Annotated in this window: 64 protein-coding genes and 5 tRNA genes (2 of these 69 running past the window's edge); 52 read left to right on the top strand and 17 right to left on the bottom strand. The window is 55.6% G+C overall.

What is annotated here, in order from left to right:
* Positions 1–429, bottom strand: the beginning of a protein-coding gene (locus tag G6L28_RS08850) for a cysteine synthase A (protein WP_174063395.1). Its footprint begins 609 nt before the window's first position; 429 of the gene's 1,038 nt are visible here — the first part of the coding sequence; the start codon lies at positions 427–429; its stop codon lies beyond the left edge, outside the window.
* Between the two features lie 131 nt (positions 430–560).
* Positions 561–2,009, bottom strand: a complete 1,449-nt coding sequence (locus G6L28_RS08845; RefSeq protein ID WP_174063394.1) for a cryptochrome/photolyase family protein — start codon at positions 2,007–2,009, stop codon at positions 561–563.
* 189 nt (positions 2,010–2,198) lie between these two features.
* Here G6L28_RS08845 and G6L28_RS08840 point away from each other — a divergent pair, with 189 nt between their 5' ends.
* The 3 genes from G6L28_RS08840 to G6L28_RS08830 all read left to right on the top strand — a co-directional run bounded on the left by G6L28_RS08840 (position 2,199) and on the right by G6L28_RS08830 (position 3,911).
* Positions 2,199–2,465 carry a DUF982 domain-containing protein gene (locus tag G6L28_RS08840; protein WP_174063393.1) on the top strand — a complete coding sequence of 89 codons (267 nt, stop codon included), beginning with the start codon at positions 2,199–2,201 and terminating at the stop codon, positions 2,463–2,465.
* A gap of 240 nt (positions 2,466–2,705) precedes the next feature.
* Entirely contained in the window at positions 2,706–3,263 is a 558-nt protein-coding gene (locus G6L28_RS08835; RefSeq protein ID WP_174063392.1) for a methylated-DNA--[protein]-cysteine S-methyltransferase, read from the top strand.
* Positions 3,264–3,467: 204 nt separating this feature from the next.
* Positions 3,468–3,911: a TIGR02594 family protein gene (locus G6L28_RS08830; RefSeq protein WP_234902510.1), complete on the top strand. Its 444-nt coding sequence runs from the start codon at positions 3,468–3,470 to the stop codon at positions 3,909–3,911.
* Positions 3,912–3,989: 78 nt separating this feature from the next.
* On the opposite strand, the gene G6L28_RS08825 is transcribed toward G6L28_RS08830, so the two are convergent.
* Positions 3,990–4,613 (bottom strand): tyrosine-protein kinase family protein, encoded by a 624-nt coding sequence (locus tag G6L28_RS08825; RefSeq protein ID WP_174063391.1) that lies wholly within the window; start codon positions 4,611–4,613, stop codon positions 3,990–3,992.
* A gap of 222 nt (positions 4,614–4,835) precedes the next feature.
* Here G6L28_RS08825 and G6L28_RS08820 point away from each other — a divergent pair, with 222 nt between their 5' ends.
* From G6L28_RS08820 to G6L28_RS08810, 3 genes are all read left to right on the top strand, one after another.
* Positions 4,836–5,408 carry a polysaccharide biosynthesis/export family protein gene (locus tag G6L28_RS08820; RefSeq protein WP_174063390.1) on the top strand — a complete coding sequence of 191 codons (573 nt, stop codon included), beginning with the start codon at positions 4,836–4,838 and terminating at the stop codon, positions 5,406–5,408.
* 307 nt (positions 5,409–5,715) lie between these two features.
* Positions 5,716–7,272 (top strand): undecaprenyl-phosphate glucose phosphotransferase, encoded by a 1,557-nt coding sequence (locus tag G6L28_RS08815; RefSeq protein WP_174063389.1) that lies wholly within the window; start codon positions 5,716–5,718, stop codon positions 7,270–7,272.
* Between the two features lie 96 nt (positions 7,273–7,368).
* Positions 7,369–7,518 (top strand): hypothetical protein, encoded by a 150-nt coding sequence (locus tag G6L28_RS08810; protein ID WP_174063388.1) that lies wholly within the window; start codon positions 7,369–7,371, stop codon positions 7,516–7,518.
* Positions 7,519–7,549: 31 nt separating this feature from the next.
* Here the strand turns inward: G6L28_RS08810 and G6L28_RS08805 are convergent, their stop codons facing one another.
* Positions 7,550–7,744: a hypothetical protein gene (locus tag G6L28_RS08805; protein WP_174063306.1), complete on the bottom strand. Its 195-nt coding sequence runs from the start codon at positions 7,742–7,744 to the stop codon at positions 7,550–7,552.
* 105 nt (positions 7,745–7,849) lie between these two features.
* On the opposite strand from G6L28_RS08805, the gene G6L28_RS08800 reads away from it, so the two are divergent.
* Positions 7,850–7,926: transfer RNA gene (locus G6L28_RS08800), tRNA-Pro, on the top strand.
* Positions 7,927–8,342: 416 nt separating this feature from the next.
* On the opposite strand, the gene G6L28_RS08795 is transcribed toward G6L28_RS08800, so the two are convergent.
* Together G6L28_RS08795 and G6L28_RS08790 are read right to left on the bottom strand one after the other, a co-directional pair.
* Positions 8,343–8,966 carry a dual specificity protein phosphatase family protein gene (locus G6L28_RS08795; protein WP_174063387.1) on the bottom strand — a complete coding sequence of 208 codons (624 nt, stop codon included), beginning with the start codon at positions 8,964–8,966 and terminating at the stop codon, positions 8,343–8,345.
* 123 nt (positions 8,967–9,089) lie between these two features.
* Positions 9,090–9,677 (bottom strand): YqaA family protein, encoded by a 588-nt coding sequence (locus tag G6L28_RS08790; RefSeq protein ID WP_174063386.1) that lies wholly within the window; start codon positions 9,675–9,677, stop codon positions 9,090–9,092.
* Between the two features lie 514 nt (positions 9,678–10,191).
* Here G6L28_RS08790 and G6L28_RS08785 point away from each other — a divergent pair.
* Positions 10,192–10,839 carry an exopolysaccharide biosynthesis protein gene (locus G6L28_RS08785; RefSeq protein ID WP_174063385.1) on the top strand — a complete coding sequence of 216 codons (648 nt, stop codon included), beginning with the start codon at positions 10,192–10,194 and terminating at the stop codon, positions 10,837–10,839.
* An 86-nt stretch (positions 10,840–10,925) separates the two neighbouring features.
* Here G6L28_RS08785 and G6L28_RS08780 read toward each other — a convergent pair whose 3' ends face one another.
* On the bottom strand, positions 10,926–11,201 hold the full coding sequence (locus G6L28_RS08780; protein ID WP_174063384.1) for a hypothetical protein: 276 nt from the start codon (positions 11,199–11,201) through the stop codon (positions 10,926–10,928).
* A 175-nt stretch (positions 11,202–11,376) separates the two neighbouring features.
* On the opposite strand from G6L28_RS08780, the gene G6L28_RS08775 reads away from it, so the two are divergent.
* Both G6L28_RS08775 and G6L28_RS08770 read left to right on the top strand, forming a co-directional pair.
* Positions 11,377–11,451, top strand: a tRNA-Asn gene (locus G6L28_RS08775).
* Between the two features lie 93 nt (positions 11,452–11,544).
* Positions 11,545–11,871: a hypothetical protein gene (locus tag G6L28_RS08770; RefSeq protein WP_174063383.1), complete on the top strand. Its 327-nt coding sequence runs from the start codon at positions 11,545–11,547 to the stop codon at positions 11,869–11,871.
* Positions 11,872–11,874: 3 nt separating this feature from the next.
* Here the strand turns inward: G6L28_RS08770 and G6L28_RS08765 are convergent, their stop codons facing one another.
* Entirely contained in the window at positions 11,875–12,198 is a 324-nt protein-coding gene (locus G6L28_RS08765; RefSeq protein WP_174063382.1) for a DUF2934 domain-containing protein, read from the bottom strand.
* 127 nt (positions 12,199–12,325) lie between these two features.
* Here G6L28_RS08765 and G6L28_RS08760 point away from each other — a divergent pair, with 127 nt between their 5' ends.
* Positions 12,326–12,556 carry a hypothetical protein gene (locus tag G6L28_RS08760; RefSeq protein ID WP_174063381.1) on the top strand — a complete coding sequence of 77 codons (231 nt, stop codon included), beginning with the start codon at positions 12,326–12,328 and terminating at the stop codon, positions 12,554–12,556.
* Between the two features lie 47 nt (positions 12,557–12,603).
* Here the strand turns inward: G6L28_RS08760 and G6L28_RS08755 are convergent, their stop codons facing one another.
* Positions 12,604–12,816 (bottom strand): DUF2842 domain-containing protein, encoded by a 213-nt coding sequence (locus tag G6L28_RS08755; protein WP_174063404.1) that lies wholly within the window; start codon positions 12,814–12,816, stop codon positions 12,604–12,606.
* A 145-nt stretch (positions 12,817–12,961) separates the two neighbouring features.
* Between G6L28_RS08755 and G6L28_RS08750 the strand changes: the two genes are divergently transcribed.
* Entirely contained in the window at positions 12,962–14,062 is a 1,101-nt protein-coding gene (locus G6L28_RS08750; protein ID WP_174063403.1) for a COX15/CtaA family protein, read from the top strand.
* Here G6L28_RS08750 and G6L28_RS08745 read toward each other — a convergent pair whose 3' ends face one another.
* Complete coding sequence (locus G6L28_RS08745) at positions 14,063–14,917, bottom strand: aminoglycoside phosphotransferase family protein (RefSeq protein ID WP_174063402.1); 855 nt, start codon at positions 14,915–14,917, stop codon at positions 14,063–14,065.
* A gap of 2 nt (positions 14,918–14,919) precedes the next feature.
* Positions 14,920–17,862 (bottom strand): excinuclease ABC subunit UvrB, encoded by a 2,943-nt coding sequence (gene uvrB, locus G6L28_RS08740; protein WP_174063380.1) that lies wholly within the window; start codon positions 17,860–17,862, stop codon positions 14,920–14,922.
* Between the two features lie 254 nt (positions 17,863–18,116).
* Here uvrB and G6L28_RS08735 point away from each other — a divergent pair, with 254 nt between their 5' ends.
* From G6L28_RS08735 to G6L28_RS08715, 5 genes are all read left to right on the top strand, one after another.
* Complete coding sequence (locus G6L28_RS08735; RefSeq protein WP_174063379.1) at positions 18,117–18,470, top strand: DMT family protein; 354 nt, start codon at positions 18,117–18,119, stop codon at positions 18,468–18,470.
* A gap of 65 nt (positions 18,471–18,535) precedes the next feature.
* Positions 18,536–18,784, top strand: a complete 249-nt coding sequence (locus G6L28_RS08730) for a type II toxin-antitoxin system Phd/YefM family antitoxin (RefSeq protein ID WP_174063401.1) — start codon at positions 18,536–18,538, stop codon at positions 18,782–18,784.
* A complete protein-coding gene (locus tag G6L28_RS08725; protein ID WP_174063378.1) occupies positions 18,774–19,055 on the top strand; it encodes a type II toxin-antitoxin system RelE family toxin in 282 nt (93 codons plus the stop codon). Before G6L28_RS08730 ends, G6L28_RS08725 begins: the two co-directional genes overlap by 11 nt.
* A 148-nt stretch (positions 19,056–19,203) precedes the next feature.
* Positions 19,204–20,775 carry a DUF1800 domain-containing protein gene (locus G6L28_RS08720; RefSeq protein WP_174063377.1) on the top strand — a complete coding sequence of 524 codons (1,572 nt, stop codon included), beginning with the start codon at positions 19,204–19,206 and terminating at the stop codon, positions 20,773–20,775.
* Positions 20,776–20,778: 3 nt separating this feature from the next.
* Entirely contained in the window at positions 20,779–21,960 is a 1,182-nt protein-coding gene (locus tag G6L28_RS08715; RefSeq protein ID WP_174063376.1) for a DUF1501 domain-containing protein, read from the top strand.
* Positions 21,961–22,051: 91 nt separating this feature from the next.
* Here the strand turns inward: G6L28_RS08715 and G6L28_RS08710 are convergent, their stop codons facing one another.
* Together G6L28_RS08710 and G6L28_RS08705 are read right to left on the bottom strand one after the other, a co-directional pair.
* Positions 22,052–22,438: an acyl-CoA thioesterase gene (locus G6L28_RS08710; RefSeq protein ID WP_174063375.1), complete on the bottom strand. Its 387-nt coding sequence runs from the start codon at positions 22,436–22,438 to the stop codon at positions 22,052–22,054.
* A gap of 31 nt (positions 22,439–22,469) precedes the next feature.
* Positions 22,470–23,351 (bottom strand): TrmH family RNA methyltransferase, encoded by an 882-nt coding sequence (locus tag G6L28_RS08705; protein WP_174063374.1) that lies wholly within the window; start codon positions 23,349–23,351, stop codon positions 22,470–22,472.
* Positions 23,352–23,561: 210 nt separating this feature from the next.
* Here G6L28_RS08705 and G6L28_RS08700 point away from each other — a divergent pair.
* The 4 genes from G6L28_RS08700 to G6L28_RS08685 all read left to right on the top strand — a co-directional run bounded on the left by G6L28_RS08700 (position 23,562) and on the right by G6L28_RS08685 (position 24,948).
* Positions 23,562–23,646, top strand: a tRNA-Tyr gene (locus G6L28_RS08700).
* Positions 23,647–23,671: 25 nt separating this feature from the next.
* Positions 23,672–23,745: transfer RNA gene (locus G6L28_RS08695), tRNA-Gly, on the top strand.
* A 302-nt stretch (positions 23,746–24,047) separates the two neighbouring features.
* Complete coding sequence (locus G6L28_RS08690; RefSeq protein WP_174063373.1) at positions 24,048–24,467, top strand: PAS domain-containing protein; 420 nt, start codon at positions 24,048–24,050, stop codon at positions 24,465–24,467.
* Positions 24,468–24,591: 124 nt separating this feature from the next.
* Complete coding sequence (locus G6L28_RS08685) at positions 24,592–24,948, top strand: MliC family protein (protein WP_234902508.1); 357 nt, start codon at positions 24,592–24,594, stop codon at positions 24,946–24,948.
* A 44-nt stretch (positions 24,949–24,992) separates the two neighbouring features.
* Here G6L28_RS08685 and G6L28_RS23055 read toward each other — a convergent pair whose 3' ends face one another.
* Both G6L28_RS23055 and G6L28_RS08680 read right to left on the bottom strand, forming a co-directional pair.
* Positions 24,993–25,115 carry a hypothetical protein gene (locus G6L28_RS23055; protein WP_272955841.1) on the bottom strand — a complete coding sequence of 41 codons (123 nt, stop codon included), beginning with the start codon at positions 25,113–25,115 and terminating at the stop codon, positions 24,993–24,995.
* 207 nt (positions 25,116–25,322) lie between these two features.
* Positions 25,323–25,952, bottom strand: a complete 630-nt coding sequence (locus tag G6L28_RS08680) for a TerC family protein (RefSeq protein WP_174063372.1) — start codon at positions 25,950–25,952, stop codon at positions 25,323–25,325.
* Between the two features lie 352 nt (positions 25,953–26,304).
* Between G6L28_RS08680 and tuf (G6L28_RS08675) the strand changes: the two genes are divergently transcribed.
* From tuf (G6L28_RS08675) to rpoC, 10 genes are all read left to right on the top strand, one after another.
* Positions 26,305–27,480 (top strand): elongation factor Tu, encoded by a 1,176-nt coding sequence (gene tuf, locus G6L28_RS08675; RefSeq protein ID WP_174063360.1) that lies wholly within the window; start codon positions 26,305–26,307, stop codon positions 27,478–27,480.
* A gap of 351 nt (positions 27,481–27,831) precedes the next feature.
* Positions 27,832–27,907, top strand: a tRNA-Trp gene (locus G6L28_RS08670).
* A 188-nt stretch (positions 27,908–28,095) separates the two neighbouring features.
* Entirely contained in the window at positions 28,096–28,296 is a 201-nt protein-coding gene (secE, locus tag G6L28_RS08665; protein WP_003523719.1) for a preprotein translocase subunit SecE, read from the top strand.
* A gap of 20 nt (positions 28,297–28,316) precedes the next feature.
* Positions 28,317–28,847, top strand: coding sequence for a transcription termination/antitermination protein NusG (gene nusG / locus G6L28_RS08660; protein WP_174063371.1), 531 nt, complete (start codon positions 28,317–28,319; stop codon positions 28,845–28,847).
* 215 nt (positions 28,848–29,062) lie between these two features.
* Positions 29,063–29,494 (top strand): 50S ribosomal protein L11, encoded by a 432-nt coding sequence (gene rplK / locus G6L28_RS08655; RefSeq protein ID WP_174063370.1) that lies wholly within the window; start codon positions 29,063–29,065, stop codon positions 29,492–29,494.
* 2 nt (positions 29,495–29,496) lie between these two features.
* On the top strand, positions 29,497–30,192 hold the full coding sequence (gene rplA, locus G6L28_RS08650; protein WP_174063369.1) for a 50S ribosomal protein L1: 696 nt from the start codon (positions 29,497–29,499) through the stop codon (positions 30,190–30,192).
* 343 nt (positions 30,193–30,535) lie between these two features.
* Positions 30,536–31,054, top strand: coding sequence for a 50S ribosomal protein L10 (gene rplJ / locus G6L28_RS08645; RefSeq protein WP_062450732.1), 519 nt, complete (start codon positions 30,536–30,538; stop codon positions 31,052–31,054).
* Positions 31,055–31,112: 58 nt separating this feature from the next.
* Positions 31,113–31,490 carry a 50S ribosomal protein L7/L12 gene (gene rplL / locus G6L28_RS08640; RefSeq protein ID WP_174063368.1) on the top strand — a complete coding sequence of 126 codons (378 nt, stop codon included), beginning with the start codon at positions 31,113–31,115 and terminating at the stop codon, positions 31,488–31,490.
* Between the two features lie 260 nt (positions 31,491–31,750).
* The gene (gene rpoB / locus G6L28_RS08635) at positions 31,751–35,890 is read left to right on the top strand and encodes a DNA-directed RNA polymerase subunit beta (RefSeq protein ID WP_174063367.1); all 4,140 of its coding nucleotides are present in this window, start codon (positions 31,751–31,753) and stop codon (positions 35,888–35,890) included.
* 180 nt (positions 35,891–36,070) lie between these two features.
* The gene (rpoC, locus tag G6L28_RS08630; RefSeq protein WP_174063366.1) at positions 36,071–40,279 is read left to right on the top strand and encodes a DNA-directed RNA polymerase subunit beta'; all 4,209 of its coding nucleotides are present in this window, start codon (positions 36,071–36,073) and stop codon (positions 40,277–40,279) included.
* A 261-nt stretch (positions 40,280–40,540) separates the two neighbouring features.
* Here the strand turns inward: rpoC and G6L28_RS08625 are convergent, their stop codons facing one another.
* Entirely contained in the window at positions 40,541–41,086 is a 546-nt protein-coding gene (locus G6L28_RS08625; protein ID WP_234902507.1) for a hypothetical protein, read from the bottom strand.
* A 118-nt stretch (positions 41,087–41,204) separates the two neighbouring features.
* Here G6L28_RS08625 and G6L28_RS08620 point away from each other — a divergent pair, with 118 nt between their 5' ends.
* Positions 41,205–41,429, top strand: a complete 225-nt coding sequence (locus G6L28_RS08620) for an antitoxin MazE family protein (RefSeq protein ID WP_174063365.1) — start codon at positions 41,205–41,207, stop codon at positions 41,427–41,429.
* Positions 41,426–41,749 carry a type II toxin-antitoxin system PemK/MazF family toxin gene (locus G6L28_RS08615; RefSeq protein ID WP_174063364.1) on the top strand — a complete coding sequence of 108 codons (324 nt, stop codon included), beginning with the start codon at positions 41,426–41,428 and terminating at the stop codon, positions 41,747–41,749. Before G6L28_RS08620 ends, G6L28_RS08615 begins: the two co-directional genes overlap by 4 nt.
* Positions 41,750–41,783: 34 nt before the next feature.
* Here G6L28_RS08615 and G6L28_RS08610 read toward each other — a convergent pair whose 3' ends face one another.
* Positions 41,784–42,077 (bottom strand): transcriptional regulator, encoded by a 294-nt coding sequence (locus G6L28_RS08610; protein WP_174063363.1) that lies wholly within the window; start codon positions 42,075–42,077, stop codon positions 41,784–41,786.
* 526 nt (positions 42,078–42,603) lie between these two features.
* Between G6L28_RS08610 and rpsL the strand changes: the two genes are divergently transcribed.
* The 19 genes from rpsL to rpsN form a co-directional block, all read left to right on the top strand.
* The gene (gene rpsL, locus G6L28_RS08605; protein WP_003507760.1) at positions 42,604–42,975 is read left to right on the top strand and encodes a 30S ribosomal protein S12; all 372 of its coding nucleotides are present in this window, start codon (positions 42,604–42,606) and stop codon (positions 42,973–42,975) included.
* Positions 42,976–43,052: 77 nt separating this feature from the next.
* Positions 43,053–43,523, top strand: a complete 471-nt coding sequence (gene rpsG, locus G6L28_RS08600) for a 30S ribosomal protein S7 (protein WP_174063362.1) — start codon at positions 43,053–43,055, stop codon at positions 43,521–43,523.
* A 27-nt stretch (positions 43,524–43,550) separates the two neighbouring features.
* Complete coding sequence (gene fusA / locus G6L28_RS08595; protein WP_174063361.1) at positions 43,551–45,650, top strand: elongation factor G; 2,100 nt, start codon at positions 43,551–43,553, stop codon at positions 45,648–45,650.
* Between the two features lie 66 nt (positions 45,651–45,716).
* On the top strand, positions 45,717–46,892 hold the full coding sequence (tuf, locus tag G6L28_RS08590; RefSeq protein WP_174063360.1) for an elongation factor Tu: 1,176 nt from the start codon (positions 45,717–45,719) through the stop codon (positions 46,890–46,892).
* 309 nt (positions 46,893–47,201) lie between these two features.
* On the top strand, positions 47,202–47,510 hold the full coding sequence (gene rpsJ / locus G6L28_RS08585) for a 30S ribosomal protein S10 (RefSeq protein ID WP_003507767.1): 309 nt from the start codon (positions 47,202–47,204) through the stop codon (positions 47,508–47,510).
* 206 nt (positions 47,511–47,716) lie between these two features.
* Positions 47,717–48,358 carry a 50S ribosomal protein L3 gene (rplC, locus tag G6L28_RS08580; RefSeq protein ID WP_174063359.1) on the top strand — a complete coding sequence of 214 codons (642 nt, stop codon included), beginning with the start codon at positions 47,717–47,719 and terminating at the stop codon, positions 48,356–48,358.
* Positions 48,359–48,370: 12 nt separating this feature from the next.
* On the top strand, positions 48,371–48,991 hold the full coding sequence (gene rplD / locus G6L28_RS08575; RefSeq protein ID WP_027677428.1) for a 50S ribosomal protein L4: 621 nt from the start codon (positions 48,371–48,373) through the stop codon (positions 48,989–48,991).
* Positions 48,988–49,281, top strand: a complete 294-nt coding sequence (locus G6L28_RS08570) for a 50S ribosomal protein L23 (protein WP_174063358.1) — start codon at positions 48,988–48,990, stop codon at positions 49,279–49,281. The genes rplD and G6L28_RS08570 overlap by 4 nt, the downstream gene beginning before the upstream one ends.
* Positions 49,282–49,325: 44 nt before the next feature.
* Positions 49,326–50,162 carry a 50S ribosomal protein L2 gene (rplB, locus tag G6L28_RS08565; protein ID WP_174063357.1) on the top strand — a complete coding sequence of 279 codons (837 nt, stop codon included), beginning with the start codon at positions 49,326–49,328 and terminating at the stop codon, positions 50,160–50,162.
* A 15-nt stretch (positions 50,163–50,177) separates the two neighbouring features.
* Positions 50,178–50,456 (top strand): 30S ribosomal protein S19, encoded by a 279-nt coding sequence (rpsS, locus tag G6L28_RS08560; protein WP_027677425.1) that lies wholly within the window; start codon positions 50,178–50,180, stop codon positions 50,454–50,456.
* 2 nt (positions 50,457–50,458) lie between these two features.
* Entirely contained in the window at positions 50,459–50,848 is a 390-nt protein-coding gene (gene rplV, locus G6L28_RS08555; RefSeq protein WP_037172087.1) for a 50S ribosomal protein L22, read from the top strand.
* Positions 50,848–51,579, top strand: a complete 732-nt coding sequence (rpsC, locus tag G6L28_RS08550; protein ID WP_027677423.1) for a 30S ribosomal protein S3 — start codon at positions 50,848–50,850, stop codon at positions 51,577–51,579. Before rplV ends, rpsC begins: the two co-directional genes overlap by 1 nt.
* Positions 51,580–51,617: 38 nt before the next feature.
* Positions 51,618–52,031, top strand: coding sequence for a 50S ribosomal protein L16 (rplP, locus tag G6L28_RS08545; RefSeq protein WP_027677422.1), 414 nt, complete (start codon positions 51,618–51,620; stop codon positions 52,029–52,031).
* Between the two features lie 12 nt (positions 52,032–52,043).
* Entirely contained in the window at positions 52,044–52,244 is a 201-nt protein-coding gene (gene rpmC / locus G6L28_RS08540; RefSeq protein ID WP_027677421.1) for a 50S ribosomal protein L29, read from the top strand.
* Positions 52,245–52,255: 11 nt separating this feature from the next.
* The gene (gene rpsQ / locus G6L28_RS08535; RefSeq protein ID WP_027677420.1) at positions 52,256–52,492 is read left to right on the top strand and encodes a 30S ribosomal protein S17; all 237 of its coding nucleotides are present in this window, start codon (positions 52,256–52,258) and stop codon (positions 52,490–52,492) included.
* Between the two features lie 234 nt (positions 52,493–52,726).
* Positions 52,727–53,095, top strand: coding sequence for a 50S ribosomal protein L14 (gene rplN, locus G6L28_RS08530; protein WP_027677419.1), 369 nt, complete (start codon positions 52,727–52,729; stop codon positions 53,093–53,095).
* A 12-nt stretch (positions 53,096–53,107) separates the two neighbouring features.
* On the top strand, positions 53,108–53,416 hold the full coding sequence (gene rplX / locus G6L28_RS08525; RefSeq protein WP_027677418.1) for a 50S ribosomal protein L24: 309 nt from the start codon (positions 53,108–53,110) through the stop codon (positions 53,414–53,416).
* Positions 53,409–53,966: a 50S ribosomal protein L5 gene (gene rplE / locus G6L28_RS08520; RefSeq protein WP_174063356.1), complete on the top strand. Its 558-nt coding sequence runs from the start codon at positions 53,409–53,411 to the stop codon at positions 53,964–53,966. Before rplX ends, rplE begins: the two co-directional genes overlap by 8 nt.
* Positions 53,967–53,999: 33 nt before the next feature.
* Positions 54,000–54,066, top strand: partial view of a 30S ribosomal protein S14 gene (gene rpsN / locus G6L28_RS08515; RefSeq protein WP_027677416.1) — the 5' portion only. 239 nt of this gene lie beyond the right edge of the window; the window shows 67 of its 306 coding nt (coding positions 1–67); the start codon lies at positions 54,000–54,002; its stop codon lies off the right edge, out of view.

Genomic DNA, 54,066 nt, shown 5'->3' with positions numbered 1-54,066 from the left:
CGGGTCCGTCTCGGCCAGTTGCTTTGCGAGCCTGCCGGAAACCTTCACATAGTTGTTCGGGTTGGAATAGGGAGCCGCCGGAACCTCGACAAGCTGCGCGCCGAGAAGCTTTAGCGCATCCTTCTTTTCCTGGCTCTGGGTTTCGGGAATGACGATGACTGTCTTGTAACCCAGCGCATTGGCAACCAGCGAAAGGCCGATGCCGGTGTTGCCCGCCGTGCCTTCGACAATGGTGCCGCCGGGGCGTAGCTGGCCACGACGTTCCGCGTCGCGGATGATATAGAGCGCTGCACGATCCTTGACCGACTGGCCGGGATTCATAAATTCGGCCTTGCCGAGAATTTCGCAGCCCGTAGCCTCAGATGCTGCCTTCAGACGGATGAGCGGCGTGTTGCCGATTGCGGTTAGCACGGAGGTATGAATGGTCATGATCGGGCCTTCTTGCCAGTCAGCGATTATGATATCAGCGATGATGCCTATGTCATTATTCATCGCGGTTGTGACAAGAAATTATCTTCCCGTGAATAGGGTTCCAACGCAAAATCTTGCCCAGCCCCCGTTTATTCACTCTTCTTGATATCCGAATAGGCGGCGAGAGCCCTCTGGCGTGCCTCGTTATGATCGACGATTGGCTTCGGGTACGTCTTACCGAGTTCGATGCCGACCTTCGCAAGCACATCCTTTGGGGCATCGAAGGGCTTGTGGATGAATTTGCGGTCCAGCTTTTGCAACTCGGGTACGAAGGTTTTCACATACTCGCCATCGCCGTCGAACTTCTCTCCCTGAATGATGGGGTTGAAAATGCGGAAGAAGGGTGAGGCGTCGGCACCAGACCCTGCGACCCACTGCCAGTTGCCCGCATTGGATGCCGGGTCCGCATCCACCAGCGTATCGCGAAACCACTTCTCGCCCTTTCGCCAGTCGATCAGCAGATGCTTGATGAGGAACGAGGCCGTGATCATGCGCACCCGGTTGTGCATAACGCCGTGCTTCCAGAGTTGGCGCATTCCCGCGTCCACGATTGGATATCCCGTCATGCCCTTGGTCCACGCATTGAATTTGGCCGCGTCGTTTTTCCACTCGAAGGCGTCGAAACTGTCGTTCCAGTTCTTCTCGTCCAGCTTGGGGAAGTGGAAGAGGAGATGGTAGCAGAACTCCCGCCAGACGATTTCCTTGCGGAAGCGGCTGATATCGTTGGAGGCGATGTGCTTCGAGAGACCCCTTGTGGCGTGCCAAAGCTGGGCAGGCGTAATTTCGCCCTGTGCGAGATGGGGGGAGAGCATGGAGGTTGCGGGCTTGGCCGGAAAGTCACGGCCATTCTCATAACCCTTTAAAGCGGAATCGATGAAGTCCTCCAGCTTCTCATGAGCACCAGCTTCGCCCGGAGTCCAGATTTCGGAGAAGTCCTTGGCCCAATTTGGCTTCGTCGGCAGAAGTTTCCAGCTATCGAGCTTTTCCGATTTCGGCCAGCTGGAAGGCGCAGGTAGCTTGCGCGGGGCCGAGGTCGGCTCCTGCGGTTCCTCACCGCCTTCGATTGCGCGCCAGAACGGCGTGTAGACGCGATAGGGGCCGCCGGTCTTGGTCTTGACCTTGGAAGGTTCATGCAGCAGATGCCCGGCAAAGCTTTCCACTTCCAGCCCATCGTCGCGAAACTTCTGTTTCAGCGCGCTGTCGATTTCCATGCCATCGGGATCGTATCGGCGGTTCCAGAAAATGGCGGTGGCGCCCGTATCTGCAATAAGTGATTTCAGGGTTTTTTCGGCGTCTCCGCCGAGCAAAATCAGGCGGCTTCCGGCCTTCTCCAATGCTTGCGACAACGCCGCCAGTGAGTGGTGCAGCCACCACTCCTGCGCACCGCCCAGCGGGCCGTTCGAGCCCTGCCTCTCTTCCCTGATGTAGACCGGGATGATTGGGCCGCCATGCTCTTTGGCTGCTGCCAGCGCGCGGTTGTCGGAGAGACGCAAGTCCTTGCGAAACCAGACGATTATCGGCGTTTCCTGTTTGGACATGGACCCTCTGCTTCACTTCGGTTTGAATGAGTTTTGATGACGTGATTACCCGTTCAGAGCGTATACTACGGCTCTGAAATGCCTATGGTTTTTAAAGGGTGAATTTTATTGTTTTTAATCCATCCGAAGCGGAACCATATGTCGGGCTCTACGTTTGGGGCGAGTGAATTGAGTATGGAAGTCCAATCAATGATGCTGAATGACGTTAAGTGGGATGCGCCAGTAGTAATATCCTTGGAGAATGGCGCTCCTCGAATCTTCAACGGCGTTTATGAGGCCTTTGATTTCCTGCAGCATGAATGGCCAAGCCGCCACGGCAAGGCTTATGAGCAAGCAACACGGCTTTGCCGCGCCTCGCTTATGGGAAGTGTTTCCGGTGAGATCGCGCGTACCGCATTCATCGAAGCAAGCCGTGATGCGAACTGCCTGCTGGAAGGTCGAAAGCTGGCCTCCTAAACGAGCCGCCTGTCACTCAACGACAGATGAAAAGTTTCAGCCACCCGTCGCGTAACCGCCGGGTGGCTTTTATTTTGTGCCGATGCGTATACTGAGGTTCTGAAGCGACTCCTGAAAGCACATGCGGAGTTTCAGAGAGCCGAAGCGTCTGGTTGCGCACGCGCGTCAGAAAACGGTTTGCTTCCGTAAATTTTCTCAGAAAAGATTTGGAAAATTTTTAGTTAAATATGGCGAAACAGCATGAGTAGCCCAAAATATTACTCAATATTTAACACGGCGGCCGGTCACTGCGTGATTGCCTGGTCAGGCGACGTGATATGTCGTTTCCAGTTGCCGGTCGCAACATCTGCGGAGGCGGAAGGGCTGCTGCTTGCCCGCGCCGCATTTTCGCAACGTGCGGAGCCGTCCCATGCGATTCAAGGCGTCGTGGAGAAGGCCAAGGCTTACTTCGAGGGGAGTAGAGTCGATTTTGCTGATGCTGTTCTCGGCATTGAAGGGAAAAATCCATTTCATACAACGGTTTATAATGCTGTCCGGAATCTACCGTGGGGGCATGCGACGACCTATGGGGCTCTTGCAAAGGAGCTTGGCGCGGGGCCGGAGGGTGCACGTGAGGTAGGGCGTGCCATGGCAGCCAATCCTGTTCCGCTGCTCGTTCCCTGCCACCGGGTTCTTGCGGCTGGAGGTAAGCTTGGCGGCTTCTCTGCGACTGGCGGTGTGGCCGTTAAGAAACGGATGCTTGCGCTGGAAGGCATTTTCGAAAACGCGGCAGAAAGCGCACAAGCTTCGCTATTTTGAGAAGAAGAAGCTGCTTTTTTGAGCAAACGGTTCTAATTCTCGCCAATGTCTCGTCAAATTCTCGCTAAATTGCGGGCCTAGATCGCCTCTCCAGCAGGCAATTGCACTCCTTATGGACGGGGCAGGGCCGCTTTCTTTGAATTTGCGTATGTCACTTCGGTGGGGCCGGAGCGAAGCTGTACTACGCCTTTAAAGGGCAAGAGTTTGAGAGTATCTGCGTTTCTTCTGGCTGCGGCCTTGTGTGTAACTATCGCCGCTCCCGCATCTGCGGGCATGCTATCCCAAGCCCAGCAATATAGCGGGCTTCACGAAGGCAAAAACAACAAGACGCTCAAGGCGTTGTTGGGGGTTAATCCGCGAAAGACGCCTTGGTGCGGGCATTTTTTGAGCTTTATCGCTGAAAAGTCTGGCCGCACTCCACCCAAATCCTCGGGCTTTGCGAAGTCCTGGTCATCTTTCGGTTACGCAGTTCCTGTCACTGGTGCTAAACCGGGTGACGTTGTGGTGGTGCGAAGCGGCAAACGTTATCACGCCGGGATACTGAAGAGCTTGAGCGGCAAGACAGCGCAAATTCTTGGCGGCAATCAGTCGGGCCGCGTCCAGGTCTCCAATTTCAGCCGTAAGTCGATTGTTTCGGTACGACGCTGAACGGGATTGGGTCTCATCTACGACGCCTCCCGCTGATCATGCGGTAGACCTAGGGCAAGCCTTCGTTCGGAAGCCATCTTAAGTTTCGCCGCTGGCTCTCCTTGGCGCGTTCACCATGGGTATGACCTGCCGATATCCCTCGCGTTCCAAATCGGTGAGGGCATCGCGAAGGACTTGCTTGTCGCCTTGCGGAAGAGAAAGCACGAGTTCTGCGTCGATATGTTTTAAGATGTGGTTGAGGTCCGACGCCTCCGCGGCACCGAATTCCAGAAGCACAGAATCATAGGTGCCGGACAGCGCACCTACAACCATTGTAAGCCGCTCGCGGATGCGGCTTGCCTGTGACGATCTTACGATGCCTTGCGGAACGATGTGAGCATTGGAGAGCCTGTCATGATGGATGGTCTCGCCGAAAGCTGCATCTCCAACCAGAAGATCCAGAATACCTGCAAGTCCCGTATCTGCTGACATCAGGCGTGTTGGTGCGCCTGATGCGCTCATGTCGACCAAAACCACCGACCGCCCCAATTCAGACATGGCGCGCGCGAGCATTACGGTGGCGGTCGAACCATCATCTCCGGTCGGTGACATGATGACCGAAACCGGCTTCGCGCCGCGCATGGTCAGAAATTCAGCCACATAATCAATAGGAAATCCCTCTTGGGCCTCCCGGTATCTTTCCTGTTGCTTCACGTCGTTCAACAAACTTTTTCCCGAATGTGACGGCATCGAGTACCGCGCGTTCCGATGTTTTCCCGCATCATAGAGGCACCCGGTAACGCAACCGTTAAATCAGCGTCTGTGCTACCGTTTCAGCAAATGGCGTACGACATAAAAGAAGTTTCTAAAGTACATTTGTTTACCGGACATTAACCATAGTCGGCGGATAAGTGCAGGGAGAAATGTTGCGGAGCCCTTTTGCGAATGATTTTCGCTGTTCCACGTCTGATATCGGTATTGGCCATCGCTGCATCTGCGGCGCTCAGCGGCTGTGCGGCATATCAACCTGCACCAAGAGCTTTCAACGAGGCGGCTTTGCAGCCTTATCGGCTCGATAGCGGGGATCGGTTGCGCGTGACCGTGTTCGATCAAGCCGGGTTGACCAATACATATACCGTTGATCAGGCCGGATACATCGCTTTTCCGCTCGTGGGGCAGGTCACTGCACGGGGCAAGACGATCCAGCAGATGGAAGCTGCGCTCGCCCAGCAACTCCGCCAAGGCTATCTTCGCAACCCCGACGTCTCGATAGAAATCGACCGTTATCGTCCCGTTTTCGTGATGGGTGAGGTCGGGCGGCCGGGGCAGTATTCTTACGTTCCGGGTATGACTGTTCAAAATGCCATTGCCATTGCGGGAGGCTTTACGCCACGCGCTAACCAGCGGGATGTGGACATAACACGCAAACTCAACGCCAACGTTTCGACAGGGCGCATTATCATTTCTGCTCCCGTCTTGGCCGGGGACACCATTTATGTTCGTGAGCGGTTTTTCTAAATGAGTTTCCGCCGGTCTGCGCGGGCTGGAAAACATTTAAAACTATGGGCAACCCTTTATTGTGAGTGAATAACCTCCAGAAAATTCAGAGATCGAGCCGTCATGTGCTTTCGGGCGCAGGGTGTCGATCCACAGTTGCGGGTGAACTGGTATTGCGTATCCCGCCCCCTAATTTGTCACCACTGCCAATTCCAACTTTATAATTAGAAATTTCTAATTTACTGGTAGGAGCGTGTTCCACCAGTCATAAGCGTTTCTTAGTATGTCTCCTGTACAGTTTCCGAAATTTGGTCTGCGGAAGAAGAGAATGACTGACAGGGGGGAAGACGAAACACGGTTCAACCTCGATTCACTGCGCAGGCAAGTGGCCGAAACTGCCGAGGCGGGCGGTCCCTCACAGCCGAAAGCACCAGTTGAGCTGAACCCGCTGGCTAAGCAGGTCGCAAATCAACTGCGTGGCACGAGCCATTCGCCAGATTTGGTCATCGGGCAACTTCGTCTGTTCGAATTCATCGTTCTCACTGTCATCGCGGTGGCTATCAACGGCATCGAATTGCCGGATGGTTTGAGCTCTCGCGTCGCCATCGCAGCATTATGCATCTGGAGTGCGGGCTTTTGTGCCATGTTGCTTCAGGTGAGCGACACCTATCAGCTTCCGTCGCTTCGCCGCCCGCTTGCGATGATGGGTCGCATTCAGGGCTCGCTGCTGGTTTCTTTCGTCGCCACCGTTCTGCTGATGGTGACATTCGTGCCCGATGACGGATTTTCCTGGCAAGGCTTCATATCGTGGTATGCGCTGAGTGCCGGATTTCTTCTCATTGACAGAACGCTCATCGGTTTTGCCATTCGGCACTGGGGGCGAAATGGCGTAATGGAGCGCCGCGCCGTTATCGTAGGAGGCGGGCAGGCTGCCAAGGACCTCATTCGATCGCTTGAGCAGCATGATAACGATATCCGAATTTGCGGCATCTTTGATGACCGTAAGAGTTCCCGCTCGCCGGATGTGGTTGCGGGATACCCAAAGCTCGGCACGTTTGCCGAGCTGGTAGAATTTGCCCGCCTGACGAAGCTGGATATGTTGATCATCTCGCTCCCCATCAGCGCAGAAGCCCGGATTCTCGAGCTGCTGCGTCAGTTGTGGGTGCTTCCTGTAGATATCCGTATCGCGGCGCATGCCAACAAACTTCGCTTCAGACCGCGCTCCTACTCCCATGTCGGAAGCGTCCCTATGCTCGATGTCATGGACAAACCGCTGAGGGACTGGGATGCTGTGGCAAAGCGGGTATTCGACATTATCTTCAGTGTCGTATGTCTCGTGCTCTTATGGCCTATCATGCTTGCGGCGGCAGTGGCCGTAAAAGCCACGTCGAGAGGGCCTGTCCTTTTCAAGCAGAAACGTCACGGTTTTAATAATGAGACCATCAACGTCTGGAAATTCCGCTCGATGTACACGGAGCTTAGCGATCCGAGTGCCGTTAAAGCGGTGACGAAAAATGATCCGCGTGTGACGCCCGTCGGGCGCTTCATTCGCAAGACCTCGATCGATGAGCTGCCACAGTTATTCAACGTTCTGGCGGGAGATCTGTCTCTGGTAGGGCCGCGTCCCCACGCCGTGCATGCGCAAACGGGCGATTTGAAATATACCGAAGTCGTGGAGCATTATTTCGCTCGTCACAAGGTTAAGCCTGGTGTAACGGGCTGGGCCCAGATCAATGGCTGGCGTGGAGAGATCGACCATAGCGACAAGATCAAGCAGAGAACTGCCTTCGATCTATACTATATCGAAAACTGGTCTTTGTTTCTGGATTTGAAGATACTTGTCTTGACGCCTATCCGGCTGCTGAAGACCGATAACGCCTACTGATTAAATATCCAGATACCCCAATAAAAAGTATTTGTGAGGAACCGTGCGTATCGTTGCGCGTTAAGCGCGGGCACTTTGCTCACAGGGGAAACTGAAATGACGCGATCAAACAATCTATATCTCATCATCGGCGCTCTCGTCGTCGCCGTGATCGGGCTTGGAGCCTATGTCTGGCACGAGGAAACCAAGCCGAAGGGTATCGAGATGAACATAGGTCCGAATGGAGTATCCGTTCAGGAGAACTGATCGGCGGAGGTGGTTGGCGGAGGCTGAAGCCTCACGCCAGCCCCACAAAGGACAGGATCGCGCCAACAACGACGATTAGTCCGACGATGTAAATAATGCTGTTCATATCGATCTCCATTCTCTTGACGCCGCGGTCAACTCCGCAGCGGAATACGAACTGGTAACCCGTAACCCCACGCAGATGTTCCTTGGAAATTCGAAAACTACTCTGCCCAACTTTCTTCATGCCCCTCGTGGCGGTCGCAGTGCGTCTACAAGGGCTCTTTTTTTCCACATCGGACTTTTTCCTCTTGCGCCAAAACAGCCTTCTATATAAACGCCTGTCTTGTGTCGGAGCGTAGCGCAGCCCGGTAGCGCACTTGACTGGGGGTCAAGGGGTCGTGGGTTCGAATCCCGCCGCTCCGACCATTCTAAAAGACTTCATGGCATCCCCCACTTGGCCATGATCCCGCTTCTTCTGATGTTCTTGGTGTTTGAGTATCGCTTCGCCAGTTGTGATAGGCGCTGAGGGCGGCGTGATTTTCAAGATATATGTTCGCAGCCTCTAGCCGGCGATAACCGCCGTTTAAGACGACAAAAAAGTGTAATCCCACTTGTCTTTGTATTTGCTTTATATTTAAGCATTTTGCTGATTGTCTATGCCGCAACGTGGCAAAATAAGACGCATAATCCTCCGCCACTGTCTTGCCACAATGTTTGCTCTGTGTTTAGCTGAACATGCCCTGACTGGAGGGGTACTTTGGTTGAGGTCCGCCGAGCTGGGTGGGACTGCAGGCGGACCTCCCGATTTCATTTCTTATCCAAGCAATGGTAGCCTATCCGGATCATAGATCGTTGCTGGCAAGTGTCAGTGACGGTTGGGCGTCTTGTTGCCGTTGAACGGTGTTTCCATCCGTACGTGAAGCTGCCTCGATTTCCTCCCAAGTTTGATCCATGGCATAGGCAGAGGACAGGTAGGGTATCCCAACGTGTCCGAAACGTAAGGACAGCTGGCGTTCAGCGGTGTCCTCATCCATACCGGCCACCCTGTTCACATATATCGCTGAAGCAAGCCCTGTCCGATCCGAGCCCGATTTGCAGTGGATGAGGATCGGCTTTGGCGCGTTCCGCATGATGTCGATGAGTTGGGCAACGCGCTGGAGATTAAGCTCACGGCGTGCGGACATACCGAAGTCGATATGCGTTATACCAAACCTCTCCGTGGTGGAGACCTCATCCTTGTACCAACGCGAGCGATCGTTTTCCCCGCGAAGGTTGATCACCGTCTTGATGCCGTTTTGCTGAATATAGGCCGCCAGCTGACCCTCGCTCGGTTGGTTGGATCGGTACAGTTGCCCGGCGATAACCTCGTGGAAATTACCTGAGACTTGCAGAAGGCCTAGATATGCCAGGAAAAAAAGGGGGAGGAGAAGAACCAAAGCCGTCAAGCTGATCACGTATCTGCGCATCATCATTTCACCATGAAAACATTGCGCTGAAGATGAAGCGCGATGCTGACAGGAAACTGAACGATTGCAGGTAGAGCGGGAAGGCGTAAGCCGGTTACCGAACCTCAGCTCTTTCGGCTTGTGTCACCGCATGAAGACATAAGCCGTATAGGCGGAAATGAGCAGGATTGCCGCGCCAGTGGTGATGACGCCTAAGCGTTTTTCGATGAAGTGCCGGATGCTCTCGCCGTAGCGCTGCAACAGGCCCGCCAGGATGAAAAAGCGCGCCCCGCGCGTGATGACGGCAGATATGATGAAGAGGCCGAGGTTGATGTTCACCGCGCCGGAGAGAATTGTGACCACCTTGATTGGGGGGAGGTGGGCGATACCTGATGTGATCAGGAGGAGAACGACGGTCTCGTAATCCACCGACGCCTTGAGGTGCTCGAACGTATCCAGCTTTCCATAAAATTCGAGGACCGGGCTCGCAAGAGTATCGAAGGCATAATGGCCCAGATACCAACCGCCGATACCGCCAAGTACGGAAGCAATCGTTGCAACCGTGGCATAGAACATCGCCCGCTTCGGCCGTGCGATCACCATCGGCAGGAAGAGAATGTCGGCGGGAACCAGAAAAATAGAGCTTTCAAGAAATGCAACGAAGGCCAGCCACCAAACCGCAGTCTTCCTGGCGGCCAAGTTGAGGGTCCAGACGTAGAGGCCTCTTAGCATTCGTTGCTCCAGTTTACATGTTCTTTGTGGGCCGATCTCGAGCTGCCTGGAGGCACTGGAGTTCGGGTGGCGGTCGCCGTACACCACAATTGAGTGATGCAATGCAACATTTTGACAGCGGAAATCAACAAATGTTGCGTTGCGGAAATCATCTTCGTGAACACTGACCGCATTTTCAGTCGATTTATGTTGCGCCGCAAATGAAATTCTATTTATGCTTGTATTTTTTCGGCTTTGGAAGTAATATTTGAATGCGAGGACATACTGAAGAGGAGGCAGTAATGAACTACGTCAACATCTTTACTTCGCTAAATCCGTTTATTCTTGCGGTTCTGTTGCTGGTGCTTGCGCTTGGCGCATACAGCAAATGGGTTTCTCACTAACGGAGAGGTCTCAGAGGATGCGAGTCCTCGCGAAGAGGTTGATGCCCCGTCGTGGGTCGTCTTTCATAGTAGGCACTGGATTGCATGAATGTTATCAATTCCGGAAGGTCAACTGACATTCGGAATGAGGCATGACGCAAAACTTCGCTTTCACGGATACGACGGAAAATCTCAGCACTGTCCTTCAGAAGCTGATCGACAGGCTAAGCGGACGTACGATAACCTTGCGTGAACTGATGGAGGCAATCGGAGAGCAGGGCCTTCTGCTTGTCTGCGCAATCGCGTCTCTGCCGTTTTTGATCCCCGTATCGATACCCGGTGTCAGCACGGTCTTCGGCGCTGCGATCATCATGATCAGTCTGGCAATAACGCTCAATCGTCTGCCTTGGCTTCCACAGCGGATTCTCGACAAGGAGATGGAGACTGCGCGTCTCGTTCCAGCCCTGCAAAAGGGTGTGAATATTGTTTCCAGGCTGGACAAGTTCATTCGTCCGCGTCTACCTGCATTCACCAGCGGCGCCGTCGTCAACCGCATCAACGGAATTGCAATCATGGCGGCAGGCTTGTTGCTGATGGCCCCGCTTGGTTTCATACCCTTTTCCAACACGCTGCCAGGAGTTGCCATACTTCTTTTTTCCGCAGGTATGATCCAGCGGGACGGCGCTACGGTTCTCGGCGGGTATCTGTTCCTGTTCTTGACGGTCGTCTATTTTGCAGCGCTCGCATACGCTGCTTTCTGGGCTGGGCAAGGCCTCAGCAACTCCATCAGTGGCGCTTAGTCTACGGCGTGCTTTTAGCACTCACGGCAAACTCTGCTGTACCCTTGCAACTGCTCCATAATCAGGGAAACTAAAAGCCGGTTGCGTCAATCCTTTTTGACGCGACCAGCTTTGGCGCGACGCCTGTATTCCCACCAGATCGCGAGTTGACGACGTTTACGGCGAACGAACCTTAAATCCTGCGAAAGTACCAGCAGCCCGAGTGGGACCATCCAGAAGCCCAATATGGGTAGGAAACCCAGGCATCCTCCAATCACCAGCACGAGGCCAACCACGATACGCCCGACACGGGAACGTGGCATGGGAACCTCCCATTTTCCGAGTTGAAGGCGTCCTGTCTGGTGGTTCATACCGAAGGGCATGTGGAAAAGGTCCTTATAAAACATGGTCGCGAAGTTTTTTGGGGGCGACATGCCCGGAAACGTGGGGTCTTCAGGGGATAAAACAAGAGAGGCGCATTTTTTTTGAAAAAAGCGCTTGGCAAATCGGAAAAGCACCATTATTACCCCGCTCACGCCACGACAAACGGCGCAACGTTCCCTGGTAGCTCAGCGGTAGAGCATTCGACTGTTAATCGACAGGTCGCCGGTTCGAATCCGGCCCGGGGAGCCATTTCTTCTTTAAAAAAGAAATCGGCTACCGCACCCTCCAATTTTCTAACGACAATCATTGCCCATAGTTATCTGCTCAGGCATGGTGAATGCGATGCAGATCGACTGCGACTATATTCAGGCAAATTGGGATTGGGCCGGACACATGCTTGAAGCGCTTGTGATGGCGCTGATTGTTGCCGTTATTTTCAGGCTTTTTTTGAACTGGCATATGTCCGCCATCGCGGGCTTTGCGTTTGCTGCAGGACATTTTCACGGACGCGAGAAGCGGGACTATGAGGTGTCGGTAAAAATGCTACCGCCACATCTCGAGGGATATTATTTCTGGAACTGGTCTTGGGATCAGGCGACCGACTTTTGGCCGACCGCCTTTTTGTGCCTGCTCGTAATCTGGGTCATTTCGCGACGGCTAAAGTATTAGATATCAACGCTTTCCCGCCCGGCCCGGTACGGAAGTCGACGTTGCGGATACAGGATCGCTGGCAGGGAACGTGTCCTCGAGACCTTCTTCCAGTTCGTCCTCGGCGGAGATTTTGTCTTTCGACTGTTCCTTGTTCAGCGAAGCGACCGCAGGGGAGGTTTGAGCTGCGGCGTGCTGATCGGTATCAGGTAGTTGTGAGTTGTCGGCTGCGCCAAATTCCCGCTCCGCCTCGCTCCAGTGACGATCGTGATCGCCATCACGCCGTCCTTCGTTTTCCCATTTTTCGTAAGCTTTTTTCCGAATTTCTGATTCGCGATCACTCTGCATGGTGCTTCTCCCTTTTTGGTTCATGAGAAACAAACGGCAGAATAGTTTTGTTCCTGTCCATATCCTATCACTCTGACGGAACATGGGTGCCGATGGATCGTTGTCTCTTCTCACAAGGGAGAAAACTATGACCAAGGACACAGACACTCATTTGGACATCAAGGACGACGATGTTGCACGCTTTGAAACCGAAGGCGACCTGAAGCAGCACCAGCAGGAAGTCGAGCCGGACGAGCTTATCAACCTTCGCGCTAGAAAGCAGGCCGCACGTCAGCACGAAGATGCCTTTATCGTCGCCACCGATCTGGAAGACGACGATCAGCGTGACGCTGCTCCCGGCACGCGAGAGCAACCGTAATAAAGTCGTCCATGAAGGAAAAGCGGGGCGGGCCTTTGGTCCGCCTTTTATTTTTCAGGCTTGGGACCTGCCATCCACTTTATGATCAGCATCGCTGGCAGGATCCATAAGACGCCCGACAATACAAAATATCCCAGATGTATCCACCAAGGTGACTGAGCAAGCATGGCCGAAGCGAAGGCTGTCGCCAATACCGCGTAGGAAATGACCAGCAGGATGATAAGGATTGTGCCGATAAAGGATCGCAGTCTTGGAGGCATCATACGCTTTCAATCCGTTTCACTTGGCAGATTTTATAGGACCGCGACTCGATGCCGCAAAGCCTGACCACTTGTTTTGCACGGCTTGTTGTTGCAAACCATCCCGAGGAATTGTGGAGTGTCAAGAATGCGTTCCGATTTTGCGATGACGACAGATAGTTCAGCTCACAAACAGGTGGAAACGGCGCTGCAACGGCAGGAAAGCAATCGCCGTCTGTTGCGGATCTGGCTGCGCGTTGTGCTGTTCACGCTGTTCTGTCTCGTACTCGTCGGCGGGGCGACGCGGCTCACGGAATCGGGACTGTCCATAACGGAATGGAAGCCCATTCACGGCGCGATCCCGCCTCTTTCTGTCGAGGAGTGGCAGGAGGAATTCGATCTCTACAGGCGCATTCCACAATATCAGGAAATCAATCGCGGCATGTCGCTGGAGGAGTTCAAAACCATCTTTTGGTGGGAATGGGCACACAGGCTTCTGGCGCGTGCGATCGGCATCATTTTCGCGGTGCCGCTGGCTTACTTCTGGTTTACGGGCCGCATTGAAAAACGCCTTCGCGTGCCGCTCCTCGGTCTATTGGCGCTTGGAGGATTCCAAGGCTTCATAGGCTGGTGGATGGTGTCTTCCGGCCTCGTCAATCGCACGGACGTATCGCAGTACCGCCTTGCCACGCATCTCACGATTGCCTGCCTGATTTTTGCGGGGTGCATGTGGATATTGCGTGGACTTTCCTATCACTCCCCTGAGGCCACGAATGAGCGCGAGGGCAGGGGCTTTGCCGCACTGCTGGCGTTACTCTGTCTTTTCCAGATTTATCTCGGGGCGCTGGTGGCGGGCCTCGATGCAGGGCTTTCTTATAATACTTGGCCGCTGATGGATGGGGCAATCATTCCATCTGATCTTTTCCTGCAACAGCCCTGGTGGATCAACCTGTTTGAAAACCCGAAGACGGTGCAGTTCGTTCACCGCCTTGGTGCCTACACTCTCTTTGCCGCAGCGCTGTGGCATATGGTCAGCATGGGCCGCGCCTTGCCAAACTCTCCACATGCGCGCCGCGCCGCCTTGCTATTGGTGCTGGTGTGCATACAGGCGGCTATCGGCATCACAACGCTGTTGACGCATGTTCATATTCACGTCGCGCTGCTTCATCAGGGTATGGCGTTGTTGGTGCTGGGGTTTGCCATTGCCCACTGGCGCGGCTTTATCGGCGAGTATCCTCCGGAAGTCCGTGTGGATGTGCGCGATTGATCAGAACTGGCTCAGCACGGTTCTGATCGCCTGAGCCACGGTCAACTCATCGTCGCGATCCTGTGTGTTGCTATCTTCTTCGTGCCACGCCGCCGACAGGCAGCCATAGGCGAACGCGTATTGCAGGAGGGTGCGTTCATCACGTTTCAGCGCTTCGGCGAATAATGACGCCATTGAAGCAATGCGCTCTTCGTTATGCGTCAGATCGAAGCGATCCAGCGGATTGGAGAACATGTTGGCGACGTCGAGAGCTGCGTCACCAATCAGGCCTGCGGGATCGATAATAGTCCAGCCACGATGGCTATTCATGATGTTTTCGTGGTGAAGATCGCCATGCAGGGGACGAAAGTTACGCTGGTTGGCAATCAGGTGTTCAGCGGTTGCTGCAGCCTCGGTATAGATGCTGACGGCACCCTGGTTTCGATCCTGCTGAGCCTTTCTGAACAGGCTCTCGAAGTAGCGTGGCAGGGTCAGCAGGCTTTGCGGCGGTGGCAGATCCGAGGACTGATGATAATTGAGAAGCACCTCAATGGCGATTCTGGTGGCTGCTTCATCACCTTCACGCAGTAGCAGGTCACGCAGGGTTTCGCGACCCGCGTGCTCCATCAGCAGAAGATCATGAGTTCGGTCAAGCAGGCGCACACAGCCAATGCCGCTTCGCCATTTCAGGAAGTCCGCACCGCGCTGGCTGTCCTCCAGGACCTTCCGCTTCAGATGTTTGGCAATGGCCAGTGAGCCATCGCGAAGCGTCAGTTCATAGACCGTGCCAGCTGGAGTGTCTGCAATCTCGACAGCATGTTCGACAGTCCAGTCGTCAGGAAAGGCAGGGCGATCCCTCTTTGGCTCCGAATCAATGCCTATCGCCCTGGTCTCCCGGTCTTGCCTTTGGTCCGGCCCTTTCGCTTTTGGTCCACCGGGTCCTCATAGGAGCCCGCGCCAACCTTTCCGCGCACGATTGGACGAGGGTCGTCTTTGTCACCGGTTGCCCGTTCTGGCTGACCCTCCAACAAAGGAGAGAATCGCTTGTCCGGTTCGGTCGTGGGTTTTTCAGGCACGTTGCCACGTACGGGTTTCTCCGTGCGGCCAACCGTCATTTCATCCAGGGTGTTTCTGCGGAAGAGTGGTTTCGCCGTGTCCGTGCCCGGGCCCATGCTGTCCAGATCCGGTTTCGCGAAGAGGGATTTGGAAGGCGCAGTTCCACCCGTTTTTTTGCTTTTAGTGTCACCTTCAAGAGCCCTGGCCTCATCCTTGGCAATTGGATCGTCCATGGTAGCGAGCTCGGCCGCCTTGAGGCGTTTGATTTCGTCGCGCAGGCGGGCGGCTTTTTCGAAGTCGAGGTCAGCTGCTGCATCGCGCATGGATTTTTCCAGTGCGTTGAGGTGGGCCTGCAAATTGTTGCCGACAAGATGGCCGCCATCGGCGAAGCCCTTGCCCGAAGCGCCGGAAATATCGGCTCTTACGTGATCGCGTTCGTAAACCGAATCAAGAATATCGGAAATTTTCGCCTTCACCGATTCCGGCGTAATGCCATGCTCGGCATTGTAGGCCATCTGCTTTTCGCGGCGGCGGCTGGTTTCTTCCATCGCCCGCTTCATGGAGCCGGTAATGTTATCCGCATAGAGGATGACCTTGCCGTCGACGTTACGCGCGGCACGGCCGATGGTCTGGATGAGCGAGGTTTCGGAGCGCAAGAAGCCTTCCTTGTCCGCATCCAGAATGGCGACGAAGCCGCATTCGGGGATGTCTAGACCTTCGCGCAGCAGGTTGATACCTACCAGCACGTCGAAAGCGCCGAGGCGTAGGTCGCGGATGATTTCGATGCGTTCCAGCGTGTCGATATCCGAGTGCATGTAGCGGACGCGAACGCCTTGCTCGTGCAGATATTCGGTCAGGTCTTCGGCCATGCGCTTGGTCAGTACGGTGCAGAGGGTGCGATAACCCTTGGCAGCGGTTTCGCGGATTTCGCCCAGCACGTCATCCACCTGACTGCGTGCAGAGCGAACTTCGACAGGCGGGTCGATAAGGCCTGTGGGGCGGATGACCTGCTCGGCGAAGACGCCGCCGGCCTGTTCCATTTCCCAATTGCCCGGCGTGGCCGACACGGCAACTGTCAATGGGCGCATCGCGTCCCATTCCTCGAAACGCAAAGGGCGGTTGTCCATGCAGGACGGCAGGCGGAAGCCGTATTCGGCAAGCGTCGCCTTACGCCGGAAGTCACCGCGATACATGCCGCCGATCTGGCTGACAGAAACGTGGCTCTCATCGATGAAGAGCAGAGCGTTATCGGGAATATATTCGAACAGCGTCGGCGGCGGCTCGCCCGGACTGCGCCCGGTGAGATAACGCGAATAGTTTTCGATGCCTGCGCAGGAGCCGGTGGCCTCGAGCATTTCGATATCGTAGCGCGTTCTCTGCTCCAGCCGCTGAGCTTCCAGCAAACGACCCGCTTTCTCCAATTCCGCGAGGCGGCCCTTCAGCTCTTGCTTGATGGACTTGATGGCGCCATTCAGCGTCGGGCGCGGCGTAACATAGTGCGAATTGGCATAAATCTTGACCGATTGCAGATCGCCGGTCTTCTGGCCTGTCAGCGGATCGAATTCTGTAATGCTGTCGATCTCATCACCGAACATGGAGATGCGCCATGCGGCATCTTCCAAGTGGGCGGGGAAAATTTCGATGGTATCGCCGCGCACGCGGAAAGAGCCGCGCTGGAAATCCATGTCGCGGCGCTTGTATTGTTGGGCGACGAGGTCGGCCAGCAACTGACGCTGATCCAGCCTGTCGCCAACTGCCATCTGGAATGTCATGGCGGTGTAGGTTTCGACCGAGCCGATACCATAGATGCAGGAAACCGAGGCGACGATGATGCAATCGTCCCGCTCAAGCAGCGAGCGGGTGGCGGAGTGGCGCATACGATCGATCTGTTCGTTGATCGAGGATTCTTTTTCGATGAAGGTATCCGAGCGCGGCACATAGGCCTCAGGCTGGTAGTAGTCGTAATAGGACACGAAATATTCGACGGCGTTATCGGGAAAGAAATTCTTGAATTCCGAATAAAGCTGCGCGGCGAGCGTCTTGTTGGGCGCCAGGATTACGGCTGGACGTTGGGTGGCCTCGATAACCTTCGCCATGGTGAAGGTCTTGCCGGAGCCGGTGACGCCCAGCAGTACCTGCGAACGTTCGTTGGAATTGATACCCTCGACGAGATCGGCGATAGCCGTAGGCTGGTCACCTGCGGGCTGATAGTCCGATGCCATTCGGATCGAAATGCCACCTTCGGATTTCTCCGGGCGCGCGGGACGGTGCGGCGTCCAGAGCTTGCCGTCCTTGAACAGAGGATTGCCGCTTTCAATAAGCTTCGCCAGCGCATCGACCGTAGCCGTTACTGAACCGGTGGCGAGACTGCCAGCATCTTCCAGGCTCACGTCCATGCCTGCCACGGGATTAAGGCCGGCGGCGGCGCGGGTCTTCGGGTCGCTGGAAGCGCCGATAGAGACGCCGCGGGCGGTCTTGGAGACAGTTGCCTTCTTGTTGACGCTAACAGCTCCGCCCTTGGTTTTCGCGGCCTCATCGATGGCCTGCTTGCGGGCTTCGATCTCGATCTTCTTGCGGTGTTTGCCGGCTTTCGAGGCGATTTCGCGCTGTGTCTCGACGGAGGATGCTTCGGCTTCCGCTTCAAGCTGTTTCACCCAATCGGAGACGCTGCCGGAAAGCGGCGCGCCTTCGAACGGTGCCTGCGGCATTTCCGCGAAGCCATCGGAACGAGAGGTATCGGAGGGTTTTTTTGGAGATTTGGCCATGCGGGGAATATGGAGAGAGTCCAGAGAAAAAGGAAGGGGCGAGGGCATAAAACCGGGTACAAACCGGAAACATTTCTTCCGTCGGAACCGTATCGAACCTTCCGCGTTTTCCCGCGCCCTAACCCACAAGGTCGAAGGCGCGTCAAAAGCCTGTTCCGGTTTGCAGCAGCTTGCGCTAAGCAATACGTCGCAAGCCGGAACAGGTTCCATGTTTCGGATCCATTTATCCCTCCCTGTCTTCCAATAGGTCGATCATGCCTTTTTCGATTACCCCTGCGCACATCTGGCCAGTCCTGATGCTGGTTGCATCCAACGTCTTCATGACCTTCGCCTGGTACGGACATCTCAAGCACAAGGGCAGCGCCCTGTTCCTGGCAATCTTGGTGAGCTGGGGCATCGCTTTCTTCGAGTATTGCCTCGCCGTTCCCGCCAACAGATTGGGCTCAGAGGTCTATTCGACCGCTCAGTTGAAAACGATGCAGGAAGTCATCACTCTGACTGTCTTCGCATTGTTTTCGATCTTCTGGTTGAAAGAGAGTTTCTCGATCAACCACCTGATCGGATTCGCGCTGATTGCGTTCGGAGCATCGTTCCTGTTCCGGTCTTGAACCACCTTGAAAGACCTGTTGAGAGTGCTATTTTAAGCGCTCTTAACAGTGTTCGAGGTAGAGAAATGGCGCATGTGGTTTTAGCCGAGATGACGGCAAGCGTATCAGAACTCAAAAAGAATCCTATGGGAACCGTCGCTGCCGGTGACGGTGCTCCTGTTGCCATTCTCAATAGAAACGAGCCTGCATTTTATTGCGTTCCTGCCAAAGCTTATGAGGCTATGATGGAGCGCCTCGATGATATCGAGCTGAATAAAATTGCGGACGCTCGCGCAGATAATCCCGTCATTCGCATGGCACTCGATGACCTTTGAGCTTGGTTTCGTTGATGCCGCTCTAAAAGAATGGCGCAAGCTCGATAGCAACACGCGAGATCAGTTCAAAAAGAAACTCCGCGAGAGGCTGGAGAATCCCCGGATACCCTCCGCAAAACTTTCCGGTCATCCTGATCGTTACAAAATCAAGCTCCGAGGCGCTGGCTATCGCTTGGTTTATGAGGTGCGGGATGAGGACATATTAGTCTTTGTTATCGCAGTGGGCAGGCGTGACCGGTCGCAGGTTTATCAAGTGGCTGAGAAGCGCTGATCAGTCAGTCAGCGCTTCTCTTCATTACGCGGCATCAATGCGCATATTACAAATTATCCATGTCCTGAAAACACCACAGTTTCGCAACTTTTCTGCCTGAATTGGCGCTGATTCTCCGCTCAACACAGTGGTGGCAGGAGTGGCGAAAATGGCTCCTTTTTCTCCGACGTTGGCGGCGATCCGATATGGTTATGGCCTCGCGCCAGACCAGGTGCTCAGTAAAAATGCCGATGACTTGCTTGTGCAGCTTGCGGATGCGCCTATGCGCGACAGCTTCTTTCCGATTGGTGGTACATTCGATGCGCGCCAGCGGGCAGATGATCTAGCGCAGGGACTGGTGGCCATCCGTCCCGCGAACAATGGCGGCGAGCGGGATCGTGATGCGCGGCGGGCCTTGCAGAAAAAAGCCGAACAAAGCTTTCAGCGCGACAGCCTTTGTCGCGTCATGCAGGCGGTATTTTCGCCCTATGGATTTCATGAGCGTCTTTCAGCTTTCTGGTTCGACCATTTTTCGGTCAATGCCCGGAAAACCCTGCCAATGCGCGTGATTACGCCGCTTTACGAGTTGGAGGCGATCCGTCCGCATCTGGCTGGACCTTTCCGCGATCTTTTGCAAGCTGCTGTGCTTCATCCCGCCATGTTGATCTATCTCGATCAGAATCGCTCGGCGGGGCCGGAGTCTGTGGCTGCGGAAGACGGTAAGCGGGGTCTAAACGAGAACCTTGGGCGGGAACTGCTGGAATTGCACACCATGGGCGCGGGCAGCGGCTATACCCAGGCGGACGTGCGTTCTGCCGCGCTGGTGTTGACGGGCATGACGGTCGATAACAGCTACGAAATGCTGTTCCGCCCCCGCATGGCGGAGCCGGGCGGCATCAAGGTCTTGGGCGTATCCTATGGCGGACGAAGACGAACGGCAGATGATTGTATCGTGATGCTGGACGATCTGGCCAGCAGGCCGGAAACAGCCCAGCATATTTGCCGCAAACTGGCAGCCCATTTCATATCCGACGACCCGCCCGTGGATGTGGTGCAGGCGATGGTGCGTGAGTGGATGGCCAGCGAAGGCAATCTGGTGAAGGTTTATGCCGCCATGCTCAACCAGACCCGCGCGTGGCAGGAGCCTGGTGCGAAAATGAAGCTTCCATTCGACTACGTCGTTTCAGGTCTGCGCGCTTTCGGTCTCAACAAAAAGAATTGGCGTGAGAAATTGTCTCCAGATGGAGACAATGATTTTCTACCCTTCTCGACACCACCAGCCACTGAGCGGAATGTCGATGCGGCGGGCATGGACGATCATGCCGAAAGGGCGGTGGGCGAGGGCGATATGGCGGGTATGACGACCCCGGCGGCGACGAATAATAGCCCGTCAGGCGACCCTGCGCCAACTCAGCCGCCGAAGAACAAACCCAGCCTTGCCCGCACGCTGACGCTTGCATCGCTGCGGCGCATGGGGCAGCCGGTCTGGCAACCGCCGAGCCCGGCAGGTTTCGAGGAAGGTGTGGCTTCATGGCTGTCCCCAAGCCAGATGAGCGAGCGCATACTCTGGGCGCGCAAGGCATCCACGACACTTGGCAGTGACATGGAGCCTCGAAAATTTCTGGAAGTGGCGTTGGCCGATATGGCGCGGGACGACACGATCCGCGTGGTTTCGCAGGCACCAAACAGATTTAGCGGGCTGACGCTTGCGCTTTCCTCACCGGAATTTAACAGGAGATAGGACATGGCCTTCTCTCAGGATTTATTGTTAAGCCGCCGCAGTTTTCTGGTTACGGCTTGCTGCGCAGCGGCAGTGCCGGTGTTCTCCCCGGTCAGCTTTGCGGCCATGCCTGGAGACAACCGCTTCGTGACCATCGTTTTGCGCGGTGCTATGGACGGGCTTGATCTTGTGCAGCCCTATGGCGATCCGGCCTTTGCAGGCTTCCGCCCAACGCTGGCCCTAACGCCCGATACGGGGCTGATTGATCTGGACGGTCATTTCGGTCTCAATCCGGCGGCTCAGCCGCTGATGCCTTTGTGGCAGGCGAAGGAACTGGCCTTCATTCATGCGGTTTCGACGCCCTATCGTGATCAACGGAGCCACTTCGATGGGCAGGATATGCTGGAAAGTGGTGGCGAAGCGGTTCATGGCGAACGTACCGGCTGGCTCAATCGTGCGCTTGCCGCAATTCCGCGTTCGCAGGATCGCAAGGCTATCGATATCAATACCTCGATGGAGCTTATCCTCTCAGGGCCGAACGAAGCCGATGTCTGGGCGACGACCTCCAACATGACGATGGCGGCAGATGACGTTGCCTTCTTCAAACGGCTTTACGCAAATGATGCGGGTTTCAGCAGGGTGCTGGCAGAGGCGTTGCGCACGGACATGTCCGCCGAGCAACTTTTTCAGGATGAAAAACGTGGGCAGGGAATCCGAGACATAGCCAAACTTGCAGGCGGGATGCTGCGAGAAGATTATCGTATCGCCAGCTTCTCGATAGACGGATGGGATACCCATGCAGGCCAAAAGGCACAGTTCGCCCGCACTGTGAAAGACCTGACGATTGCGCTGACCACACTGAAAGACGCACTCGGCCCGGATGTCTGGAAAAAGACTGTGGTGCTGGCCATGACCGAATTCGGGCGCACCGCGAGAGAAAATGGCACCGGCGGCACCGACCACGGAACAGGCGGCGGTGCGCTTCTGGCTGGTGGCGGCATATACGGCGGTCGCGTTCTGGGCAACTGGCCCGGCTTGGGCGATGGTAAACTGCTCGACGACCGTGACCTGATGCCAACAGGCGACGTCCGAGAACTCGCCGCCGCGATGCTTTATCGCCAGTTCGATGTTGGCAGTGAAGCGCTGACAAACGGCATATTTCCTGGATTGGCGTTCGACAGGTCATCTGCGTTTTTGAAGGTTTGATCGGGCGGTGCCCTCATGCTGAGGTGCTTTGCCCAACGGGCAAAACCTCGAAACATCGCCGCCGGATGGTTCTGTTCGTGTCGCACCTTAATCATTCCCCAGGAATAGGCGTCGGCTTTCCGTTTTCATCCATCGCCACCATGATGAAAGTACCGGCCGTCACCTTCTCCAATACATCATAGCGCGAGCGTTGCGCCCAAGCTTCGACGGTGAGCGTGATGGAGGTGCGACCCACTCTGACGATTTCGGTGTAGATCGATAGCGTATCGCCGATCTTTACCGGCAGTTCGAAGGCCATTTCCTTCACGGCTGCCGTGACCACGCGACAGCGGGCGCGTTCCGCTGCGCGAATGCCGCTCGCCAAGTCCATCTGCGACATGACCCAACCGCCGAAGATATCGCCAGCAGGATTGGCATCTGCGGGCATTGCGAGGGTGCGAAGGGTGAGTTCGCCAGTTGGTTTGATCATGTCAGGCATTCGGTCTCCGGTCTTTGTCAGGATTGAGCGATCAGTTCTTGGCCAGGAATTGACGGGTAGCATAGAGGGCGATGGCGGCAGCGTTGGAAACGTTTAGCGACTTGATCTCGCCCGGCATGTCGAGGCGTGCGAGATGGGAGACAGTCTCCCGCGTCTTTTGCCTCAGTCCTTTGCCTTCAGCTCCCAGCACCAGAGCGATTTTCTCGCCGCTAAACGTTTTCTCGATTGGCGCAGGGCCTTCCGAATCGAGGCCTATGGAGGTGAAGCCAAGCTTGTGAAGCTCGCCCAGAGCGTCTGACAGATTGGTAATCTGGATGTAGGGAATCATTTCCAACGCACCGGATGCTGATTTGGCAAGCACGCCAGATTCGGTCGGGCTGTGGCGCATGGTGGTAATCAGCGCGCCTGCGTTGAAGGCCACGGCCGAGCGCATGATCGCACCCACATTGTGCGGATCCGTGACCTGATCGAGAACCAGAATAAGAGGACTGTCCTTTAGCGCGGAAAGCCTGCGAACGGGCAGGGGCCGCGTTTCCAGCATGACGCCCTGATGGATTGCTTCAGGACCAAGAATCCTGTCGATATCCTGCGGTGAGACCAACTCGACCGGGAAAGGCTGCGCGTCGGCCTCGCCGATATCGAGACGGGCGAAAGCGTTCTGCGTGACCGACAGCTTGATGATCTCGCGCTCTTTATTTGCCAGCGCGGCGCGAACCGTGTGCAGGCCATAAAGATAGACCTGATCTGCTGACAGCTGCGGCGGCTTCCAGTCGTCACCGCCTTTATGCTTGCGCTTCTGCGGTGGTGGGGTGGGGATTTCGCCACGCTCACGCTTGGCATCGCGCACGGCACGACGAAGATTTGCGTAATGCGTATCGCGGGTGGATTTATCTTTGGGGGCATCTTTGCTCATGTCGCCTTATATATCCGGCATCTTGCGCGCACCAGCCCCCGTGTCATCCACAGGGCATTGAACGCGAACGAATTTTTTCGGAAAAATTCGTGAACAGGCGTGTTGACAGACGCGGCATCGGCAGTCATATACGCGGCCACAGACGACGAACGGCTCAGCGCCGAACGGAAATCTGGACTAAGCTTGGTCGCTTGATCCTCGCAGAATACTGGAGGAATGCCCGAGTGGTTAAAGGGGACGGACTGTAAATCCGTTGGCTCAGCCTACGTTGGTTCAAATCCAACTTCCTCCACCATTCTGCACGGATCGAGACCATCGCCGCGGGTATAGCTCAATGGTAGAGCAGCAGCCTTCCAAGCTGAATACGCGGGTTCGATTCCCGCTACCCGCTCCAGCATCCCTTTGGAATTTTAAATAACAAGACACAGTGGTCGCGCTGACGAGCGTTCGTTCGCCATCTGATGTTTTCCGCATAGTTTTACTGGGCGATTAATTCTCTACCTTCGCCGTCCTCTCACAAAAATAGATTTATTTTGCTGGCTGCCTCTTGCGAAAAGCATCTATATACGAATGTATTACGTGAACATTTTAGCTGGTTGAGATATAGATTGTCTTATCAAGATTTTGCACTGACCTTTACCGCCCGGCGGACAACGCTAATTAATGTAGTCAATTTGATAACCTCTGGATCAAGCAATGCCTGATACCACTTCGCATCAGCGTTATGTCGCGATCAGTTTCGGCGGTTTTTACACATGGGATGTGACCCAAAACACTTTTTGGGCCGACGACAAGTTTGCGCAAATCACTGGCATTCCGCTGGGGGAGCTTGATGCTGGTATCCCTGCCGAACGAATGATGGCGATCATTCATCCCGATGATCTACCTTTCGTCGTGGAAGGTATCAAGAATTCGGTATTGTCCGGTGATTCATTCGAGATGGTCTACAGGGTTTTGCGCGACAACGTGTATGTGAAGATCGTTGAGTACGGTAAATGCTTTCGTCACACGGATGGCGTGGCAACGCTGTTCACGGGCATTGTTTTCGACACATGCCCCTATTCGGAGCAGGCTTCAAACGTCAATGCACCGCTCGGTGTGAACCCGGTGAAATAGCTACTCCCACGCCAGCTTCCCCGACCGGTCGGTAAGTCGCCATATTTTCCACTAGTCTAGTCGCTGATCGAAACAGCTGACCGCTGCAAAAGCGGTGATGCGATGCAATAGGAATTGGCGAAATTTGAAACGAGTCTTTGCGTTCACGATGGTGGCACTTGGTGCGGCCACGCCGCTCCGGGCCGATGATATTACGCTTCCAATGCCCGGCGACACTAAGGTCGAGCAGGTGACTGCGCGCTATCAATGCGGTGCCGAGGTGGTTTCCGTCGTCTATATAAATGCGGGAAGTGTAAATCTGGCCCGTCTCGAAATGGGCAATACGATCATCGTTGCTTCCAGCATTATATCCGCATCCGGCGCAAAATACGCAGGTGGACCATATATCTGGTGGTCGAAAGGCGATAATGCCGACCTGTACGATGTGATGCGCGACCCGGACATGAAAGATCCTAGGCATTGCGAGACCAAGAAGGATTGATGTTGGGGGAGAGGGCGGATTTTCGCGCCCCCTTATTCCATGTGTCAGACGGTATGGCCGTATATCAGCTGCGCCACAAATATCGCGAGAAACAAGGCGCAGAATGCTGCGCCGATCTTCAGTTTGCGAAAGCGGCGAACACGTCCGCCGGACCAGTCATAAGCCATTGTTCAGACTGCCTTTATCGTTATCGTTATTCCCAGACAAATGGCCGTCTATGCTTGTGCGAGGCTGACGACAACCATGAAAATATAGGGGCAAACATTGCGACTTGCGGTTTGTCTTTGCGTCTTTCTTGAGCGGAAATCGGCTCGTGCACGAGATGAAAAGGCCCGGACATCGAAGCAATCCGGGCCTTTTACTTATGGTGAAGCTCAGCCGAAATAAGGCTGTATATAAGGCCATACCTCTACAAAGCCGTGATAGAGCATGTTGAGCGCCACATAGACGATCACGATCAGGCCGAGATAGGAAATCCAGCGATAGCGATGAAGCAGTTTCGCTACGAAGTTTGCCGCAAGGCCCATCAGGGCAATCGAAACGACCAGCCCGATGATCAGAACCGTGACATGCTCCTGGGCCGCTCCTGCCACTGCCAAGACGTTATCCAGCGACATCGAGACGTCTGCTATGACGATTTGAGTCGCCGCCTGGAAGAAGGTTTTATGACCCTTGGTAAGATCGACCTCCTCGTCTGTGACTTCGTCCACGGTGTTGTTCTGCTCGCGCAGCTCGCTCCACATTTTCCAGCAAACCCAGGCCAGCAGAAGGCCGCCGAATAATTGCAGGCCGACGATTGCCAGCAATTGCACCGTGACTGCGGCGAAAGCTATGCGCAGCACTGTAGCTGCAATGATGCCGACAAGAATCGCCTTGCGGCGCAGGTGAGCGGGAAGACCGGCCGCGGCAAGTCCGATAACGATGGCGTTGTCGCCGGCCAGGACGAGATCGATGGCGATGACCTGAAGAAATGCCGTAAAACCGGCAGCAGTAAAGATTTCCATAGTTTATCCTGAAGCGGATGAGAATTGTGCCGCAGGAGAGTACGACTTTAGGGTGGGGCAGGCCGGAACGTACACGTTCCCAATCTTCGCCAGTCTCCTCCGGGCGAGGTTTGTCAATATGACAGGAATCACAATTTCGTAAAGAGATGTGTTTTGCCGTTGCCGGTTGTAGTCGTTTTCATGGCTTGATCGCTCGTATTTTATAACCATATAACGCCCATTCCTCTGGTTTGGGTCGTGTATTTGGTGCCTTGACAATTAAGTCTTGCGCATTTGCCTACAAACCCTTAAACGGCGACACCAAACCGGTACGCCCGGGGAAACTACTTCACGTTCACAGGAAGCAATTCACATGGCAAAGAGCAAGTTTGAGCGCAATAAGCCGCACGTCAACATCGGCACGATCGGTCACGTTGACCACGGCAAGACGTCTTTGACTGCAGCGATCACGAAGTTCTTCGGCGAGTTCAAGGCGTATGACCAAATCGACGCCGCTCCTGAAGAAAAGGCTCGTGGTATCACGATTTCGACGGCCCACGTAGAGTATGAGACGCCAAACCGTCACTATGCGCACGTCGACTGCCCCGGCCACGCCGACTACGTGAAGAACATGATTACCGGTGCTGCGCAGATGGACGGCGCGATCCTGGTTTGCTCTGCTGCTGACGGCCCAATGCCACAGACCCGCGAGCACATCCTGCTTGCTCGTCAGGTGGGCGTTCCGGCGATCGTCGTGTTCCTCAACAAGGTCGACCAGGTTGACGACGCAGAACTGCTCGAGCTCGTTGAGCTTGAAGTTCGCGAACTTCTGTCGTCCTACGACTTCCCAGGCGACGATATTCCAATAGTCAAGGGTTCGGCTCTTGCAGCTCTTGAAGACTCTGACAAGAAGATCGGTGAAGACGCAATCCGCGAGCTGATGGCTCAGGTTGACGCCTACATTCCGACGCCTGAGCGTCCAATCGACCAGCCGTTCCTGATGCCGATCGAAGACGTGTTCTCGATCTCTGGCCGTGGTACGGTTGTGACGGGTCGCGTTGAGCGCGGTATCGTCAAGGTTGGCGAAGAAGTCGAAATCGTCGGCATCAAGGCAACGTCGAAGACGACGGTTACCGGCGTTGAAATGTTCCGCAAGCTGCTCGATCAGGGCCAGGCTGGCGACAACATCGGCGCACTGGTTCGCGGCGTTACCCGTGACGGCGTCGAGCGTGGTCAGATCCTTTGCAAGCCAGGTTCTGTGAAGCCGCACAAGAAGTTCATGGCAGAAGCCTACATCCTGACGAAGGAAGAAGGCGGCCGTCATACGCCGTTCTTCACGAACTACCGTCCTCAGTTCTACTTCCGTACGACGGACGTGACCGGTATTGTTTCGCTTCCAGAAGGCACGGAAATGGTTATGCCAGGCGACAACGTCACCGTTGAAGTCGAACTGATCGTTCCGATCGCGATGGAAGAAAAGCTGCGCTTCGCTATCCGCGAAGGCGGCCGTACCGTCGGCGCCGGCATCGTTGCCTCGATCATCGAGTAATCTTTTCTCGCAAGGGAATTGATGGAGCCCCGCTGGAATCAGCGGGGCTTTTTTGTTGTTCCGATGGACGCTGAAGTCTTGAATGTGAAGCGCTATATTTGCGAAGGCTGTCATCTTGGTCGCGCCTCGTTTAGCACTCAGAAACGTCAAAAAATCAAACATCACCATTCGGTGGCGTGCTTTGTTTGATGGGAATTAATCGCCTTGTTAGGGAGGGGGCGAATTAAGTTTGTGCACAACGTCAGGGCTTTGTGAAAAAAAGAAAAAAACACTTGCCAATCCAGATAAGTAGCCTTAAACGGGCGGCACGGACACTGATGTGGATTGAAGCTCACCAGATTGTTCGGATTTAGGGGTATAGCTCAGTTGGTAGAGCGGCGGTCTCCAAAACCGCAGGTCGTAAGTTCGAGCCTTACTGCCCCTGCCACTTCCTCACTCGCAAGCGCGCAACTTCGCTGCATGGCGGATGGGGTGCCGGTCATCCGGCGAATTTCGCCGAATATCGATTTCCTCTTGTTAAAAAGGGAATCGGTGTTTATGTAGGGTCAAAACAGACACGCGGTGCGTGGGGCTGATTAGTATCGGCTTTACGCGCCGTAATTGCGTGGGCAGTCAATGGCATCCAAAACCAACCCGTTTACGTTTCTGCAGCAGGTGCGCGCCGAAGCGTCAAAGATCACTTGGCCGTCGCGCCGCGAGACCATGATTTCCACGGCGATGGTGCTGGTAATGGTTATCTTTGCGGCTCTGTTCTTCTTTGCGGCAGATCAGCTCATTGGCTGGTTGCTCAGCCTCGTGCTGAATGTCGGCCGCTAACGAATTGAACGGAGAGTAAGATGGCAGCGCGCTGGTACATTGTTCAGGCATATTCTAATTTTGAAAAGAAGGTCGCCGAGTCGATCGAGGAGAAGGTCCGCCAGAAGGGTCTTGACCATCTTTTCGAAAAAGTTCTCGTTCCGACCGAAAAGGTCGTCGAAGTTCGTCGCGGTCGCAAGGTCGATAGCGAGCGTAAGTTCTTTCCAGGTTACGTGCTGGTGCGCGCAAATCTGACGGATGAGGCTTATCACCTCATCAAGAATACCCCTAAGGTGACCGGTTTCCTCGGTTCGGACAACAAGCCTGTTCCGATCCCTGATTCCGAAGCCGATCGCATCCTGGGTCAGGTCCAGGAGGGTGTCGAGCGTCCGAAGTCTTCGGTGTCGTTCGAAATCGGTGAGCAGGTTCGCGTTTCCGATGGTCCTTTCGCGTCGTTCAACGGTGTGGTTCAGGACGTTGATGAAGAGCGCGCCCGTCTGAAGGTCGAAGTTTCGATCTTCGGTCGCGCTACTCCGGTCGAACTGGAATATGCGCAGGTCGAGAAGGTCTGAAGAAGTTTAGAGAGGCGCTTATGCGCCTTTCATCCAATGCATCATAAAGTATCGGCAAGTTGTTGATCGTGAATGATGTGATGCGGCATAGCCGCAAACCGCGTGGAAGATCGGCTGGCTCTTAGCCGGGGCAGGGATCGCACCACGCAACCGCAGCCGCCGGATTTTCCGGCACATGAGCCGGGAAACCGGTTCGATTTGAAAGGCAGAGAGATATGGCTAAGAAAGTTGCAGGCCAGCTCAAGCTTCAGGTTAAGGCAGGATCGGCAAACCCGTCCCCGCCAATCGGCCCGGCGCTTGGTCAGCGTGGCATTAACATCATGGAATTCTGCAAGGCGTTCAACGCCGCTACGCAGGAAATGGAAAAGGGTATGCCGATCCCGGTCGTCATCACCTATTACCAGGACAAGTCCTTCACCTTCGTCATGAAGCAGCCGCCGATGACGTATTGGCTGAAGAAGGAAGCCAAGATCACTGCCGGTTCCAAGACGCCTGGCAAGGGCGCTAAGGCCGGCTCCATCACCAAGGCTCAGGTCAAGACGATCGCAGAAGCCAAGATGAAGGATCTGAACGCAGCCGACATCGAAGGCGCAATGGCGATGGTTGAGGGCTCTGCCCGCGCCATGGGCCTGGAAGTGGTAGGTTGATCATGGCAAAGCTTGCAAAGCGCGTACAGAGGATCCGCGAAGGCGTTGATCCAAAGACCCTCTACGTCCTGACTGATGCCATTTCGATGGTTAAGGAGCGGGCAGTCGCCAAGTTCGACGAAACCGTTGAAGTTTCGATGAACCTCGGTGTTGACCCACGTCACGCAGACCAGATGGTTCGCGGCGTTGTCAACCTGCCGAACGGCACAGGCCGCGACGTTCGCGTTGCTGTCTTCGCTCGCGGTGCCAAGGCTGACGAAGCCAAGGCTGCCGGTGCAGACATCGTCGGCGCAGAAGACCTGCTCGAAATCGTTCAGGGCGGCAAGATCGACTTCGACCGCGTTATCGCGACCCCTGACATGATGCCGCTCGTCGGCCGTCTTGGTAAGGTTCTCGGCCCACGCGGCATGATGCCGAACCCTAAGGTCGGTACGGTTACGATGGACGTTGCTGGAGCTGTTAAGGCTTCCAAGGGCGGCGCTGTCGAGTTCCGCGTCGAAAAGGCTGGTATCGTCCATGCTGGTATCGGCAAGGCCTCCTTCGACGCCAAGGCGCTCGAAGAGAACATCAAGGCTTTCGCTGATGCCGTCATCAAGGCAAAGCCAGCTGGCGCCAAGGGTAACTACGTCAAGCGCGTAGCGATTTCCTCGACCATGGGTCCTGGCGTTCGCATCGAGCCTTCGTCGGTTACGGCATAATGAATTCGCCGCGTCTCCTCTGGAGGTGCGGCACACAAGATTTCCGGCTCGCAAGGGCCGGGAATTTCCAGGGAAACCTGGAATTCCTGTCCGAGATTGCAGGTGGTTAGGTCCTTAATCACTTTGCCTGCATGAGACGGGTAAGAGCCCGGATTTTCGCACCGAGTGGTGCTTAATAATCCGGTTCGAACCTGATGTGCCTGTGCCTGAAGCCGTTTGCGGCGACAGAGCGGGGGACAGGATCCTCAAGCGTCGCTTGGGATTTCGGTGACGAAATTCCTTGAGGCAAAGGCAAACCCGATGGGTGCACATTCAATGTGTATTCATCTACTGGAGACAGACAGTGGAAAGAGCGGAAAAACGCGAATTCGTCACGGAGCTGAACGAAGTCTTCAAGGCTTCCGGTTCAGTTGTCGTGGCCCACTATGCTGGTGTCACAGTTGCGCAGATGAACGATTTTCGTTCGAAAATGCGTGCTGCTGGCGGCACCGTCAAGGTCGCGAAGAACCGCCTGGCCAAGATCGCTCTTCAGGGTACGGAGTCGGAAGGGATCATCGATCTCTTCAAGGGACAGACGCTGATTGCATACAGCACTGACCCTATGATTGCTCCGAAAGTCGTCATGGACTTCGCAAAGACCAACGATAAAGTCGTTGTTCTCGGCGGTGCCATGGGTGCAACCACGCTCAACGCCGAAGCAGTCAAGTCGCTCGCGACCCTGCCTTCGCTGGACGAGCTGCGTGCAAAGCTGCTGGGCCTCTTCGCGGCTCCTGCAACGCGCGTCGCTACGGTTGTCGCAGCACCTGCAAGCCAGCTTGCACGCGTGTTCTCGGCTTACTCAAAGAAGGACGAAGCCGCTTAAGGCGGTTTTTCGCTGTAAATATTCAAACCGGTTCGAACCGAATTAAAGGAACTATAACATGGCTGATCTCGCAAAGATCGTTGAAGACCTCTCCGCTCTGACAGTTCTGGAAGCTGCTGAGCTTTCCAAGCTGCTCGAAGAAAAGTGGGGCGTTTCTGCTGCTGCTCCTGTAGCAGTTGCTGCTGCTGGCGGTGCTGCTGCTGCTGGCCCTGCTGAAGAAGAAAAGACTGAATTCGATGTTATCCTCGTTGACGCTGGCGCCAACAAGATCAACGTCATCAAGGAAGTTCGCGGCATCACAGGTCTCGGCCTGAAGGAAGCCAAGGACCTCGTTGAAGGCGCTCCTAAGGCTGTTAAGGAAGCTGTTTCCAAGGCTGAAGCTGCTGACCTCAAGAAGAAGCTCGAAGACGCCGGCGCTAAGGTCGACGTTAAGTAATCTTCTGATTACCGGATGGGAGAAGGAAATCCTTCTCCCATTTGTTACTTTGTTGAAACCGATTACCCAAGAACCGCGTGAAAACGGTTCTTGGGTAATGGGTTCTTCAAGAGAATGGTTCCGAACCGGCTCATCAAGGCAATCCGGCCTGATCGATCCGGGATGTGGAACGAGATTGAATTTACCCATTGTTCGACGGGGTCGACTGGCCATCGGTTCCCGTCCGTTGCAGGCCCGGATGCAATTTTAAAGGAGCGACGATGGCTCAGACCCTTTCGTTTAACGGTCGCAGGCGCGTACGCAAGTTTTTCGGCAAAATTCCAGAAGTAGCGGAAATGCCGAACCTCATCGAGGTTCAGAAGGCTTCGTACGACCAATTCCTCATGGTTGACGAGCCCAAGGGCGGTCGTCCCGACGAGGGATTGAATGCAGTCTTCAAGTCCGTATTCCCGATCACCGATTTTTCCGGCGCATCCATGCTCGAATTCGTATCTTACGAATTCGAAGCGCCGAAGTTCGACGTTGAGGAATGCCGTCAGCGCGATCTGACCTACGCAGCGCCGCTCAAGGTGACGCTGCGCCTCATCGTGTTCGATATCGATGAAGATACAGGCGCAAAGTCGATCAAGGACATCAAGGAACAGTCCGTTTACATGGGCGACATGCCGCTCATGACCAACAACGGTACGTTCATCGTCAACGGTACCGAGCGCGTTATCGTGTCTCAGATGCACCGTTCGCCGGGCGTGTTCTTCGACCACGACAAGGGCAAGAGCCACTCTTCCGGCAAGCTCCTTTTCGCTGCTCGCGTCATTCCTTATCGCGGTTCGTGGCTCGATATCGAATTCGACGCCAAGGACATCGTGTTCGCCCGTATCGACCGTCGCCGCAAGATCCCGGTTACGTCGCTGCTGATGGCGCTCGGCATGGACGGCGAAGAAATTCTGTCGACCTTCTACACCAAGGCTACCTATGTTCGTGAAGGCGACAGCTGGCGGATTCCATTCCAGCCTGAGACGCTGAAGAACGCCAAGGTCATCACCGAAATGGTTGATGCCGACACGGGCGAAGTCGTCGTTGAAGCTGGCAAGAAGCTCACTCCGCGTCTGCTCCGCCAGCTATCCGACAAGGGCCTCAAGGCCCTGAAGGCCAGCGACGAAGACCTGTACGGCAACTACCTTGCGGAAGACATCGTCAACTACGAGACGGGTGAAATCTATCTCGAAGCCGGCGATGAAATCGACGACAAGACGCTGACCGTCATCCTCGGCAACGGCTTTGGCGAGATTCCGGTTCTCAACATCGACCACGTCAATGTTGGCGCTTACATTCGCAACACGCTGTCTGCAGACAAGAACGAGAACCGTCAGGACGCTCTGTTCGACATCTATCGCGTCATGCGTCCGGGCGAACCGCCGACCATGGATTCTGCCGAAGCCATGTTCAACTCGCTGTTCTTCGACGCCGAGCGTTACGATCTTTCGGCTGTTGGCCGCGTGAAGATGAACATGCGCCTCGACCTCGACGCGGAAGACACCGTGCGCACGCTGCGCAAGGAAGACATTCTGGCCGTGGTCAAGATGCTGGTCGAACTGCGCGACGGCAAGGGCGAAATCGACGACATCGACAACCTCGGCAACCGCCGTGTTCGTTCCGTCGGTGAGTTGATGGAAAACCAGTACCGTCTCGGTCTGCTGCGTATGGAACGCGCGATCAAGGAACGTATGTCCTCGATCGAAATCGACACCGTAATGCCGCAGGACCTGATCAACGCCAAGCCCGCTGCTGCTGCCGTTCGTGAATTCTTCGGTTCTTCGCAGCTGTCGCAGTTCATGGACCAGGTGAACCCGCTTTCGGAAATCACCCACAAGCGCCGTCTTTCGGCTCTTGGACCGGGTGGTCTGACCCGCGAGCGCGCAGGCTTCGAAGTCCGCGACGTTCACCCGACCCACTATGGCCGTATTTGCCCGATCGAAACGCCGGAAGGCCCGAACATCGGTCTGATCAACTCGCTCGCAACCTTTGCCCGCGTCAACAAGTACGGCTTCATCGAAAGCCCGTACCGCAAGATCGTGGACGGCAAGGTGACGACGGACGTGATCTACCTCTCCGCTATGGAAGAGGCGAAGTATTACGTTGCTCAGGCTAATGCCGAGCTGGACGCTGAAGGCGCATTCACGGAAGAATTCGTGGTTTGCCGTCACTCCGGCGAAGTTATGCTGGCTCCGCGTGACAACATCAACCTGATGGACGTTTCGCCGAAGCAGCTGGTTTCGGTCGCTGCGGCTCTCATCCCGTTTCTGGAAAACGACGACGCCAACCGCGCTCTCATGGGCTCGAACATGCAGCGTCAGGCCGTTCCGCTTCTGCGTGCCGAGGCTCCGTTTGTCGGAACCGGCATGGAGCCAGTGGTTGCCCGCGACTCCGGCGCCGCTATTGCAGCCCGTCGTGGCGGCGTGGTCGACCAGGTGGATGCGACGCGTATCGTTATCCGTGCAACGGAAGATCTCGATGCTGGCAAGTCCGGCGTTGACATCTATCGTCTGCAGAAGTTCCAGCGCTCCAACCAGAACACCTGCGTCAACCAGCGTCCGCTGGTCGCCGTCGGCGATATTCTGAACAAGGGCGACATCATCGCTGACGGTCCTTCGACCGATCTCGGCGACTTGGCACTTGGCCGCAACGCGCTCGTCGCGTTCATGCCATGGAACGGTTACAACTACGAAGACTCGATCCTGATGTCCGAGCGCATCGTCTCCGACGACGTGTTCACCTCCATTCACATCGAAGAATTCGAAGTGATGGCCCGTGACACCAAGCTTGGTCCGGAAGAAATCACGCGTGATATTCCGAACGTTTCGGAAGAGGCGCTGAAGAACCTCGACGAAGCCGGTATCGTCTACATCGGTGCGGAAGTTCAGCCGGGTGATATCCTCGTCGGCAAGATCACGCCGAAGGGCGAAAGCCCGATGACGCCGGAAGAAAAGCTTCTGCGCGCCATCTTCGGTGAAAAGGCTTCCGACGTTCGCGACACCTCCATGCGCATGCCTCCGGGCACGTTCGGTACGGTCGTCGAAGTTCGCGTGTTCAACCGTCACGGCGTCGAAAAGGACGAACGTGCGATGGCTATCGAGCGCGAGGAAATCGAGCGTCTGGCCAAGGACCGCGACGACGAACAGGCAATTCTTGACCGCAACGTTTACGGCCGTCTGGTCGACATGCTGCGCGGCCAGGTTTCCATTGCCGGTCCGAAGGGCTTCAAGAAGGGCGTCGAGCTTTCCAACGCCGTCGTCTCTGAATATCCCCGCTCGCAGTGGTGGATGTTCGCTGTCGAAGACGAGAAGGTTCAGGCCGAACTCGAAGCGCTTCGCGGTCAGTACGACGAATCCAAGTCGCGCCTTGAACAGCGCTTCATGGACAAGGTCGAGAAGGTCCAGCGCGGCGACGAAATGCCTCCAGGCGTCATGAAGATGGTCAAGGTCTTCGTTGCTGTTAAGCGCAAGATCCAGCCGGGCGACAAGATGGCTGGCCGTCACGGTAACAAGGGCGTCGTCTCGCGTATCGTGCCTGTCGAAGACATGCCCTTCCTGGAAGACGGTACGCATGTCGACATCTGCTTGAACCCGCTGGGCGTGCCTTCGCGCATGAACGTCGGTCAGATTCTCGAAACGCACCTCGCTTGGGCTTGCGCCGGTATGGGCAAGAAGATCGGCGATATGCTTGAAGAGTATCACAAGTCGCTCGACATCACCGACCTGAAGCGTGAGCTTACCGAAGTCTACGCTTCGGAAGCCAAGGACGAAGTGTCTCAGTTCGACGACGAGTCCCTGATCCGTCTTGCCGAACAGTCCAAGAAGGGCGTTTCGATTGCGACGCCGGTCTTCGACGGTGCGCATGAGCCTGACGTTGCCTCGATGTTGAAGCGTGCTGGTCTGAACGAGTCGGGTCAGTCCGTGCTGTACGATGGTCGTACCGGTGAAACTTTCGACCGTAAGGTCACCGTCGGCTACATGTACATGATCAAGCTGAACCACCTTGTCGACGACAAGATCCACGCTCGCTCGATCGGTCCTTACTCGCTCGTCACCCAGCAGCCGCTGGGCGGCAAGGCGCAGTTCGGCGGACAGCGCTTCGGGGAAATGGAAGTCTGGGCTCTGGAAGCTTACGGCGCAGCCTACACGCTGCAGGAAATGCTCACCGTCAAGTCTGACGACGTGGCGGGCCGCACCAAGGTTTACGAAGCGATCGTCCGTGGCGACGATACCTTCGAAGCCGGTATTCCGGAGAGCTTCAACGTTCTCGTCAAGGAAATGCGGTCTCTGGGCCTTTCCGTCGAGCTGGAGAACTCCAAGCTCGATGAGCAGCAGGGCGCCGATCAGCTGCCCGACGCGGCGGAATAAGATCAAAGAAGGCAGGCGCTTCAAAAGGGCGCCTGCCAGTTCGCTCACGGATGCTTGTTCGTGAATGGACACTTTCGCCGCATTTTGCGGATAGATCCATGTTTGAAGCACTGGCCGGTCAGCCCGGGAAAGATCGCGCCAGATGCAAGCAAGGGGCTCCACCCCTTAAGGAGACAAGGCATGAACCAAGAGGTCATGAATCTTTTCAACCCGCAGGTGCCCGCGCAGCATTTCGATTCCATCCGGATTTCGATCGCTTCGCCGGAAAAAATCCTGTCGTGGTCCTACGGCGAGATCAAGAAGCCGGAAACCATCAACTACCGCACGTTCAAGCCTGAGCGTGACGGCCTGTTCTGCGCGCGCATTTTCGGACCGATCAAGGACTACGAGTGCCTCTGCGGCAAGTACAAGCGCATGAAGTACAAGGGCATCATCTGCGAAAAGTGCGGCGTGGAAGTCACGCTGTCGCGCGTTCGTCGTGAGCGCATGGGCCATATCGAGCTCGCAGCACCTGTTGCCCACATCTGGTTCCTGAAGTCGCTGCCTTCGCGTATCTCGACCCTGCTCGACATGACGCTGAAGGATGTAGAGCGCGTTCTCTACTTCGAAAACTACATCGTGACAGAACCTGGCCTGACTTCTTTGAAGCAGAACCAGCTTCTGTCCGAAGAAGAGTACATGATCGCTGTCGATGAATTCGGTGAAGACCAGTTCACCGCCATGATCGGCGCTGAAGCGATCTATGAAATGCTCGCTTCCATGAACCTTGAGAAGATTGCGGGCGACCTGCGTTCCGATCTGGCCGAGACGACCTCGGACCTCAAGCAGAAGAAGCTGATGAAGCGCCTGAAGATCGTCGAGAACTTCATGGAATCCGGCAACCGTCCGGAATGGATGATCATGAAGGTCGTTCCAGTGATCCCGCCGGACCTGCGTCCGCTGGTTCCGCTGGATGGTGGCCGTTTCGCGACGTCCGACCTGAACGATCTCTATCGCCGCGTCATCAACCGTAATAATCGTCTGAAGCGCCTGATCGAGCTTCGCGCACCGGGCATCATCATCCGCAACGAAAAGCGTATGTTGCAGGAATCCGTTGACGCGCTGTTCGACAACGGCCGTCGCGGTCGCGTCATCACGGGTGCCAACAAGCGTCCGCTGAAGTCGCTCTCCGACATGCTCAAGGGCAAGCAGGGCCGCTTCCGTCAAAACCTTCTCGGCAAGCGCGTCGACTACTCCGGTCGTTCCGTTATCGTGACGGGTCCTGAGCTGAAGCTGCACCAGTGCGGCCTTCCGAAGAAGATGGCGCTCGAACTGTTCAAGCCGTTCATCTATGCCCGCCTCGACGCGAAGGGTTACTCCTCCACCGTCAAGCAGGCCAAGAAGCTGGTTGAAAAGGAAAAGCCGGAAGTCTGGGATATCCTGGATGAGGTTATCCGCGAGCATCCGGTTCTTCTGAACCGCGCGCCGACGCTCCACCGTCTGGGCATCCAGGCTTTCGAACCCACGCTGGTCGAAGGCAAGGCTATCCAGCTGCATCCGCTCGTCTGCACGGCCTTTAACGCCGACTTCGACGGCGACCAGATGGCTGTTCACGTTCCACTGTCGCTTGAAGCGCAGCTGGAAGCACGCGTGCTGATGATGTCGACCAACAACATTCTGCACCCTGCAAACGGCCAGCCGATCATCGTTCCTTCGCAGGACATGGTTCTCGGTCTCTACTACCTCTCGATCATGAACGAACGCGAGCCTGGCGAAGGCATGGCCTTCTCCGACATGGGCGAGTTGCATCATGCTCTGGAAAACAAGGTCGTGACGCTGCATGCGAAAATTCGCGGTCGCTTCAAGACTGTTGATGCCGATGGCAAGCCTGTTTCGAAGATCTATGAAACGACCCCTGGTCGTATGATCATCGGCGAGCTTCTGCCAAAGAACGTCAACGTGCCGTTCGAGACCTGCAACCAGGAAATGACCAAGAAGAACATCTCCAAGATGATCGACACGGTCTACCGTCATTGCGGCCAGAAGGACACGGTCATTTTCTGTGACCGCATCATGCAGCTTGGCTTCACGCATGCCTGCCGCGCCGGTATTTCCTTCGGCAAGGACGACATGATCATTCCTGAAACCAAGGAAAAGATCGTTGGCGACACCGAAACCTTGGTCAAGGAATACGAACAGCAATACAATGACGGCCTGATCACTCAGGGCGAAAAGTACAACAAGGTCGTTGACGCCTGGGGCAAGGCAACCGAGAAGGTCGCGGAAGACATGATGGCCCGCATTAAGGCCGTCGAGTTCGACCAGGAGACCGGTCGTCAGAAGCCGATGAACGCCATCTACATGATGTCTCACTCCGGTGCGCGTGGCTCTCCGAACCAGATGCGTCAGCTTGGTGGTATGCGCGGCCTGATGGCCAAGCCATCGGGCGAAATCATCGAGACGCCGATCATCTCGAACTTCAAGGAAGGCCTGACCGTTAACGAGTACTTCAACTCGACCCACGGTGCCCGTAAGGGTCTCGCAGACACCGCCTTGAAGACGGCCAACTCCGGTTACCTGACACGTCGTCTCGTGGACGTCGCACAGGACTGCATCGTCAACTCCCGTGATTGCGGCACCGACAAGGGCCTCACCATGACTGCCATCGTCGATGCCGGTCAGGTCGTTGCTTCGCTCGGCGCACGTATTCTCGGTCGTACATCGCTCGATGACATCGACAATCCGGTGACAGGTGAAAACCTCGTCAAGGCCGGCACGTTGATGGACGAAGCCGATGTCGCAGCCATCGAGAAGGCTGGTATTCAGTCCGTTCGCATTCGTTCGGCTCTGACCTGCGAAATTCAGGTTGGCGTTTGCGGCGTCTGCTACGGTCGTGACCTTGCACGCGGTACACCTGTCAACATGGGCGAAGCCGTCGGCGTTATCGCAGCTCAGTCCATCGGTGAGCCGGGCACACAGTTGACCATGCGTACGTTCCACCTTGGTGGCACGGCCAACGTGGTTGACCAGTCGTTTCTTGAAGCGTCGTATGAAGGTACGATCCAGATCAAGAACCGTAACAGCCTGCGCAACTCCGAAGGCATTCTCATCGCGATGGGGCGTAACATGTCCGTCACCATTCTCGATGAGCGTGGCGTCGAGCGTTCCTCGCAGCGCGTAGCCTACGGCTCGAAGCTGTTCGTGGATGATGGCGACAAGGTCAAGCGCGGTCAGCGTCTTGCAGAATGGGACCCTTACACCCGTCCAATGATGACGGAAGTGGAAGGTACGGTTCACTTCGAAGATCTGGTCGACGGTCTCTCCGTTCTCGAAGCGACCGACGAATCCACCGGTATCACCAAGCGTCAGGTTATCGACTGGCGTTCGACACCACGTGGTTCCGATCTGAAGCCTGCCATCGTCATCAAGGACGCATCTGGTGCAGTGATGAAGCTGGCTCGCGGTAGCGAAGCACGCTTCCCATTGTCGGTGGACGCTATCCTCTCGGTCGAGCCTGGCATGAAGGTCTTCCAGGGCGATGTGCTTGCACGTTCTCCTCTGGAAAGCGCCAAGACCAAGGACATCACCGGTGGTCTGCCGCGCGTTGCCGAACTCTTCGAAGCGCGTCGTCCGAAGGATCACGCTATCATCGCCGAAATCGATGGCACGATCCGTCTGGGCCGCGACTACAAGAACAAGCGTCGCGTTCAGATCGAACCTGCGGAAGATGGCGTCGAGCCAGTCGAATACCTGATCCCGAAGGGCAAGCCCTTCCATCTTCAGGAAGGCGACTACATCGAGAAGGGTGAATACATTCTCGATGGTAACCCGGCACCGCACGACATTCTGGCGATCAAGGGCGTGGAAGCACTCGCTTCCTACCTCGTGAACGAAATCCAGGAAGTCTACCGCTTGCAGGGCGTTGTCATCAACGACAAGCATATCGAAGTGATCGTGCGTCAGATGTTGCAGAAGGTGGAAATCACCGATGCAGGCGACAGCCATTACATCGTCGGCGACAGCGTCGATCGCATCGAGATGGAAGACAACAACGATCGTCTGATCGAAGAAGGCAAGAAGCCTGCCTATGGCGAGCCGGTTCTGCTCGGTATCACCAAGGCATCGCTTCAGACGCCGTCCTTCATCTCGGCTGCTTCGTTCCAGGAAACCACAAAGGTTCTCACGGAAGCTGCAATCGCCGGCAAGACGGACACGTTGCAGGGTCTCAAGGAAAACGTCATCGTCGGCCGCCTCATCCCGGCCGGTACTGGTGGCACCATGACGCAGATCCGCCGTATCGCGACGACCCGCGACGACCTCATCATCGAGGAGCGCAAGAAGAGCACAGGCTCCGCTTCTGCCAACCAGATGCTGCAGGACATGACCGACAAGGCTCCGGCTGCCGAGTAATCGGTCGTCAGGGCGGGGGGGGCTTCGTAAAGAGGTTCTGGCTGGTTGAAATAGAAACGCCCGGAGTGATCCGGGCGTTTTTGCGTTTCAAAGAACGATTTAAGGCGGTAGGCTTACGGTGTGTTCAGCTCTCGTCTAGTTCGATAAGAACAGCTACGAAACGACAGCCTTCAGTCCGTTTCAACTACCGTCTCGGTAGCAACTGGGACATATACGGGCCACTCGATTTTTCCCAAAGCTTGGAGGCTTCTCTGCATTTCTTCACGTTTGGCAAGGCTTTGGTGCCGAAAAGCCCATCCGACCGAAAGAATTTCTCCGATAACGCGCCATTAGCTTTGCAATCTCGGGAATTCCTGACATGTCAATTGACCAACCCATCGGCGCAAAATGCACGAACTGGTTCCTGATATCTACGTGAAAGCGCCGTAACCAACGCAATTCAGTTTGATTGATTACGATACCGGCAGCATTGCTGCGATCCCCAGCTGAATAAGGTTTCCTCACGGCTAGAAGCAAATCTGGAAGCGCCATCAAATAGATGTCTGGCGGTTTGACTTTAGGATCAGTAACGGAGTTTTCAAAATAGGCATGCCACTCGAGGGCGTTGCGTTTGGTTACTGCACCCAATGGAGTTGCAGTTGTGGTAAGGTGGCAAACGCATGCGCCTTGTAGCGCCGAATGCAACGCCAATACGACCCATTTCCACGCTAAGGGGTCCTCGGCAACGAACTGTGCTGCTCGTATAGCGTGGCGGATTGATCCTGCCACATCCTCCGTCTCACTTGTTTGTATCCAACGATCCTTCATCCGTTTCTCCCGGAGCCGAGTACCAAGTTAAGTGAGTCAGTGGTGCATGAAGAACCCACACTTTACATACAAAGTCTCCACGTATACTGTTACATGTAACAATTTTTGGAGAAGTGATATGGTGACCTCGGTTAATCAACGTGTGCACAAGCGGCGCGAAGCCATGCGTGCCTCTGGCCTTCGTCCGGTTCAAATATGGGTGCCAGACACGCGACGTACTGGTTTCGCAGAAGAGTGTCGTCGTCAGGCAGTAGCGGTGGCTATTGCCGATGCGCATGACATTGAATTCGATGCATTCGCGGACGCTGCGTTGGCTGACTTGGCTGATGAGGCTTCCGAGTGAGGCGAGGGGATTTTGTGACTGTTTCTGTCTCTGGCGATTTCGGAAAGCCGCGCCCGGCTCTTGTTATCCAGTCGGATTACTTTTCAGAAACAGCGACTGTTACCGTATTATTGCTTTCAGGAACGCTGGTTGAAGCACCCTTCATCCGTATTACGGTTACTCCGTCGCCTCAAAACGGTTTGACGAAGCCGTCTCAGGTCATGGTCGATAAGTCGATGACGGTTATGCGTGAAAAGATTGGGCCAGCGTTTGGTCGTATAGACGACGACATGTTGCTTTCAATCACGCGATCACTAGCGGTCTTTGTCGGTATAGCCTGAGCGCGCCAGCAAGCGTAGTGCGCTCAGGCGTGAATTAAGCAAACCGGATAATCGCCACTTCACCTTCTAATGCGCCCTGATAGGCGGACGCATGTGGCTCTTCATCGGGGATTTCGGTGAGCATTCCGATCTGATCCAGGTCTGCTTCGAGAAAGCCTTCTTCGGACAGAGCGTTAAGGGCTTCGCGGACAGCGGTGTCATCGTCCGGCGCGCGCAGGATGATGTGAATGTCGATGCCGTCTTCGTCTTCGCGCTCATAGGCTTTGCCAATAACGATGAAGACCATGGCGTCGTCGCGTCCGTTGTCGTTGTCTGGTTCTGTGATCATGACGCGATTCCTCTTTTATAAACTGTGTTCGTGGGACCATGTCCGAAACTTGGCCAGCGGCTTTTGTTCCTGTGGTCGCCTTGAGGGAATCAATAGACGGATTTTATGAAAAGCCAAAGGCTTGAATGGGAAAACCTTAAACGGGGAGGGGCTTTATGGTAAATCCCTTTCGAAACGCCTGTTCCCAAGGCGTTGCGGCCTGCGGCGTGAGGACTAAATTCGGATTCACCCTTGACGAAAGCTGGCTAAAACAGTAGTACGCCCGCCATCGGAGCCAATGTGAGGTTTGGCCGTCTGGGATGACTCGTTCCGGACATCACCTCAAACAGGGAACCAAAAACACGTACGAGACACGAATGTTGCACGCAAGACGTAAGAATTTACGTCCTCTGCATTGAGTGGTCCATCCGTGAAAACCGGATCGGGCCACGTTTTGCGCATGAGGCTATGCGTGCATCGTTGCCGGAAACGGTATAGCCGCCACTCGTCAAGAGTGGCTAAAGTAGTTTTTGCAAGGGATGGTTATATGCCTACCGTAAACCAGCTGATCCGTAAGCCACGTCAGGCACAGGTAAAGCGTAACAAGGTTCCTGCTCTGCAGGAAAACCCACAGAAGCGCGGCGTTTGCACACGCGTTTACACGACGACCCCTAAGAAGCCTAACTCGGCTCTTCGTAAGGTTGCCAAGATCCGCCTGACCAACGGCTTCGAAGTCATCGGCTACATTCCTGGTGAAGGTCACAACCTTCAGGAACACTCTGTCGTCATGATCCGCGGCGGCCGCGTAAAGGACTTGCCGGGCGTTCGTTACCACATCATCCGTGGTGTTCTCGATACGCAGGGCGTCAAGAACCGTAAGCAGCGTCGTTCGAAGTACGGTGCAAAGCGTCCGAAGTAATTCGGCTTCACAAATTCCGGCGCTGCGCGAGGTTCTCCGCGTGGTAAAGCGTCATTCAAAGTTGAGAGACAAATAGTATGTCCCGTCGCCATAGTGCAGAAAAGCGTGAGATCAACCCGGATCCAAAGTTCGGTGATCTGGTCGTCACCAAGTTCATGAATGCCATCATGCTTCATGGCAAGAAGTCCGTTGCAGAAAGCATCGTTTACGGCGCATTCGACGTCGTTCAGGGCAAGACGAAGTCTGAGCCGCTCGGCGTGTTCCACTCCGCGCTCGACAACGTTGCTCCGCACGTCGAAGTTCGTTCGCGTCGCGTTGGTGGTGCAACCTACCAGGTTCCAGTCGATGTTCGCCCGGAACGCCGTCAGGCTCTCGCCATCCGTTGGCTGATCGCTGCTGCGCGCAAGCGCAACGAAACAACCATGGTCGATCGCCTGTCCGGCGAACTCATGGATGCTGCGAACAACCGTGGTTCTGCCGTCAAGAAGCGCGAAGACACGCACAAGATGGCTGACGCCAACCGCGCATTCTCGCATTACCGCTGGTAATCTAACCGATCCGAAAGGCAGTCCGTTATGGCTCGCGAATATAAAATCGAAGACTACCGCAATTTCGGTATCATGGCGCATATCGACGCCGGCAAGACGACCACCACCGAGCGTATTCTCTACTACACCGGTAAGTCGCACAAGATCGGCGAAGTTCATGATGGCGCAGCCACGATGGACTGGATGGAGCAGGAACAGGAGCGTGGCATCACGATCACCTCTGCTGCTACCACGACCTTCTGGAAGGGTCGCGATGGCAAGATGCGCCGTTTCAACATCATCGACACCCCCGGCCACGTTGACTTCACCATTGAAGTCGAGCGTTCGCTGCGCGTTCTCGACGGTGCTATTGCGCTTCTCGACGCCAACGCCGGTGTCGAGCCGCAGACAGAAACCGTCTGGCGTCAGGCAGAGAAGTACAACGTTCCGCGTATGATCTTCTGCAACAAGATGGACAAGACCGGCGCTGACTTCTACCGCTCGGTAGAAATGATCAAGACCCGTCTCGGCGCTACAGCAGTTGTCATGCAGCTGCCGATCGGTGCGGAAACCGAGTTCAAGGGCGTTATCGACCTGATCGAGATGAACGCACTCATCTGGCGCGACGAATCGCTCGGCGCTCAGTGGGACGTCGTCGAAATTCCGGAAGACATGAAGGCCAAGGCTGAAGAATATCGCGAAAAGCTGATCGAGACCGTTGTCGAGATCGACGAAGAAGCGATGGAAGCCTACCTGAACGGCGACATGCCGGACAACGACAAGATCCGCGAACTCGTTCGCCGCGGCACCATCGACGTGAAGTTCCACCCGATGTTCTGCGGTACCGCGTTTAAGAACAAGGGCGTTCAGCCTCTTCTCGACGCCGTTGTCGATTACCTGCCTTCTCCGCTGGACATTCCTGCGATCAAGGGCATCGACTTCAAGACGGAAGCCGAAATCGAGCGTCACGCTGACGATTCCGAGCCGCTTTCCATGCTCGCGTTCAAGATCATGAACGACCCCTTCGTCGGTTCGCTCACCTTCGCACGCATCTACTCGGGCAAGCTTGAAAAGGGTACGTCCGTCATCAACACGGTCAAGGACAAGCGCGAGCGCGTCGGTCGTATGTTGCAGATGCACTCCAACAGCCGTGAAGACATCGAAGAAGCCTTCGCTGGCGACATCGTTGCTCTGGCTGGCCTCAAGGAAACGACAACAGGCGATACGCTTTGCGATCCTCTGAAGCCGGTTATCCTCGAGCGCATGGAATTCCCTGAGCCGGTTATCCAGATCGCTATCGAGCCGAAGACCAAGGGCGACCAGGAAAAGATGGGCCTCGCGCTCAACCGCCTGGCTGCTGAAGATCCTTCGTTCCGCGTCAAGACGGATGAAGAATCCGGTCAGACGATCATCGCTGGCATGGGCGAACTTCACCTCGACATTCTCGTTGACCGTATGCGTCGCGAGTTCAAGGTTGAAGCGACCGTCGGTGCTCCGCAGGTTGCTTACCGCGAAACGATCACGAAGTCGCACGAAGAAGACTACACGCACAAGAAGCAGTCCGGTGGTACCGGTCAGTTCGCACGCGTCAAGATCCTCTTCGAACCGAACCCAGAAGGCGAAGACTTCAAGTTCGAGTCCAAGATCGTCGGTGGTGCTGTTCCGAAGGAATACATCCCGGGCGTTCAGAAGGGTATCGAAAGCGTTCTGTCTTCCGGTCCTCTCGCTGGCTTCCCGATGCTCGGCGTCAAGGCTACCCTGTTCGATGGCGCATACCACGACGTCGACTCCTCGGTACTGGCGTTCGAAATCGCATCGCGTGCCTGCTTCCGTGAAGCAGCGAAGAAGGCTGGTGCACAGCTTCTCGAGCCGATGATGAAGGTTGAGGTTGTTACTCCTGAAGATTACGTCGGTGACGTGATCGGCGATCTGAACTCGCGTCGCGGTCAGATCCAGGGTCAGGAATCGCGCGGCATCACGATCGTGATCAGCGCACATGTTCCGCTCGCGAACATGTTCAAGTACGTCGATAACCTGCGCTCCATGTCTCAGGGCCGTGCACAATACTCGATGACCTTCGACCACTACGCACCGGTTCCAAGCAACGTTGCTGCGGACATCCAGGCAAAGTATTCCGGTCAGAAGTGACCGGGGTACGCCCCAAACGAGATTTAAAGTTTATTCCCGCTTAGGGACCAGAATGGAGAGCCACTAATGGCAAAGAGCAAGTTTGAGCGCAATAAGCCGCACGTCAACATCGGCACGATCGGTCACGTTGACCACGGCAAGACGTCTTTGACTGCAGCGATCACGAAGTTCTTCGGCGAGTTCAAGGCGTATGACCAAATCGACGCCGCTCCTGAAGAAAAGGCTCGTGGTATCACGATTTCGACGGCCCACGTAGAGTATGAGACGCCAAACCGTCACTATGCGCACGTCGACTGCCCCGGCCACGCCGACTACGTGAAGAACATGATTACCGGTGCTGCGCAGATGGACGGCGCGATCCTGGTTTGCTCTGCTGCTGACGGCCCAATGCCACAGACCCGCGAGCACATCCTGCTTGCTCGTCAGGTGGGCGTTCCGGCGATCGTCGTGTTCCTCAACAAGGTCGACCAGGTTGACGACGCAGAACTGCTCGAGCTCGTTGAGCTTGAAGTTCGCGAACTTCTGTCGTCCTACGACTTCCCAGGCGACGATATTCCAATAGTCAAGGGTTCGGCTCTTGCAGCTCTTGAAGACTCTGACAAGAAGATCGGTGAAGACGCAATCCGCGAGCTGATGGCTCAGGTTGACGCCTACATTCCGACGCCTGAGCGTCCAATCGACCAGCCGTTCCTGATGCCGATCGAAGACGTGTTCTCGATCTCTGGCCGTGGTACGGTTGTGACGGGTCGCGTTGAGCGCGGTATCGTCAAGGTTGGCGAAGAAGTCGAAATCGTCGGCATCAAGGCAACGTCGAAGACGACGGTTACCGGCGTTGAAATGTTCCGCAAGCTGCTCGATCAGGGCCAGGCTGGCGACAACATCGGCGCACTGGTTCGCGGCGTTACCCGTGACGGCGTCGAGCGTGGTCAGATCCTTTGCAAGCCAGGTTCTGTGAAGCCGCACAAGAAGTTCATGGCAGAAGCCTACATCCTGACGAAGGAAGAAGGCGGCCGTCATACGCCGTTCTTCACGAACTACCGTCCTCAGTTCTACTTCCGTACGACGGACGTGACCGGTATTGTTTCGCTTCCAGAAGGCACGGAAATGGTTATGCCAGGCGACAACGTCACCGTTGAAGTCGAACTGATCGTTCCGATCGCGATGGAAGAAAAGCTGCGCTTCGCTATCCGCGAAGGCGGCCGTACCGTCGGCGCCGGCATCGTTGCCTCGATCATCGAATAATTTCGAACGACTGTAATTCTGGCCGGCGGCGGTGTAGAAACACCGCCGCCGGACTTTTGATGAAAAAGCATATCGGCGCTGCACTTTAGTGCTTGAAAATTTCGGTGAAAGCGCGTAAACGCGCACTCACATTCACCGCCGGAGTCGCAAGCGATTGCGGATTCGGGTGATTAGCAATACAGACAAACGAAATGATTGGGTTGCGATCACGCATTCCTCTCGATTTTTGAAAATCTGCGGCGCCACGATCAACTAGGTTCATGTATTTCCGCGTGCGGAAATCAATAATAAAGAACAAGGACAAGACGAATGAACGGCCAGAATATCCGTATCCGCCTCAAGGCGTTTGACCACCGGATCCTCGATGCCTCTACCCGTGAAATCGTGTCGACCGCCAAGCGCACCGGCGCCAGCGTTCGCGGCCCGGTTCCGCTGCCTACCCGCATTGAAAAATTTACTGTTAACCGTTCTCCCCACGTGGATAAGAAGAGCCGTGAGCAGTTCGAAATGCGGACGCACAAGCGTCTTCTCGACATCGTTGACCCTACTCCGCAGACTGTGGACGCGCTGATGAAGCTCGACCTCGCTGCGGGCGTTGATGTTGAAATCAAGCTCTAAGACCTCGGCCTCCTAGCGAAAGCAAAGGCCGATACAACGAGACCGGAACTCACTTTTTTGGGTGAGGGCCAATAACAAGGAAGGTACGTGGAGTAATCCAACGTCTTCCAATCCGGAGACCGGAAACATCGTGAGATGTCGAAGGGAACTCCTTAACAAAGGCCGATAAGGGTTTTCCCTTCAAGGCTCGCAAGAGGAATGAACCAATGCGTTCAGGTGTGATTGCACAAAAGCTGGGAATGACCCGCGTCTATAACGACGCTGGTGAACATATCCCGGTAACAGTATTGCGCATGGATAACGTACAAGTCGTTGCCCAGCGCACGGAAGACAAGAATGGCTACATCGCAGTTCAGCTCGGTGCCGGCCAGTCCAAGGTCAAGAACACGACAAAGGCGCTTCGCGGCCATTTCGCTGCTGCCAATGTCGAGCCGAAAGCAAAGCTCGTCGAATTCCGGGTCTCCGCTGAGAACCTGATCGACGTCGGTGCAACACTGACCGCAAATCATTTTCAAGCCGGCCAGCTGGTCGACGTCACAGGCACCACGATCGGTAAAGGTTTTGCCGGTTCGATGAAGCGTCACAACTTCGGTGGTGGTCGCGCTTCTCACGGTAACTCGATCTCGCACCGTGCGCATGGTTCGACCGGTTCGAACCAGGATCCGGGCAAGGTCTGGAAGGGCAAGCGCATGGCTGGCCATATGGGTAGCACACGCGTCACCACCCAGAATCTGGAAGTGGTCTCGACCGACGAAGATCGCGGTTTGATCCTCGTCAAGGGCGCTGTACCTGGGTCCAAGGGTTCCTGGATCGTTGTCCGCGATGCCGTTAAGTCGGCTGCGAAGTAAGGGAGCCTTATCATGGAATTGAACGTCAAGACCCTCGAGGGAAAAGACGCCGGCAAGGTAGCCCTGTCGGACGAAATTTTCGGCCTCGATCCACGCCAGGACATTCTGGCCCGCGTCGTTCGCTGGCAGCTTGCCAAGAAGCAGCAGGGAACGCACAAGTCCAAGAACCGTTCGGAAGTTTCCCGCACGGGCGCCAAGATGTACAAGCAGAAGGGTACGGGCCGCGCTCGTCACCATTCGGCTCGCGCACCGCAGTTCCGCGGCGGCGGCAAGGCCCACGGCCCAGTCGTTCGCAGCCACGCTCATGATCTTCCCAAGAAGGTTCGTGCGCTCGGCCTGCGCCTCGCCCTGTCTGCAAAGGCAAAGGCTGAAGAACTGATCATCGTCGATCAGCTCATCGCATCGGACGCAAAGACAAAGGCTCTGCTGGGCAACTTTGCTTCGCTCGGCCTGACCAACGCTCTCGTAATCGGCGGCGCAGAACTTGATGGCAACTTCAAGCTCGCAGCTCAGAACATCCCGAATGTGGACGTTCTGCCGGTTCAGGGCATCAACGTTTACGACATCCTGCGCCGCGGCAAGCTCGTGCTGTCCAAGGCTGCGGTTGAAGCCCTCGAGGAGCGGTTCAAATGACGGATCTTCGCCACTACGATGTGATCGTATCTCCTTCGATCACCGAAAAGTCGACGCTGGTATCCGAACAGAACCAGGTCGTATTCAACGTCGCCAAGGACGCTTCGAAGCCTGAAATCAAGGCAGCAATCGAAGCTCTCTTCGGCGTCAAGGTCACGGGTGTGAACACGCTTATCCGCAAGGGTAAGACGCGCCGTTTCCGTGGATTCGCTGGCAAGCAGAAGGACGTCAAGAAGGCGATCGTCACGCTTGCTGAAGGTCAATCCATCGACGTGTCCACCGGACTCTAAAGGTTAGGCCCAAGCGGGCAAAGACCCAAAAGGGAACAAATACAATGGCATTGAAAAGTTTCAATCCGACCACACCTAGCCAGCGCCAGCTGGTTATTGTGGACCGCGCTTCGCTCTACAAGGGCAAGCCGGTAAAGGCCCTGACGCAGGGTCTCTCTTCGAAGGGTGGCCGTAACAACCAGGGCCGGATCACCGTTCGTTTCCAGGGCGGCGGTCACAAGCGGACCTACCGTCTGGTAGACTTCAAGCGTCGTAAGTTCGACGTTGAAGGTACGGTCGAGCGTCTGGAATATGACCCTAACCGCACCGCATTCATCGCGCTCGTGACATACACGGACGGCGAACAGGCTTACATTCTCGCGCCACAGCGTATTGCTGCTGGTGACAAGGTGATCGCCTCCGACAAGGCAGTGGACGTGAAGCCAGGCAACACAATGCCGCTTCAGTACATTCCAGTCGGCTCGATCATCCATAACGTCGAGATGAAGCCGGGCAAGGGCGGTCAGATCGCTCGCTCCGCCGGTACGTACGCACAGCTCGTTGGCCGCGATGCCGGCATGGCAATCCTGCGTCTCAACTCCGGTGAACAGCGTCTGGTGCACGGCTCCTGCCTCGCATCGATCGGTGCTGTTTCCAACGCGGACCACGGCAACATCAACGACGGCAAGGCCGGTCGTTCGCGTTGGCGCGGCAAGCGTCCGCATGTTCGCGGCGTTGTCATGAACCCGGTCGACCACCCACACGGTGGTGGTGAAGGTCGCACGTCCGGTGGTCGTCACCCAGTGACGCCATGGGGCAAGCCTACCAAGGGCAAGCGCACCCGCTCGAACAAGTCGACCGACAAGTTCATCATGCGTTCGCGCCATCAGCGCAAGAAGTAAGAGAGGAAGTCTCAAGTGGCTCGTTCAGTATGGAAAGGTCCGTTTGTTGACGGTTATCTTCTCGCTAAGGCTGAGAAGGTACGCGCTGGCGGAAGAAGTGAAGTAATCAAGATCTGGAGCCGTCGCTCCACGATCCTGCCGCAGTTCGTAGGTCTGACCTTCGGCGTTTACAACGGCAGCAAGCATGTGCCCGTCTCCGTCAACGAAGACATGGTCGGTCACAAGTTCGGTGAATTCTCTCCGACCCGGACCTATTACGGTCATGGCGCGGACAAGAAGGCAAAGAGGAAGTAATCATGGCGAAGGCTAAGACCGAACGCCGGCTGAAGGACAATGAGGCTCAAGCCATTGCCCGTACGCTCCGCGTCAGCCCCCAGAAACTGAACCTGGTCGCCGCTCTTATCCGTGGCAAGAAGGTTGATCGCGCTCTCGCCGAGCTCGAGTTCTCGCGCAAGCGTATCGCTTCCACCGTCAAGAAGACGCTGGAATCGGCTATCGCAAACGCTGAAAACAACCATGACCTCGACGTCGACGCTCTCGTCGTCGCCGAGGCCTATGTTGGCAAGTCCATTACCATGAAGCGTTTCCATGCTCGTGGTCGTGGCCGTGCATCGCGCATCGAAAAGCCGTTCTCTCACCTCACGATCGTTGTTCGTGAAGTCGAGGAAAAAGGGGAGGCCGCATAATGGGTCAGAAAATCAATCCAATCGGCTTCCGCCTCGGCATTAACCGTACGTGGGATAGCCGCTGGTATGCGGACACCAACGAATACGGTAACCTGCTGCATGAAGACCTTGCTATCCGTGCCTACCTCGTGAAGGAGCTGAAGCAGGCCGGTATTGCAAAGGTCGTGATTGAGCGCCCACACAAGAAGTGCCGCGTGACCATTCACTCTGCTCGTCCGGGCCTTATCATCGGCAAGAAGGGCGCTGACATCGAGAAGCTTCGCAAGAAGATCTCCGAGATGACCAGCTCCGAAACGCACCTCAACATCGTTGAAGTGCGCAAGCCGGAAGTCGATGCAACGCTCGTTGCTCAGTCGATTGCCCAGCAGCTGGAACGCCGCGTGGCTTTCCGTCGCGCCATGAAGCGCGCCGTACAGTCCGCTCTGCGCCTTGGCGCAGAAGGCATCAAGATCACCTGCGCAGGCCGTCTTGGCGGCGCGGAAATCGCTCGTACCGAATGGTACCGCGAAGGCCGCGTTCCGCTTCATACGCTGCGTGCCGACATCGACTACGGTACGGCTGAAGCCGAAACCGCTTTCGGTATCTGCGGCATCAAGGTCTGGATCTTCAAGGGCGAAATCCTTGAGCACGATCCGATGGCTTCCGAGCGTCGTACGCTCGAAAACGATGCTCAGGGTCCTGCAAGCCGTGAGCGTGGCGATCGTGGCGATCGCCGTCGCGAAAACGCTTGATTGACGCTGGCGAAAGATAAGCTCGGAGAAGTAATAAAATGTTGCAGCCAAAGCGTACTAAGTACCGTAAGCAGTTCAAGGGACGCATCAAGGGCGTCGCCAAGGGCGGCTTTGACCTGGCATTCGGTGAATTCGGCTTGAAGTCGCAGGAACCGAACCGCGTGAATGCACGCGAGATCGAAGCGGCCCGCCGCGCGATCACGCGTTACATGAAGCGCGCAGGTCGCGTTTGGATCCGTGTATTCCCCGATACTCCGGTCACGGCGAAGCCGACCGAAGTTCGTATGGGTAAGGGCAAGGGTTCGGTTGATTACTGGGCATGCAAGGTCAAGCCCGGTCGTATGATGTTCGAGATCGACGGTGTTTCCGAGGAGATCGCCCGTGAGGCGCTTCGTCTCGGCGCAGCCAAGCTCTCGGTCAAGACGCGCTTTGTACAGCGCATCGCAGAGTAAGGAGCAAGGCACATGAAAGCCGAAGATATTCGCGGCCTCAGCGCCGATCAGCTCAAGGACAAGCTGGCTGACCTGAAAAAGGAACAGTTCAACTTGCGTTTCCAGAAGGCCACCGGCCAGCTGGAAAAGTCCTCGCGCATCAACGAAGTCCGTAAGGACATCGCCCGGATCAAAACCATTGCTGCCCAAAAGGCCGCAGAAGCCAAGGCCTAAGGAAGAATACTATGCCTAAACGCATTCTCCAGGGCGTCGTTGTATCCGACAAGAACGAAAAGACCGTCGTAGTCCGCGTTGAGCGCCGTTTCGCTCACCCGCTGCTGCAGAAGACTGTTCGTCGTTCCAAGAAGTACAAGGCGCACGACGAAAACAACCAGTATAAGGTCGGCGATGTGGTTTCCATCGAGGAATGCGCACCGATCTCCAAGGATAAGCGCTGGACGGTTGTTGCCGCTCACGCTTAATTTCAACAGAATCGCGCCGACTCACTTGTATTCGGCGCGGAAATCTGTATGAAACACCGCAAGGACGCTCGTGACCCGAGCGTCTTTTGCTTTGATGCGCACGGAAGGTCCGTCTCGGAAACCACCCTGTCACGATTATTCCGCGCAAAAACAGAGATTTCATAAGCTGGAACAGGGGGCCTCATCCATGATGCATGCCCAACCGGTCTGGTAACAACAAGAAGGCGACCTGACATGATTCAGATGCAAACAAACCTCGACGTGGCGGATAATTCCGGCGCACGTCGTGTCATGTGCATCAAGGTGCTGGGCGGCTCTAAGCGCAAGTACGCTTCTGTTGGCGACATTATTGTCGTTTCCATCAAGGAAGCTATTCCGCGCGGCCGCGTCAAGAAGGGCGACGTGATGAAGGCGGTAGTGGTTCGCACTGCCAAGGACATCCGTCGCGCCGACGGCAGCGTCATCCGTTTCGATAACAACGCAGCTGTTCTTATCGACAACAAGAAAGAGCCGATCGGCACCCGTATCTTCGGACCGGTTCCTCGCGAGCTTCGCGGCAAGAACCACATGAAGATCATCTCGCTGGCTCCAGAAGTACTGTAAGGAGCGATAGCGATGCAGAAGATTCGTAAAGGCGACAAGGTTGTCGTGTTGACCGGTAAGGACAAGGGCCGTACCGGCGAAGTAATCCAGGTAATGCCGAAGGAAGATCGGGCTATCGTGCGTGGCGTAAACATGGTGAAGCGTCACCAGCGCCAGACCCAGAGCCAGGAAGCCGGCATCATCAACAAGGAAGCATCCTTGCACATCTCCAACATTGCCATCGCCGATAAGGATGGCAAGCCGACCCGCGTTGGCTTCAAGATTGAAGATGGCAAGAAGGTCCGTGTGGCCAAGCGTTCGGGAGAAGTCATCGATGGCTGAGACCAAGTACGAACCGCGTCTCAAGACGGAATACGTATCCCGTATCCGCGGCGCCATGCAGGAGAAGTTCTCCTACGCTAACGTTATGATGATCCCCAAGCTGGACAAGATCGTCATCAACATGGGTGTGGGCGAGGCGACTGCCGACTCCAAGAAGCCAACGGTTGCCGCTGGCGATCTGGCTGCTATCGCAGGTCAGAAGCCGGTCGTTACCAAGGCTCGCAACTCGATTGCTGGCTTCAAGGTACGTGAAGGCATGCCGATCGGTGCGAAGGTTACCCTTCGTGGCGTTCGCATGTATGAATTCCTTGATCGTCTGGTCAACATCGCGCTTCCGCGCGTTCGCGACTTCCGGGGCCTGAACCCGAAGAGCTTTGACGGCCGTGGCAACTTCGCCATGGGCATCAAGGAGCACATTGTGTTCCCAGAAATCAACTACGATAAGGTTGATCAGATGTGGGGCATGGACATCATCGTTTGCACGACGGCGACGACCGACGACGAAGCACGGGCTCTTCTGACAGAGTTCAACTTCCCGTTCCGTCAATAACCGTAACGACGAGCGTAGAAAAGGAACTCCGATATGGCGAAAACAAGCGCAGTTGAAAAGAACAAGCGCCGCCGCAAGACAGTTGCCTCCCAGGCCGGCA

This window comes from Agrobacterium larrymoorei, assembly GCF_013322225.1.
Taxonomy (GTDB): domain Bacteria; phylum Pseudomonadota; class Alphaproteobacteria; order Rhizobiales; family Rhizobiaceae; genus Agrobacterium; species Agrobacterium larrymoorei_A.
This window is presented reverse-complemented; position numbering and strand designations above follow the sequence as displayed.

Excerpts from the sequence above, each read along its gene's own strand:
- uvrB (WP_174063380.1), bottom strand. The coding sequence starts at position 17,862 with ATGGCCAAATCTCCAAAAAAACCCTCCGATACCTCTCGTTCCGATGGC.
- G6L28_RS08755 (WP_174063404.1), bottom strand. The coding sequence starts at position 12,816 with ATGCCTCCAAGACTGCGATCCTTTATCGGCACAATCCTTATCATCCTG.
- rpsQ (WP_027677420.1), top strand. The coding sequence starts at position 52,256 with ATGCCTAAACGCATTCTCCAGGGCGTCGTTGTATCCGACAAGAACGAA.
- rplE (WP_174063356.1), top strand. The coding sequence starts at position 53,409 with ATGGCTGAGACCAAGTACGAACCGCGTCTCAAGACGGAATACGTATCC.
- G6L28_RS08760 (WP_174063381.1), top strand. The coding sequence starts at position 12,326 with ATGACCAAGGACACAGACACTCATTTGGACATCAAGGACGACGATGTT.
- G6L28_RS08795 (WP_174063387.1), bottom strand. The coding sequence starts at position 8,966 with ATGCGCAGATACGTGATCAGCTTGACGGCTTTGGTTCTTCTCCTCCCC.
- G6L28_RS08845 (WP_174063394.1), bottom strand. The coding sequence starts at position 2,009 with ATGTCCAAACAGGAAACGCCGATAATCGTCTGGTTTCGCAAGGACTTG.
- rpsJ (WP_003507767.1), top strand. The coding sequence starts at position 47,202 with ATGAACGGCCAGAATATCCGTATCCGCCTCAAGGCGTTTGACCACCGG.
- G6L28_RS08715 (WP_174063376.1), top strand. The coding sequence starts at position 20,779 with ATGGCCTTCTCTCAGGATTTATTGTTAAGCCGCCGCAGTTTTCTGGTT.
- G6L28_RS08610 (WP_174063363.1), bottom strand. The coding sequence starts at position 42,077 with ATGATCACAGAACCAGACAACGACAACGGACGCGACGACGCCATGGTC.
- rplV (WP_037172087.1), top strand. The coding sequence starts at position 50,459 with ATGGCGAAGGCTAAGACCGAACGCCGGCTGAAGGACAATGAGGCTCAA.
- G6L28_RS08770 (WP_174063383.1), top strand. The coding sequence starts at position 11,545 with ATGCAGATCGACTGCGACTATATTCAGGCAAATTGGGATTGGGCCGGA.
- nusG (WP_174063371.1), top strand. The coding sequence starts at position 28,317 with ATGGCAGCGCGCTGGTACATTGTTCAGGCATATTCTAATTTTGAAAAG.
- G6L28_RS08835 (WP_174063392.1), top strand. The coding sequence starts at position 2,706 with ATGAGTAGCCCAAAATATTACTCAATATTTAACACGGCGGCCGGTCAC.
- G6L28_RS08620 (WP_174063365.1), top strand. The coding sequence starts at position 41,205 with ATGGTGACCTCGGTTAATCAACGTGTGCACAAGCGGCGCGAAGCCATG.
- G6L28_RS08780 (WP_174063384.1), bottom strand. The coding sequence starts at position 11,201 with ATGCCCTTCGGTATGAACCACCAGACAGGACGCCTTCAACTCGGAAAA.
- G6L28_RS08690 (WP_174063373.1), top strand. The coding sequence starts at position 24,048 with ATGCCTGATACCACTTCGCATCAGCGTTATGTCGCGATCAGTTTCGGC.
- G6L28_RS08705 (WP_174063374.1), bottom strand. The coding sequence starts at position 23,351 with ATGAGCAAAGATGCCCCCAAAGATAAATCCACCCGCGATACGCATTAC.
- rpsG (WP_174063362.1), top strand. The coding sequence starts at position 43,053 with ATGTCCCGTCGCCATAGTGCAGAAAAGCGTGAGATCAACCCGGATCCA.
- rplL (WP_174063368.1), top strand. The coding sequence starts at position 31,113 with ATGGCTGATCTCGCAAAGATCGTTGAAGACCTCTCCGCTCTGACAGTT.
- G6L28_RS08790 (WP_174063386.1), bottom strand. The coding sequence starts at position 9,677 with ATGCTAAGAGGCCTCTACGTCTGGACCCTCAACTTGGCCGCCAGGAAG.
- rplC (WP_174063359.1), top strand. The coding sequence starts at position 47,717 with ATGCGTTCAGGTGTGATTGCACAAAAGCTGGGAATGACCCGCGTCTAT.
- rpsL (WP_003507760.1), top strand. The coding sequence starts at position 42,604 with ATGCCTACCGTAAACCAGCTGATCCGTAAGCCACGTCAGGCACAGGTA.
- G6L28_RS08815 (WP_174063389.1), top strand. The coding sequence starts at position 5,716 with ATGACTGACAGGGGGGAAGACGAAACACGGTTCAACCTCGATTCACTG.
- G6L28_RS08710 (WP_174063375.1), bottom strand. The coding sequence starts at position 22,438 with ATGCCTGACATGATCAAACCAACTGGCGAACTCACCCTTCGCACCCTC.
- rplX (WP_027677418.1), top strand. The coding sequence starts at position 53,108 with ATGCAGAAGATTCGTAAAGGCGACAAGGTTGTCGTGTTGACCGGTAAG.
- tuf (WP_174063360.1), top strand. The coding sequence starts at position 26,305 with ATGGCAAAGAGCAAGTTTGAGCGCAATAAGCCGCACGTCAACATCGGC.
- G6L28_RS08750 (WP_174063403.1), top strand. The coding sequence starts at position 12,962 with ATGACGACAGATAGTTCAGCTCACAAACAGGTGGAAACGGCGCTGCAA.
- G6L28_RS08765 (WP_174063382.1), bottom strand. The coding sequence starts at position 12,198 with ATGCAGAGTGATCGCGAATCAGAAATTCGGAAAAAAGCTTACGAAAAA.
- G6L28_RS08730 (WP_174063401.1), top strand. The coding sequence starts at position 18,536 with ATGGCGCATGTGGTTTTAGCCGAGATGACGGCAAGCGTATCAGAACTC.
- G6L28_RS08805 (WP_174063306.1), bottom strand. The coding sequence starts at position 7,744 with ATGAAGAAAGTTGGGCAGAGTAGTTTTCGAATTTCCAAGGAACATCTG.
- rplA (WP_174063369.1), top strand. The coding sequence starts at position 29,497 with ATGGCAAAGCTTGCAAAGCGCGTACAGAGGATCCGCGAAGGCGTTGAT.
- rplB (WP_174063357.1), top strand. The coding sequence starts at position 49,326 with ATGGCATTGAAAAGTTTCAATCCGACCACACCTAGCCAGCGCCAGCTG.
- G6L28_RS08820 (WP_174063390.1), top strand. The coding sequence starts at position 4,836 with ATGATTTTCGCTGTTCCACGTCTGATATCGGTATTGGCCATCGCTGCA.
- G6L28_RS08680 (WP_174063372.1), bottom strand. The coding sequence starts at position 25,952 with ATGGAAATCTTTACTGCTGCCGGTTTTACGGCATTTCTTCAGGTCATC.
- G6L28_RS08840 (WP_174063393.1), top strand. The coding sequence starts at position 2,199 with ATGATGCTGAATGACGTTAAGTGGGATGCGCCAGTAGTAATATCCTTG.
- secE (WP_003523719.1), top strand. The coding sequence starts at position 28,096 with ATGGCATCCAAAACCAACCCGTTTACGTTTCTGCAGCAGGTGCGCGCC.
- rpsC (WP_027677423.1), top strand. The coding sequence starts at position 50,848 with ATGGGTCAGAAAATCAATCCAATCGGCTTCCGCCTCGGCATTAACCGT.
- G6L28_RS08720 (WP_174063377.1), top strand. The coding sequence starts at position 19,204 with ATGGCTCCTTTTTCTCCGACGTTGGCGGCGATCCGATATGGTTATGGC.
- G6L28_RS23055 (WP_272955841.1), bottom strand. The coding sequence starts at position 25,115 with ATGGCTTATGACTGGTCCGGCGGACGTGTTCGCCGCTTTCGCAAACTG.
- rplP (WP_027677422.1), top strand. The coding sequence starts at position 51,618 with ATGTTGCAGCCAAAGCGTACTAAGTACCGTAAGCAGTTCAAGGGACGC.
- G6L28_RS08625 (WP_234902507.1), bottom strand. The coding sequence starts at position 41,086 with ATGAAGGATCGTTGGATACAAACAAGTGAGACGGAGGATGTGGCAGGA.
- rpoC (WP_174063366.1), top strand. The coding sequence starts at position 36,071 with ATGAACCAAGAGGTCATGAATCTTTTCAACCCGCAGGTGCCCGCGCAG.
- G6L28_RS08735 (WP_174063379.1), top strand. The coding sequence starts at position 18,117 with ATGCCTTTTTCGATTACCCCTGCGCACATCTGGCCAGTCCTGATGCTG.
- fusA (WP_174063361.1), top strand. The coding sequence starts at position 43,551 with ATGGCTCGCGAATATAAAATCGAAGACTACCGCAATTTCGGTATCATG.
- rpmC (WP_027677421.1), top strand. The coding sequence starts at position 52,044 with ATGAAAGCCGAAGATATTCGCGGCCTCAGCGCCGATCAGCTCAAGGAC.
- rplK (WP_174063370.1), top strand. The coding sequence starts at position 29,063 with ATGGCTAAGAAAGTTGCAGGCCAGCTCAAGCTTCAGGTTAAGGCAGGA.
- G6L28_RS08725 (WP_174063378.1), top strand. The coding sequence starts at position 18,774 with ATGACCTTTGAGCTTGGTTTCGTTGATGCCGCTCTAAAAGAATGGCGC.
- G6L28_RS08785 (WP_174063385.1), top strand. The coding sequence starts at position 10,192 with ATGACGCAAAACTTCGCTTTCACGGATACGACGGAAAATCTCAGCACT.
- rplN (WP_027677419.1), top strand. The coding sequence starts at position 52,727 with ATGATTCAGATGCAAACAAACCTCGACGTGGCGGATAATTCCGGCGCA.
- rplD (WP_027677428.1), top strand. The coding sequence starts at position 48,371 with ATGGAATTGAACGTCAAGACCCTCGAGGGAAAAGACGCCGGCAAGGTA.
- rpoB (WP_174063367.1), top strand. The coding sequence starts at position 31,751 with ATGGCTCAGACCCTTTCGTTTAACGGTCGCAGGCGCGTACGCAAGTTT.
- G6L28_RS08570 (WP_174063358.1), top strand. The coding sequence starts at position 48,988 with ATGACGGATCTTCGCCACTACGATGTGATCGTATCTCCTTCGATCACC.
- tuf (WP_174063360.1), top strand. The coding sequence starts at position 45,717 with ATGGCAAAGAGCAAGTTTGAGCGCAATAAGCCGCACGTCAACATCGGC.
- G6L28_RS08810 (WP_174063388.1), top strand. The coding sequence starts at position 7,369 with ATGACGCGATCAAACAATCTATATCTCATCATCGGCGCTCTCGTCGTC.